The organism is Clostridioides sp. ZZV14-6150, from assembly GCF_020657875.1.
Taxonomy (GTDB): Bacteria; Bacillota; Clostridia; order Peptostreptococcales; family Peptostreptococcaceae; genus Clostridioides.
Map to the genome: position 1 here is coordinate 1 of NZ_JAGWDA010000023.1, position 46373 is coordinate 46373.

A 46373-nucleotide genomic window follows, 5' to 3' on the forward strand; every position below is an offset into this window, starting at 1 on the left:
CTTAGGCAAGGCGAGGTTCAGTGAAGAAGGAAAAATCTCGATATGGATATATTTGACCATATTTTGAGTAGCAGGAAGATTGATGTCTAAGGATTACGCAAAATTGGCATTAGAAATGCATGAAGTTAATAAAGGGAAAATAAATGTAGAAAGTAAGGTAGAAGTTAAAACTAAGGATGATTTATCAACAGCATATACGCCAGGTGTTGCAGAACCTTGTCTAAAAATACATGAAAATCAAGAGGATGTTTATAGATATACTTCTAAAGGTAATTTAGTAGCAGTAGTTAGTGATGGAAGTGCTGTACTTGGATTAGGCAATATTGGTGCTGAAGCAGCTATACCTGTTATGGAAGGTAAATCTATATTATTTAAGCAATTTGGAGATGTAGATGCTTTTCCAATATGTTTAAAGACTAATGATGTAGATGAAATAGTTAAGTCTGTGGAATTAATGGAACCAGTATTTGGAGGAATAAATTTAGAGGATATATCTTCTCCAAGATGTTTTGAAATAGAAGATAGATTAAAAAAATCTTTGAGTATACCTGTTTTTCATGATGACCAACATGGTACTGCAATAGTAGTGGCAGCAGCAATAATAAATGCAATAAAGTTAATTGAAAACAAAAGAATAGAAGATTTAGAAATAGTTATAAATGGAGCAGGTGCTGCGGGCATAGCAATAGCAAAAATATTACTTAAAATGAATGTTAAAAATATAGTACTATGCAACAGAAGTGGTGCACTGGAAGCTAACATGGAAAGATTAAATTTGGTTCAAAAAGAAATGTTAGATGTAACTAATATAAGAAATGAAAAAGGTTCTTTGAAAGATGTTATAAAAGGTAAAGATGTATTTATAGGTGTTTCAGGTCCAAAAACTGTAACAAAAGAAATGGTTGAAAGTATGTCTGAAAAACCAATAATACTAGCAATGGCAAATCCTACTCCAGAAATAATGCCAGAAGAAGCAAAATTAGGTGGAGCGTTTATAATGGGAACTGGTCGTTCAGATTTCCCTAATCAAGTTAATAATGTTTTAGCATTCCCAGGAATATTTAGAGGGGCACTTGATGTGAAAGCTAAAGAAATAAATGAAGAAATGAAAATAGCAGCTGCATATGCAATTGCTAATACAATAACTGATGAAGAAATATGTCCAGAATATATATTACCAGATGTATTTAATAAAAATGTAGTAAAAAATGTTGCTGAAGCAGTTAAAGAAGCAGCAATAAAGACTAAAGTAAATAGAATATAACTTTTATTTAAGAATCAAAAATTTAAGTGAGTAAATAAAATATAGACTAATAGAATTTATATCTTAATATATAATTTTATTAGTCTTTTTATTTTTAATATGACATAATCATGTCATATTAATATTGCTATAATTTAAATATGGTTAGGAGCCAAAGAAAAATATACAAGGAGTGATTATAATGGAAGAAACTAGATTTTGTCAATGTTGTGGTATGCCAATGGGATATACTAATGAATTGTATGGAACAAATAAAGATGGAAGTAAAAGTGATGATTACTGTAGCTATTGTTTTAAAGATGGTGAATTTACTGCTGATATAAGTATGGAAGAGATGATAGAAATCTGTATACCTCCTATGGTTCAAAGTAATAAAGGTATGACTGAAGATGAAGCAAGAAGTATGATGAATAATTTCTTTCCAACATTAAAGCGCTGGAAATAAGCTTATACAAAATCAATAACTCATATAAAATTCATTAAAACTTAATACTATAAACACATTAACTCTATATACTAATATTATTATATTTTATTAAATAATGTATTGGAGGAGTTAAAATGAAAAATTTTATTGAGAAGTTGAAAAAAAGTTTTGGAGTGAAGCAATTTAAAAAAATATCAAAAGTTTCAATTATAATGTACTGTTTATCTATTTTGTTAGCTATTTATGGTATATATGTATTTATAAATTGTACTGAATATATATATACTATGCTATCTACAAAACAGTTAACAGTCACAGGGAATGAATATAACATTATAAATTATTATATGAGTAACTTTAGTCAGTATATAATATTTGCTATTTTACTTGCATCAATGGGATTTGTAATACAAAAGCTAGGGCATATGAATTTCGATAAGATGGAACTTAGTGGTAACTATTCAACAAATATTAGAAATATAAGTGATATTTCTATAGGTAATGGTAAAGATAATGAAATGTTTGATAAAGGCAGTATTGAAAATAGTATTTTAAAAAAATAAATAATATAAATATATAAAATATGATTAAATAAAGCTTAGAATACTTAGTGTATTTTAAGCTTTTTTAATTATTAAGATTTCAAAGTATTAAATTAATGATATAAAATCATATAAAAATAATTTTAAAATATTTAAATCATTGATTTCAAGGTATTGTATTTTTAACAGAGTAAAAATATAATAAGTTAGGTATATAATATATGAAAAATAAAAATAAATAAAATGGAAGTGATTGAGATGAGTAGTATATTGTTGGTTGAAGACGATTTAAGTTTGATATATGGGTTAGAATTTTCTATACAAAAGAGTGGATTTAGTGTTGATATAGCAAGAACAGTAAAAGAAGCATTGCAAATGTACAAAGAAAAAAATTATGATTTACTGCTTTTGGATGTATCCTTACCTGATGGTAATGGTTTTGATATTTGTAAAAAGGTAAGAGAAATTTCTAATGTGCCAATTATATTTTTAACTGCTTCTGATGAAGAAGTAAATGTAGTAATGGGGCTTGATATGGGTGGAGATGATTACATAACAAAACCTTTTAAATTAAATGAGTTAATTTCAAGAATAAAAGCTTTGTTTAGACGTTATAATTTTACAAATGAAAATATAGCTGAATTAAAATCAAATAATATTACTGTTAAATTACTTGAAAATCGTGTTTTTAAAAATGAAATTGAGCTGGAACTTACTACAGCAGAATATAAATTATTGTGCCTACTTATGAAAAATAAAAACATTGTACTTACGAGAAAAAATATATTGGACAAGCTATGGGATGGAAATGGTAGTTTTGTAGATGATAACACTTTGTCTGTATATGTAAGAAGACTAAGAAATAAGATTGAAGATAATCCAGAAAATCCAAAATTTCTATTAACAGTTAGAAGAATGGGCTATAAATGGAATGTTATAAAGTGAGGGTGTTAATATGAAGATATTTTCTAATAAAGACATAAAAATATTTTTTTTGGCGATTATATCCGTTTTATTGATGTTTATGGTAGTAGGTCAAGTAGTAGTTGTAAATATAACCAGTGATTATAAAAGAGCATTGGTACAACATGATTATAATATAGCTGGATATTTACAGAGTATGGGTATTGATAAATCAAAAATACCAGCAGTATTCACTACTAATGAAGATAAGTATCTTCTAAAAGGAAAAGAAATCTTAAATACAGCTGGATATGACTTTGATACAGATGATAGTTTTATGCCAAGTGTGAAATTGTTTCAAAGTAAATATATAAAAACTATGTTTCTGTATTTATTTATGTTCTTTGCTTTGATTATTTTTATACTGTATGTGTATTTTTTTAGGCAACAAAACAAGATAGAAGAAGCTAGTTATAAAATTGATTCATTTATGAATGGAAATATAAATGTACGGTTAAATACTTATGAAGAAGGTAGCTTATCAAAGTTATTTGGTTCAATAGATGCTATGTCAACATCTCTAAACACGCATATATTGAAAGAAAAACAGAATAAAGAATTTCTTAAAAATACAATTTCAGATATATCACATCAACTAAAAACTCCACTTACTGCATTGATGATGTACAATCAAATATTGCAAGAAGAGATTCATAATAGTGAAGTTATTGAAGGTTTTGTCCAGAAGAGTCAAAATGAATTAGAGCGTATAGAATCATTGATACAAAATTTATTAAAGATTACAAAGATAGATTCAAAGACAATAATTCTTAACAAAAATAGTGTTAACATAAAAAAAATGATTACTAAAATTTTATATAGTTTTGAAACTAGAGCAGAAAAAGAAGGAAAGATTATCTCTATAAGAGGCCTAGAAAATACAAACTTATTTTGCGATTATGAATGGATGTCAGAAGCTTTAAGTAATCTTATAAAAAATGCATTAGATAATACAAAAGAGAACGATAAAATAATGATAGAGTGGATTGAAACACCTATAACAACTATTATTTCAGTAAGGGATACTGGAAATGGAATTCATATTGAAGATATACATCATATATTTAAAAGATTTTATAGGAGTAAGTTTTCAAAAAATAATCAAGGTCTTGGACTAGGGTTGCCACTAGTCAAATCTATCATAGAACAACACAATGGAACCATCACTGTAGAAAGTAATTTTTCACAAGGATGTACATTTACTCTAAGTTTTTTAAAGCTTACTAATATGTAAGATAGGATACATCTTACAGTAAGGTGTATGAATTATTATGATATTAATCAATTAGAAAGGTGAGAGAGCAAATGGATATTCTTATGGTTAATAATTTATGTAAAACATATGGAAATGGATACACAAAAGTAGAGGCGTTAAAAGATGTATCATTTACAATTTCTAAGGGAGAATTTGTGACTGTAGTTGGAGAATCTGGCTCAGGTAAGAGTACATTATTAAATCTTTTAGGAGGTCTTGATACTCCAACCTCAGGAAAAATATTTATTGATGGTAAAGAAATATGTTCAATGAAAGAAGAAAAACAGACTATTTTTCGACGTCGTAATATAGGATTTGTCTTTCAATCATATAATCTTATACCTGAATTAACTGTGGAACAAAATATAGTATTTCCTTTACTACTAGATTACAAAAAACCAGATACTATTTATCTAGATGAAGTATTGACAATTTTAGGTCTTAAAGATAGAAAAAACCATCTTCCAAATCAATTATCTGGTGGTCAGCAACAAAGGGTTGCAATTGGAAGAGCACTGATTACAAAGCCATCAATTATATTGGCAGATGAGCCAACGGGAAATCTTGACAGTAAAAATAGTAGTGATGTAATTTCACTTTTAAAAGTGACAGCAGAAAAATATAATCAAACTATTATTATGATAACTCATAATACAAATATAGCTTCTACAGCAGATAGGATACTGCAGGTTTCTGACGGAGTGCTTAAAGACCTGGGGGTGAATAGAGAATGAGAAGCTACTTAGAGCTAGTACCACAGTATGCAAAGGTACATAAGAAAAAAAATAAAACTACAATTTTATGTATTGTCATTGCAGTATGTTTAGTTACTGCTATTTTTGGACTAGCAGATATGGCTATACAATGTCAAAAAGTACAATTTATTAAGGATGATGGAAATTGGCACATAGTACTTAAAAATCTTAATGAAGAAGCTATATCAGAAATAAGTAGTAGAGTAGATATAGCTCACCATGGGAGAGGGCAAGTTGCTAAAAATGGAGAATTTAAATCAAGGGAGATTTTGATACAAGGTTTAGATGAAGATTTAGCAAAACAATTAGGTCTAGAAATAATAAAAGGGCGTTATCCTGTTGGAGAGAATGAAACTTTAATAGATATAGATGCAGTTAAGGAATTTAATTTAAAAGTAGGAGACTTTATAAAAGTAAGGTTGTCAGATGGGAGAGATAAAAACTATAAGATAGTAGGCGTATATTCATCAATGGCAGGATTAAAAGCCTCAGATAAACATGGATTGATGCTTTCAATACTAGGTATACAAGCTATTGAAAAATCAGAAACATATAATAATTATTATATTACATTTAAAGACAGAGTTAATATTAGAAAAGCAACCTCTGATATTAAAAACACCTTAAACTTAAGTGATAAACAAGTTGGTAAAAATGAAAAATTACTTTCTATTATAGGTCAAGGTGACTCTGATTATTCTAAACCACTTTACTTGACAGCAGGAGTACTTTTTATACTTGTGTTAATAGCAAGTATTATCATGATATACAATAGTTTTAATATGGGTGTAGTAGAGAGAATAAAATTTTTTGGACTATTACGTTGCTTGGGAGCATCAAAACTCCAAGTCAAAAAATTTGTTGTTTTAGAAAGTTTAATTCTAAGTGTAAAGGCTATTCCAATAGGGGTGTTATTAGGAAGTATTGTAACCATTATATCCTCTATATTTCTCAAATATGTGAATACAGAGTTATTTGGTTCGATGCCAATTTTAAAGGATAGCTTTATAGGTATTGTGTTTGGAATAATAGTAGGATTTTTAACAGTAATATTATCAGCTGTTGTTCCAGCAAAAAAAGCTTCTCGAGTATCGCCACTAAGTGCTATACGTGGAAATCTAATGTTCAAAGAAATTTTAACTAATGAAAAAGCAAGTAAAATTGCTAATGCAAGAAGTTCTAAAATTGATACTTCTATGGGAATAAATCATGCTTTTTCAAGAAAAAAATCTTTTATACTGATGACTTCTTCATTTGCTATTAGTATTGTGTTATTTTTAGGTTTTAGTGTATTTATAGACTTTATGTATCAAGCACTTAAACCTATAAAGCCAGAAGCTGCTCATATATCTATTGTTGACCCTGACTTTAAATCTGTTCTTACTAAAGAAGATATTAATGAAATAAGTAATATCAAAGGAATAAAAAAAGTATATAGTAGAATGATGACAGATATAGAGGCTACATATGATAATAAAGGGGCAAAATCTCAGCTAATTTCTTATGAAAAGAATCAATTTAACTGGGCTAAAAAGTATCTAGTAAAAGGGGAAATTAATGAAGAAAAATTAGAGTCAGAAAATCTTGGATTGGTAGAGGAAGGTCATGGGTTTAATATTGGAGATAAGATATATATTAAAAATGGAAATTCTAAGAAAGAGATAGAGGTAGCGGGTATACTTTCTTCAACTCCATTTGATGTTAAAGACAAATATATTGGAAATATTATAACATCTGAAAATACTTTTACAAATGTAACAGGTATAAAAGACTATATAATAATTGATACTCAAGTTGATGAAGATGCTCCTGGAAATTTAATTCAAAATATAAGAAGTATGCTAGATGATACTTTAGAGGTTCGAGATAAGCGACAAGGTAACTTAGAAGCTAAAAATTCATTTTACACTATGGCAATTTTTGTATATGGGTTTGTATTTATAATTGCGATTATAAGTATGTTTAATATCATAAACAGTATGAGTATAAGTGTTACAAGTAGAATAAATTATTATGGTATTATGCGTGCAATAGGCATGTCCAATAAGCAATTAAGAAAAATGGTAATAGTAGAATCAAGTACATATGCTTTAAGTGGGTGTTTATTGGGTAGTGTACTTGGATTAATATTACATAGGTATATATTTGTATCTTTAGTAACATTAAAATTTCATATAGAGTGGCAAATACCTTTTGATTTACTGTTTATCATTGTGGTGACTATGATACTAATAACTTTACTATCAGTAAGAAAACCAATTAAAAAGATTTGTGAATTAGACATAATAGATGTAGTAAATGCGCAATAAATATAGGTAGTAACTTAAACAAAAATCGAAGTAAATATGAAATAGAAAATATCTTTCATTTTTACTTCGATTTTTGTGTTATATAATTTACTTTAGATAAGTTCCATCTTCATCTTGATAAATTAAGTCTTTCTTCATAAGTACTCCAAGAGCACGTTTAAAATTTTTCTTACTTGAATTAAATAAGATAGAAATATCTTTAGGGTCAGATTTATCATTAAATCTCATATATCCATCTGAACCTTCTAAATAGCTTAAAATTTTATTTTCTAAGGTATCAAGTTCATCTTTTCTGTTTCCTCTAGGAGAAAGCCCTAATTTACCATCATCATATATTTTTATAACATGTAAATTTTCAAGAACATCTCCAGCTTTTAATTCTGTAAAGTATTCATTATGAAGGATTACACCAGCATATTTATTGTCAACACATATCATAGCAGAGTTGTTGGTTTGGAATCCATACACAACTCCATTTACCACATCCCCTGCATTGTAAGTATGGTCTGTCTCTAAATATGAATCTATATCTGTAGTAGCAGCTATTCTTCCACTTTTATCTAAATATATATAAAATAAATATTTTTCATCTCTAAACAATGGATAAGTCTTAGCTTTAAAAGGAACTAGTATGTCTTTTGTAAGCCCCATATCTATAAAAGTACCAATGTCTGTGTTATCAACTACTTTTAGATATGCAACATCTCCAACTTTAGCTAAAGGAGGTATTAAAGTTGCAGCAGTTCTATCCTCAGAATCTTTAAATATAAAAGCATTTACTTCATCGCCTATATTTATTTCATTTTTTCCTATTAATCTATTGTGAAGAAGCACATCGTCCTTTGTGTTATTAGTTTGTCCATCTAGGAAATATCCAAATTCTGTTTTTCTCTTTACTATAAGCTTATTAAAATCACCTATTTTTATCAAATTAAAATCATCCTCTCATTTTATATTTACAATTTAGTCATACTACTCTTATGTAGTAGTGTTTCACAGTATATGTATTAGTATTAGTGAAATTTATAATAAATAATGTAATTATTCATGTATTTTCAATTATTTAGCTTCTTATATAGTATAAACTCCAATTTCTTTTTTGTCTTTAGATTTTCCTAAAATTTTTACAAAATAAGTTAAAAGTATTGAAATAAATTTTCTTTTAAAGTATAATTGGTATATACCAAAATTGGTATATACCATATTGAAAAGTGGTGATTTTATGAAAATAGTAGATAAATCTAGTAATATACCATTGCATACTCAACTAAGTGCCATAATAAGAGAGATGATAGAAACAGGTGAGCTTAAAGAAGGTGATGCAATAATACCAGAAAGAGAACTTTGTAATATACAAAATGTAAGTCGTATGACAGTGAATAAAACTATTGTTGGCTTAGTTACAGAAGGTCTTCTTTACAGGGTACAAGGAAAGGGTACATTCGTCGCAAAGCAAAAAAAGAAGTATCAGTTCTCAAATGTAAAAGGTTTCACTGATGTAATGAAGGAAAAGGGAGTAAACATAAGAACGGATATATTATCCTTTGAGATGGAACTACCAGACAATTTAGTAAAAAGAAAGCTTGGAATAAGTGATAATACAACAAATATATATAAAATTATTAGACTTAGATATACAGATGGAGAGCCATTTGGATTAGAAATAGTGTATTTATCAGAAGAAATGTGTAAAGGTCTTACAAAAGGAATATTAGATAATTCTTCATTATATAGAGTTTTGAATGAAAAATATGGCTACAAGATACAAAAAGCTGAGCAAGTAATGGAGCCAATTATACTTTCAGATGAAGAAAGTAAGCTTCTTGAAACAGAAGAAGGTTCTTTAGCCCTTAAACTTCATAGGAATTCTTATAATAAAGAAGGTAATCCTATAGAGTATACCATATCGATATTTAGAACAGATAAATATCAATATGAAATAGTATTGAGTGAGTAGGTGAATAAGGTGAAATGTTTAATTAATGGGAAAATAGTATTAAAAAATCAAATTTTAGAAAATAAAATATTAGTATTTGATGAAAAAATAATTGATATAGCTGATGAGATACCAAAAGATTGTGAAGTTATAGATGTTGATGGTAAATATATATCTCCAGGTCTTATTGACATTCATATACATGGAAATATGGGGAAAGACACAATGGATTCAACTGATGAATCTATTGAGACAATTTCAAAATCAATAATGAGACATGGTGTAACATCTTTTCTTCCAACTACAATGACAATGGATAAAGAGCATGTTTATGATGCACTTGAAGTTATTAAAAAAGCTAAAAGTAGAAAAACTGGAGGAGCTCAAGTATTAGGAGCACATTTAGAAGGACCTTTTATAAATGAAAATTATAAAGGGGCACAAAATGAAAAGTTTATAATAAATTCAAAATATGAATTTATCAAAGAATACAAGGATGTTATAAAGGTCATAACTTATGCTCCAGAAAAGGATATAGATTTTGACTTTACTAGAGAAATCAAAAGATGTACAGATATAGTTTTATCTATTGGTCACAGTAATGCAAGTTATGAGCAAGCTAAGGAAGCTATAAACTTAGGTGTAACAAATATAACTCATATGTTTAATGCAATGACTGGATTAAACCATAGAGACCCTGGAGTTGTCGGTGCAGCACTTACAACTGATGTATATAGTGAATTAATAGCAGATACAATCCATATAAATAAAGATTTATTTCAATTTATATTGAACAACAAAGGTAGAGAAAGATTGATTTTAATAACAGATTCTATTGAAGCAGGTGGGCTTGAAGATGGAAATTATGCTCTTGGAGGTCAAAAAGTTATAGTTAAAGGTAATGAAGCAAGACTTGAAAATGGTGCATTAGCTGGTAGTGTATTGTCTTTAAATAAAATGGTACTTAACTTTCTAAATAATACAAACCTTAGAGTAAATGAAGCAATTAATTTAGCATCTTTAAATCCAGCAACATCTTTAGGCATAAATGATAAAAAAGGAAGTCTAGATATAGGTAAAGATGCAGATATAGCTGTCTTTGATAAAAATTTGGACTGCAAGATGACTCTATGCTTGGGTGAAGTAGTATACAAAACTATGTAGTGTGTAAAAAATAAGCTTTAAAGAAAATAAAAGATATTTAAAAATAGTAATAAATTAAACTTATATCAGTGAAAGTATTAGCTAAAATTTAGGAGGAATAAAATGAGAGTATTAGTATGTAAAGATTATGATGGAATGAGTAAAAAAGCAGCTGAAATGATAGCGGCTCAAATAGTTTTAAAGCCAAATTCAATACTAGGATTAGCTACAGGAAGTACACCAATAGGTATGTATAGAGATTTAGTTAAGAAATATAATGAAAATATAGTAGATTTTTCAGATGTAATAAGCTTTAATTTAGATGAATACTATAAGTTGCCAATATCTAATGACCAAAGTTATGATTATTTTATGAAAGAAAATCTTTTTAATCATGTAAACATTAAGTCAGAAAATACTCATTTACCAAATGGAATGGCTGATGATATTGAAAAAGAATGTATGAATTACGAAGCTTCTATGGATAGAGCAGGTGGTATAGATGTACAAGTACTTGGAATAGGCCGTAATGCTCATATAGGTTTTAATGAACCTGATAATAAATTTGCAAAAAGAACTCATGTAGTTGAATTAACAGAATCTACAATAGAAGCTAATGCAAGATTCTTTGAATCAAGAGAAGATGTTCCTAAAAAAGCTGTAAGTATGGGAATTGGCTCAATTTTAAAATCTAAAAAAATATTACTTTTAGCTTCAGGAGAAGAAAAAGCTGATGCAGTATATAAAACTGTTTATGGCGATATAACTCCAGAAGTTCCTGGTTCTATACTTCAACTTCATAAAGATACTATAGTTATAGTAGATGAAGCAGCAGCAAGTAAGTTAAACCCAGAAGATTACAAACTAGTATAAGAATACGAAAGATAATTCTAAAAGAATAGCTATCTTTGAATAATTTTGATTATTTAAAGATAGCTATTTTTATTTAAACTATTTAATATATATACTATTTCTTGTAAAAACTTGTTATTAAAAAATATCCAAATAATATATTAAAAATTGTTATGCTTAAGAATTTGTTATCAGTTATAATAATGCTACCTACAATTGGTAATCTTCCTATTCCAAAATTAAAGATTAATATAGGCATTGCTGATAGTAAAAGAAATGGTAAACAAAGAATAATCAATCTTGGTACATCAATATTCCAACTGCCACTTTTTCTATATTCATTAAGAAATGATTCAAATCCCAGCAATAATCCAATGGGACCACATGAAATTAAATTAATAAAGAGAAGCTTATTAAAGTTGAAGGCAAAGTCAGTGCGAGTTTGTACATAGTAGTCAAAATTCAGCTTTACAACTAAAAGATATAGAATAACTAAAATAATCAAAAATAAAAAATATCTAATTGACTTTTTCATTTTAAATTCCCCTTTCAAAAGAATTTTAGCTAGTTTGATTTTGTTATAACCTAAATTTTATTGAACTGATTCAAGAAAAATCTAAAATAGTTGAAGTAGTGAGATGAACAGATTTTAATATGCAAAAATTTATTAAAAAAACAATAAATTATAGTATTTAGTATAATTATAATAGTAATAGTTAGAATATTCAATAAAAAACATGGCAAATATCATTTTTAATAAAAAACGAATAAATATAGTCGATTATTGAACTATTACGTTGTACTATTTCTTATATACAATTCAATAATATTATCGAAAGCTTATATTTGCCATAAATTTGCCTTAAAATCCAAACAAGTTTGAAACTAACGTACTACAAAAAACTGATATAATTTAAGTATAGGAGAAAAACTGAAATAGAAATCTTATTAGAAATTAGTAGTCAATTAGTATGTTAGATTATTTAATTTAAATTAAAAGTGAAATAAGGAGGAATTTTTTATGCAGAAATTAATTTATATAGCAGATGATGAAGATAATATTAGAAATTTAGTAAAGACGTTTTTAAAAAATGAAGGTAACAATGTTGTAGATTTTAAAACTGGAGATGAACTTTTAGAACAATTTAATAAAAAAGAATGTGATTTAGTAATCCTAGACATAATGATGCCAGGTTCAAGTGGATTTGAAGTATGCACAAAGCTTCGTGAAAAAAGTACAGTACCAATAATAATGCTTACAGCAAGAGATACTGACATAGATTATATCACAGGAATAACTTTGGGAAGTGATGATTATTTTACAAAACCCTTTAGTCCTATGTCACTGGTTATGAGAGTAAAGTCTATATTTAGAAGGATTGAATTTGAGAAGAAACAGAATTATGATAAGTGTAATGATTTTTTAGACATGGAATTAAAATTTGGAGATGTAACAATAAATAAAAAAAGTAAGATGGTTACAAGTAAAAATATCAATATAGACCTTACACCAAATGAATATAATTTATTGACATATTTATTTGAAAATAGAGATAGAGCAGTCTCTAGGGATGAATTGTTAAACAAAATATGGGGATATGATATAGAAGTTGAGACAAGAGCTGCAGATGATACAGTAACAAATAGTTTATAAAACTTTATAAAAAAATTATAAAAATATAAACTATACTGCGTATGTAGAGAAATCTGCATAGGACACCACTTTAAAACCAGTAAACCCTAAAGCTCTACTACCACAATAAAGGATAGAATCAGAAACCTTTATGATGGGGAGAAATCATAACAAGTGTAGAGATGGCATAAGGTTAAATCCTAAGTGCTTATACAATGGAGATTTGGTCGCCAAGCCTAGAAATAGGAAGGTCAAACGACTAGACCGAGAGGTCGTAAAGCCCTAAGCGATTGAGGGAAGAAATGGGTGGCTCTTAACAGGTAATGCTGAAGATGAAGAAATAGTCTTTGCACGTTCTGAAAGGAAGTGGTTATTAGCGTGAGCGAAATAGCATCTACAAAGTAGCGATTGTAGATAAAAATGTATAAACTCTATAAATTAATATAAATACTTTATAATTCGTCAAATGTTAAATTAAATAAACTTGCAAAAAAAGAAACTCTCTATTTATGAGTGTTCCTGTAATTTTCACAATGGCTATAATTAGATTATAAAAGTTCTAAATCCAAGGGTAAAGTTTAATGGAAAGTATTGGTACTTGTCACTAGCAATGGAAGTTGAGGAACAAACTGATATTAAACTCACTAATGAAAGTGTTGGTGTTGATTTAGGTATCAAGGATTTAGCCATAGTTAGTAATATAGATGAGCCTTTTAAAAACATTAATAAATCAAAAGAAGTTAAAAGATTAAATAAAAAACTTAGAAAACTTCAAAGGCAAGTTTCAAGGAAATATGATATGTTGAAAAGTGGTAACACCTTTCAAAAAGGTGAGAAACTTTTAAAAACTCAAAATATCATAAAAGTTGAAAAGCAGATAAAACTTGTCTATAAAAAACTTTCTGATATTAGATTAAATCATATACACCAAACTACTAATACAATAGTGAAAACCAAGCCTTGTAGAGTAGTAGTAGAAGATTTAAATGTAAGAGGTTTATTGAAAAATAAACACTTGTCTAAATCAATTTCAGAGCAATGTTTTAATACGTTTATAACTATACTTGAATACAAATGCAAATGGAACAAAATTGAATTTGTTAAAGCAGATAGATTTTATCCAAGTAGTAAAATGTGTTCATGTTGTGGAACTATCAAAAAAGATTTAAAGTTAAAAGATAGGACTTATGTATGTCCTAATGAAAAATGTAATCTTGTGATTGATAGGGATAAAAATGCAAGTATTAATTTAGCAAATTATAAAAGTAATCGCCAGTGTGGTTACTTAAATTAGCATAGAAAATCAAATAAAAAGATTGTGCTAATATGTAGACATTGACGAGGTCGAATTTAAGCCTTTGGACTGCCATATTAAACTAGAGTAGATATTCTTATGAATTTCAAAATAGGGCAGGATGAAAAAGGAAATAAAACTATAAAAAATATAAAGTATTTATATAAATTTATAGAGTTTATACGTCAGTAAAGAGACTACGTAAAAAAATTTTAGAAACAAATATTTTAATAGAAACTGTCTGGGGATTTGGGTTTAGATTAAAGGAGAAAAAATCAGATGGAAAATGAAAATAATAAAAGTATAAAAAATCAAGTTAAATCATTATTTAAATTGAAATTTTCAAGGAAAAATATAAGTATAAAAACTAGGATTTTAGTGAGCATATTAGGTTTGACAGTAGTGGTTTTCTTGATAATATTAGTATCTTTTAACATATTGGTCAATACATATATAAAAACAACAGCAAATGAAGAACTTACAAAATCTACAGAAATGATAGAACATATGGATAGTAATTTTAAGCCTATTAAGCCTCCGCAGAATGATGGAAAGCTACCTCCTAAAGAATTATCGAACTTTATTAGAAATGTACAAGATAAGGTTAGAATGGCAGAGATGCAATCAGATGCAGATGCAATGGTAGTTGATTCTAACTATAAACTGATATTTCCAACTAGAGAGGATGATTTTTTAAAAAATATTGATGAAATGGATTTGATTAGAACTTATATTCAAAATGAAAAATTGGATTTAAATTCAGATAATAATACACGTGTTTCTACTGGAAATAGAGATTATTATATTTCCACTGTAAAAATTACTAGTATAAATGATGAACAAGATAATTATTTAATACTTTTTATAGATATATCAAAGACTTTAAATTTAGCCCAGAAGATAAATATTGTATTAATATCTGTAATGTGTTTTGCTGGGATATTGGCGATATTTACAGCTGTGATTTTATCTGAAAAAATTGCAAAACCTATAAAAGAGTTATGTGGATTTGCAAAAAAAATAGGTCAAGGAGATTTTAAAAGAAATTACTTTGATTTTTCGGATAAGGAGTTAGTAGAGCTTTCAAATGTTATGAATAAGAGTGCTGAATATCTGGATAAGTATGATAATGAGCAAAAAATATTTTTCCAAAATGCATCTCATGAACTTAGAACTCCACTTATGTCTATTAAAGGATATGCAGAAGCTATAAAGTATAATATTATAGATAGCAAACATGCAAGTGATATCATACTTGAAGAAAGTGATAGGTTAAATGATATGGTTGAAGATTTACTGTATATTTCTAAAATAGATAATATCACTAAAGATTATGAAATGGTAGAATGTGATTTAAGAGAAGTGCTTTCAAACTGTGGCTCTAGGCAAAATGTAAGAGCTATAAATAAAGGAATAAAGTTTAATTATGAATTTGAGGAAGACATGGTTCTATTTGAATGTGATGAAAAAAATATATCCAAAGCATTTATGAATCTTATAGAAAATGCTTTAAGATATGCTAAGAGTGAAATTAAAATAATATGTAAACATAATCAAAAAAATATAGTTGTAATAGTGGAAGATGATGGAATAGGAATTAATAAAGAAGATTTACCTCATGTATTTGACCGATTTTACAAGGGAGTTGGCGGAAATCATGGAATTGGATTATCAATAGTTAAATCCATTGTAAATAAGCATGGAGGTCGTATATATGTAGAAAATGGGAAAAAGGGTGCTAAATTTACTATAGTGTTTAAGTTATAAAAAAATATAAAGAGTAATTAAAGAAAATATAGTAATATTTAAAGTTGTTTTTTACATATATCTATTGTATACTGTTGAAAAAAGAAGAATATCAAGCTGACATATATTGTAAAATTTGACATTTAAAGTACGTGTTTAAATATAGATAGAGAAAGGAAAAGTAAAATCTGAGGAGTATTTAAGTTTAAAGAGACCCTTGATTTTACAAAAAATTATTTATGAAAGAACAACTGCTTTTTGATATTACAAATTTAGTAACAGTTGTGTTTGAAGCCTTTGTTGTCCATATGTTTTTATCAGATTTTTTAGGTCAAAGAGAAGAATATACAAAAGCTATAAAATATGCTAGATTGGGTTTTATGATATGTTTAGGTATTTCTAATTTAGTAACTTTAAATCCTATAGTAACAATGCCTTTAATTTTTATCCTTATTTTTTCGTCCTCATTTTTGTATGAAGGAAATATAAAGACACGATTATTTGCGACTGTATTACTAAGTTCATTTTTTATACTATCAGAAGTTGTAGTTACAAGTATCTTTGTTTTATTTATAAAAGAAGATTTTAAAATAATGTTTGAAAATAATAGCATAAGAGTATTAGCTGTAATTTTATCAAAAATTGTTTTTTTATTTATCTGTAAAATTGTTTGCCTTTTTAAAAAGGACATACATTCAGATATGCCAATAAAATATTGGCTTCCTTTACTTGTAATACCTTTATTTAGTGTATTTTTATCTATTTCTATTTTTGATATAAATAAATTTTTTCCAGCTCAAAGTTTAAAAATTTTAAACTTAATATCAAGTGTTGGTATTTTATATATCAACTTTATTGTATTTTATTTATTTAAATCTATTATAGAAAAGACTAAATTGTCTATGAAATATGAAATGCTTGAAAAAGAAGTAGTTCATAAGGAAGAATTAAGGCTTAGTAATGAGCGTTACAAAACTATTGTTGAACAGACTGATTCTGTTGTTTTTGAATGGAACATCAAGGAGAAGAAGTCATTTGTGTCTCAAATTTGGACTGAAAAATTTGGATATAGTAGTGTCTGTGAAAATATTTTTAAAGAAATTAGAGATAAAGATTTAGTTCATCATGAAGATTATAATATCTTTGAGAGTTTTTTTGAAAGTATTCAAAAGAATAACAAACATAATCAAGCAGTTTATCGTTTAAGAAAATCTAGTGGTGAGTATATTTGGTGTAGAACATCAGCAACAAATATTTGTAATAATGAGAATGAGATTTTAAAAGTTGTGGGAGTAATTGTAGATGTAGATAATGATATAAAAAAATATGAAGAATTAAAAACTAGAGCAGAAAGAGACTCCCTAACTAATGTATATAATAAAGGGGTATTTGAAAAATTAGTAGAAGAAGCTATAGTCATGAATAAAGGTGATAAAAAAGATGCTTTATTCATTATTGACTTAGATGATTTCAAAGAGATAAACGATAATTTTGGACATCCATTTGGAGATTTTGTACTAAAAACTTTTGCTGAGAAGATTCAAGCTAATTTTGATAATGAAGATTTAATTGGTCGAATTGGTGGAGATGAATTTGTGGTATATATGCGAGATTATTATACAGAAGCAAATATACATAAAAAAGCAAAAAAATTAAACAGAGTTCTTACAGATAATTACAAAGATTTAAGTTTTAGCTTTGATGCTTCTGTTAGTATTGGTATTGCAAGGTATCCTCAAAATGGAAATTCATTTTTAGAATTGTTTAAAAATGCAGATAGAGCACTTTATAATGTAAAGGCATCTGGAAAAAATTCATATTGTTTATTTGAAGAAGATATTTATATACATTAATTTTAATACAATAAAAATTTGATTAATATGTATAGTTATGTGATAGATGATTATATAAATCTTTAGAATATAATTATAACTTGGAACTACAGTTAATTTTGTGAAAATACAAAACTAGCTGTAGTTATTTTTAATTGTAAACATCACTTAGGCAAGTAGTCTATTTTTTTATTAATTTCAAGCATCCTTATAGAAATATAAATTTGAAGTATTTCATCAGCATAATTTAATGTAATACCGGTAATTTCCTTTATTTTATTAATTCTATAAAATAAAGTATTTCTATGAATATTTAAAATCTTAGCTGCCTTACTGGGGGAGTTACTGAAGTATATATATTGTTTTAAAGTTTCTAAGAAATTAGAACCATTTTTTTTATCCTCTTCCATCAATTTAGTTACAGCAGGATGATTAAGATCATATAAATCATAGTTTGCACTAAGTAGCTCGTAAAGTATATATGGTATGCTTTTTCCAAATGGAGAAAAATTTATACCATATTTTTGAGCAATTTCACTGGCTCTTTTAGCTTGATTATAATATTTATGGCTATCAGATAACTTTGAGAATTTTGAACTTATACCAGCATAAAGTGAATTTAGCTTTAAGTAATCAATAAAATCCTTATTTTCACAATCGATTAAATTAGGAATCAAGGAATCATTAATAAAAACAACTAAAGCAGATTTATATACTACACAGTTATTAGAAGGTATAAATGCACTTAAAGATTGCATAATAAAAGGTACTTTACTGTCAAAAGAATTATTATCCTTGTTTACTATTACCATTATATTTAATGAATTTGATTTAGTCCAATTTAAATAGTGAAATCTTTTACTTATAGTATCATCATCTATATATTTTTTTTCCAATAAATCAGAAAGTATATAATTAGGAATAAGTTTTTTATCTATATTAAATAAATTATTTTTTTGTAGTTCAAGAGAGATGGCTTTATTAAGTGATTCTAATAGTTTAAAGTGAAAATTCTTAAAGGGTATTTTCAATTCACAGACGGCTATATGAGCTACCTCGATTTCTTCTACACATACTGATGAAATTAGTGTGCCAAGCCAGTTATTTGGTTTATTTTCATCTTTAGTAGATTTGTTATAATATATTTTTTTGTGTATATTTTGATATTTTATGTAATTTATAGTTTCTTCATTTAAATATGTGTCACCATTAGAATCTTCATTAAGTTGCAATATATCCTTAACATTACAAGAATAAGCTAAGACTTTGAAGCTAGAATCTCTAACTATTATAGGATAGCCAAATTCCTCATATGCTATATCAATTAAATATTGTATGCCTTTATTTTCAGAGACTACATTAAAAAATTTTTGAGAAGATAAACTAATATGTATTTCTTGATTGATGACATTTAATAGTTCACTAAAAAGGTCATATTTTTCTTTTTTAGACTTTATGATACAAATATTTGAATTTAAATTGTATATTTTCAAATCACTGTTATTTTCATTCTGTATAAATATACCTAAAAAATTTATATTGGTCAAATTTACAGGAATATCCGATATATTTCCTAAATACAAACATCCTGAAATAAATTCAGTCTGCTTATTTTTATAAATATTTAAGCTGGTGATATCTATATCTTCGTCTGAAAATGGCTTTAAAACTGATATATACTGAGATATTTCTTTCATTAAATCTATTAGTTTCATTCTAAAACTCCTATAATCATATTTGATTGTGCTATAGCACAATCACTATAATATATTTTACAACAAAGTTTAAATTGTAATACATAGTTTAGATAAAATTATTTATATATAATTAGTTATATAAATTAAGAAAGATTCAAAGTAATAAAAATAATAACTTAATAAAAGGTAAATGTCTTAATAAATTCAAAAATAAAAGGAGTGTAAGACTATGGCAACAACTGAAATTGCAAATGCTAGAATATTTGATGGAGAAAAGCTCTTAGAAGCAAAAAGTATTGTTATAGAAGATGGATTAATATCATCAAAAACAACTGGTGACATTATTGTAGATGGGAAAGGATGTACTTTACTTCCAGGATTTATTGATTCTCATATACATTTAGATAGTATAAAAAACCTGGAGGATGCAACTAACTGGGGTATAACTACTATGCTTGATATGGCAACTGATAGTAAAGAGATAGTAGATTATTTGAGAAATAGAGAGGGATTAACAGATATTCGTAGTGTATATGAACCTGTAGCACCAGCAGCACATCCTCACCTTATGGGAATGGGATTTAAAGACAGTAAAATATACACTATTGAAGATGCTGAAAATTTTGCTAAGAAACAAATTAAACAAGGAGCAGATTTTGTAAAGCTTATAATAGAAGATCCAAAAACATCAAATACAGCTTTTGATTTTGAAACTATAAAAAGAGTAGTTGAAGTATCTCATGAAAATGGTAAAAAAGTATTCGCTCATGCACCTACAACTATAGCTTATGAATATGCAGAAAAAGCAGGTGTTGATGTAATAAATCACATTCCATTTATAGGTAAATTATCTGATGAGGTAATTAAAAATATAAAAGATAAAAATCTTATTTCAGTTCCAACAATAGTTATGATGGAAAAAATAGCATCAAATATAAATAAAGTCACAGGAAGAGAAGATATTAGATTAGAAACAGCAATAGAAAATACAGCAGCACTGAAAAAAGCTGGAGTAGATATACTAGCTGGTACTGATTCAAATAATGATGAAAACTCTGTCAGCATAGTAAAGCATGGAGAATCCCTTCATCGTGAGTTTGAATTATTAGTTAGAGCAGGGCTTACTACAACTGAAGTACTTAAGAGTACAACAAGTTTACCAGCAAAATTATTAGAACTTGATGACCGTGGAGTAATAAAAGAGGGAAAAAGAGCCGATTTAGTAATGGTTGAGGGAGACCCAACTAAAGATATAACAGCAACTAGAAATATAGAAGGTGTATGGATAAAAGGTAAGAGAGTAAGATAGTAGCTTGAGTATTATTAGATGAATATAGGTAAAAAAATAAAAGAAATATTATACTAAAGGAGATTAAAAATATGTTATTAAAAAGACTAGAGAATAATTCTATACAAGATATAATAGATAAAAATAGTGTAAAAGAACTTATAGAATTTGAGAGATTTTGTAGAGATAATGCATTGTGGGATGAAATGAAAAAATGTTTTGCAAAAGATTCAACAGTATCAATATCTTGGTACCAAGGGAGTGGAGAAGGTTTTGTAGAAGAATCAAGTAAGATGAAGTCTTATGCACCTCATAAAGTTTATAATACAGTAGTTTGGATAAATAATAATAAGGCAGTATCAATTACAATGGCGGCTATTCATATTAGAAATGAGATAGATGGAAATTTAGTTGAACTTCAGTCAGATGTTAAGCTTGTGTATAAAACTCAAAAGATAGATGATATGTGGTATATAGTATCTATGGATGCTATATACGAAAAAGATATACTTTTACCAGTTTATCAGAATAGTGATGTCAAAGTTTCTAAGAGTGAAATAAAAAATTATAGACCAACGTATGCAAATCTTTCTTATATGTTGAGTAAGGATGGATATAAAATAAATCAAGAACTTCCTGGAATAGATAGAAAAGAAATGGTTGATAAGCTTTATGAAGATGCAGAAAGATGGTTAACATTACAAAATTGTAAGTAGAGATTCATGTGAGAGTAATGTTTACATGGTATCATACCTTCCAAGAGAGGTGGGATTGATTATGAATTTATTACTCTATAAACAGTTTACAAAGCATGCAATACTGCGAGCGGTTTTTCTTGGAGGCATGGGAATTGCACTTTTAATATTCCCTGAATTTCTTCTTGGAGGCATGTTTTATGTTATTGTTGGATATATGATTTTATGTGGTGTTTTGCGGATTGTGGATTTTATCTTAGAAAATGGTGCAAAACACCTTTTTAACTATGGAAGTCTTATTATAGCAATTTTACTTATTGTGTTTGGACTTCACTCAATAGCTTTTTCACGTTACTTAATCCACGTATCACCTGTTTATCTTGGTTCATTATTGTTGATTGAAGCAGTAGTATATTTTGTTATTACTTTGTGTGTGACTATATTTTGGCAGAAAATTATTTTGATTATTCTTGCAAGCATTGCTTTTTTAGGTGGAATTGCTGTTATAATTTTTACCTTTGGATTTGGAATTGGAGGTATTTTAGGTCTTACACGAGTTTCTGGATTTGCTTCTTTGTTTTCATGTTTATATACAATTACTGCTTATTTAATTTATCAAAAATCAAAAAATAGATGGGAAAAGAAGAAAATAAAATGAATCTAATAGAATAGAAAGAAGTACCTTTACATATATAAATTGGTTAACGTTTAGAATAACTTTAAATTTATATCCTTATAATTAATGGATGAAAAAGTGATAGCTATATTTAACTATCACTTTTTTATTTGTCTATATAGTTAATTTATAGAGATAAACTTATATAAAAGAGTCAAAGAATTAAATAGGGTGATTTCTGATAATTATACTAATTTAAGTTTAAGTTTTGTGTAAAAGCAAAATCAGTTGTAGTTATTTTTAAAGTTGTTTAACTTCAACTGAGATTTGAGTTATATATTCATCAATATCTCGAATACTTATATCATATAGAAGATATTCTTCATAAACAAAGTCTCCTATACGTAAATCATTATCCTTAAAAAAATTTAATAGTTTTTCATAAGTTGTTTCAAGTGTATCATAACTTCCTTTATGATAAGCAGTTACATAGAGTCCTTTTGGTTTGATTGATATTGGACATTTTTTGTATTCACGATTAACTTTAGTAAACAAGTGTGAATATGACTCGAAATTTTTATTTAGTATATCCTCACCTTTAATAATCGAACCAATCAAGCAATCATCACTTAATTCATAGTTATCCATAAAATTGATACATTCATATAAGAATTTCTCTTCATCATCTCCCATAAATTGTTCTGTTTCTATAAGAGGACTTTTAACTATGTATTCTTCTTCATGTTCTTCTAAAGTAATAGTATTTATATCAATATCACAAGCTTTTTTAGTAAGTGCAATAGTGGATTCCATTAAAGTCTTAATATTGTTTAATTTTTCAATTTCATTGTTAATATCAATACTCTTTTTTTCTAAAAGTTCAATTAACAAACTAGGAGTTCGTTTATCTATATAAGTTTTAATTTCTTTTAAAGGCATTTTTATTTCTTTAAGTGATGAGATTATGCTAAAAATACTAAGTTGATGGTATGAGTAGTATCTATACCCATTTTCTTTTTTCAATTCTGGAGAGAAAAGACCTATATCATCATAATGAAAAAGTGTTTTTTTATTGACTCCACAAATCTTTGCAAATTCACCAGTGCTAAAGTAATTTTTTGAATTTTGGCTCATAATTAAAATTCCTCCTTGACTATCCTGTTACAGTATAGTTTATCATAATATTTTGTAAAGGAGTGTGAAAGTATGAAAAAATTAATTCGTTTTTTAAAACCTTATAGGATTTTAATTGTTACAATGTTAATATTTACGTTTTTGCAAACACTTGGAACTTTATATATACCAACTCTTACCGCGAGTATAGTAAATAACGGTGTAGTAAAAGGAGATATAGATTATATTGTAAAAACAGGTGTATTAATGCTAATAGTAGCAGGAATAACAGCTCTATCAGCTGTATTAGTATGTAAAGTATCAGCAAATCTTTCATCAGGATTTTGTAGAGATATTAGAGAAGCAGTATTTATAAAAGCTCAAGAATTATCAATAAATGACTTTAATAAAATAGGTACAGCATCTATGATTACTAGAAGTACTAGTGATATTACTTTAATAGGGCAATCTTTATTTATGTTTATTGAGTTGGTGTTACCAGCACCAATTATAACTATTTCTGGATTATTTTTAGCTTATTCTATAGATAGAGTAATGACAATTATTATTGTTATAATAATGGTTTTATTCATGCTGTTTGCATGCTTAGTTGGTAAAAGAGTTATCAAATTATTTAAGATAATGCAAACAAAAATGGATAATATGAATAGAGTGTTACGTGAAGCTGTAACTGGAGTAAGAGTTATAAGAGCTTTTAATAGAACTAGTTTTGAAAAGAATAGATTTGATAAAACAGCAGTGGATTATTCTCAAACAGCAATTTCAATAAATAAGATATTTGCAGTACTTATGCCTATTGTAATGTTAATAATGAATTTAGGTATAGTAAGTATTATTTGGTTTGGTGGAATAAGAGTAAGTAATGGAAATATGGAAATAGGTCATATAATGGCTTTAGTTGAGTATTGTATTTTAATTTTATTTTATCTAATCATGGCAGTAATGGTATTTATGTACATACCCAGAGCAGGGGCTTGTGCAGATAGAGTAAATCAAATATTAGACATAGTACCTGAAATTGTAGATGGAAATAATTCTGAAAATATTATTTCAGAAAGAGGGCATTTAGTCTTTAAGAATGTAACATTTTCATATTCAGAATCAGAGGAACCTGTCTTAAGCGATATAACATTTGAAACAAAATCTGGAGAAGTAACTGCAATTATAGGAAGTACTGGCTCTGGCAAATCTACGATTGCAAATGTAATACCACGTTTTTTTGAAATTCAAGAAGGTGAGATATCTATAAATGGTCAAGATGTTAAGAATATGTCTCAAAAAGAGCTTAGAGATAAAATTGGATTTGTACCACAAAAAGCATTCTTGTTTAGTGGAACAATAGAAGAAAATATAAAGTATGGAAAAGAAGATGCAAGTATTGAAGAAATAAAACATGCAGCAAACATAGCTCAAGCTGATGAATTTATTTCTAGTATGGAAGATAATTATGATTCATTTGTAGCTCAGGGTGGAAATAATTTATCTGGTGGACAAAAGCAGAGAATCTCTATTGCAAGGGCATTAGTTAGAAAGCCAGAAATATATATATTTGATGATAGTTTTTCTGCATTAGATTTTAAGACAGATAAAAAACTTAGAAGAGCATTAAAAGATGAAATTAAAGATTCAACAGCTATAATTATAGCACAACGTATAAGTACAATCATGGATGCCAATCAAATTATAGTTTTAGATGAAGGTAAAATTGTAGGTATTGGTAAACATAAAGATTTACTTAGAAAATGTGATGTTTATAAGCAAATTGCAGATTCACAGCTTAGTAAAGAAGAACTTGCATAGCAAAAGAGAAATTCAATTTGTTTATTTGGAGGTGTAATATGAGTGAAAATATAGTAGAAAAAAAAGAAGTAGATGTACTTAGTTTTGAAGATGGTATGTCAGCAGAAAAAGCTAAGGACGCAAAAAAAACTACAAAAAGACTATTAAAATATATGGCAAAACAAAAGTTTAAAATACTGACAATTTTTATTGCAGTATTAATAAGTTCAGCTCTTACGGTTTTAGCACCAATGATTATGGGAAAAGCTATTGACCAACTATTTAATGGAATAAAAACGGCAGTTCAAACTGGCACAAAATTTAGTGTAAACTTTAGTACTATGGGAGGTATAATATCAGTACTTTTAAGCTTGTATCTTCTTAGTTCAGTATTTATATATATACAACAATATATTATGTCAGGAGTTGCACAAAATTTAGTTCTTAGTATGAGAAAAGATTTAAGTGATAAGCTAAATAAACTTCCTCTTAAGTATTATGACTCACATAAAAAGGGAGAAACTCTTAGTATAGTTACAAATGATTTAGAAAAGGTTGCAGATAGCCTGCAAGAAGGATTAATGCAACTTATTACAGCAGTAGTTACGGTGATTGGTTCTATAGTTATGATGATAAACATAAGTATGTCACTTACAATAGTATCAGCTATAACATTAGGTGTTTCGCTATGCATTACTATTGTAATTGCGGGGAAATCACAAAAAAGATTTTCAGAAAACCAAAAGGCTTTAGGTGAATTAAATAGTAATATAGAGGAGATGTTTACTGGTCAAGTAGTAGTTAAGGCGTTTAGTAAAGAAGAAGATACTATTAAAAACTTTAAAATAGTAAATCAAAATCTTTATAATGCTAGTAGAAAAGCACAATTCTCATCATATTCAATATCTCCAATCATTAGATTTGTAAATCAAATTGGGTATGTGGTTATAGCAGTTGTAGGTGGTATATTTGCAGCAAATGGAACAATGACTCTTGGTAGTATACAGGCATTTATTCAATATGTAAATCAATCATCAGAGCCTACCACAGAAATATCTTATATTACAAATATGCTTCAAGCAGCAATTGCATCTGCTGAGAGAGTATTTGGAGTAATGGATGAAATAGAGGAGGTAAAAGATAAAGAGCCTTCAAAAGTTATAAATATACCTAAAGGTAAGGTAGAATTTGAACATGTTAAATTTGGATATAATGATGATTCTATTCTTATGAAAGATATTAATATTAAGTTAAATGCAGGAGGTAAGATTGCAATTGTTGGACCAACAGGAGCCGGAAAAACGACTCTTGTAAATTTACTTATGAGATTTTATGAGATACAAGAGGGTAGAATTACTATTGATGGTATTGATATAAAGGACTTAAAACGTGGAGAACTTAGAACGATGTTTGGAATGGTACTTCAAGATACATGGCTATTTAATGGAAGCATAAAAGAAAATATTGCATACAGTAAATCAGATGCTACAATGGAAGATGTTGTAAGAGCAGCAAAAGCAGCAAGAGTAGACCATTTTATAAGGACTTTACCTAAAGGATATGATACTATATTGACTGAAGATGCTTCTAATTTATCTCAAGGTCAAAAGCAACTTTTAACAATTGCCAGGGCAATACTTTCAGACCCATCAGTGTTAATTCTAGATGAAGCAACTTCTAGTGTAGATACTAGGACAGAAGTTGAAATTCAAAAGGCTATGAATAACTTGATGAGAGGAAGAACTAGCTTTGTTATCGCACATAGATTATCAACTATTCGTGATGCAGATTTAATATTAGTAATGAAAGAAGGTACTATTATTGAACAAGGAAGCCATAAAGAGCTTCTTGAGAATAAAGGATTTTATGAGGAACTTTATAATAGTCAATTTTCAAGAGAATATGATGAAGAAGTTGTATAATTTAATGGAAGATTCATAATCTATATTCCATGATTTTTAGAGAATAAATCCAACTCAATGACTTACTTTGAAAATAAGTAACATGAATAAAGGCTATGTAGAATACAAAATATTGGTGTATTCTATATAGCCTATTTATTTTGTCATTACAATGTAAAGTTTAAGCATGAGATAAAATTGGAAACATTAAATTATCTGGAAAACTTTCTTTGCCACATATATGCCATAAAGATGCACTTATTTTACGGAGATTTAACAAAGCCGAGTAAAGTATACTCTAAATATAAAATAAATCAAATATAGTTAAGAAATTGAGAGGTGATAAAAATGGATAAAAAGTTAAACTACAGATTTGAAATGAAACATAAAATAACTGAAGCGGATGTGTTAGCTTTGAAATCAAGACTTTATCCAATAATGAAAAAAGATGCAAATGCATCAAAAGATGGAAAATATCTTATTAGAAGTTTATATTTTGATACACCAGAAGATAAAGCTCTTCTTGATAAGTTAAATGGTGTTGCAATAAGAGAAAAGTTTAGAATAAGATTTTATAATAATGATTGTTCTTTTATAAAATTAGAAAAAAAAATAAAGCACTATAATATGACATCAAAGCTGTCAGCTAGTTTAACTAAAAAAGAAGTATTGAAGATATTAAATAATGATATTGAATTCTTAAAAGAATCAACAAACTGTTTATTAAGGGAGTTTTATCTAAAGATAAAATGTGAAAGATTGGAGGCAAAAAGTATAGTCGATTACGATAGAGAAGCTTTTGTTTATCCAGTTGGGAATGTAAGAGTGACAATTGATAGTGACATTAAAACTGCTGTAAACTCAACAGATTTATTTAATAAAGAATTGCCAACTGTTTCAGTTATTGACGAAAATATGACTGTATTGGAAGTTAAATATGACGAATTTATACCAGACTTTATAAAAGATTTAGTTCAAATTAATAAGACTACTTCTACAGCTGTTTCAAAGTATGCATCAAGTAGGTTATATACATAAGAATAAAAATTTAAGATTTAGATAAAGACATGTTTAAATAAAATTTAAAGAAAAAACGAAGAAATAGGAAGGATGATTTTAATTATGACATTTAACGATATTTTTAAGTCAAGTTTTATAGAAAACGTATCAGGTTTTTCATTTGTGGATAGTGCTTTAGCTCTAGGCTCAGCATTTTTAGTAGGTTTGTTTATATATATGGTTTATAAGAAGACATATATGGGAATTATGTACTCTCGACCATTTAATGTATCACTTGTAGCACTCACTATGCTTACAACTTTTGTAATATTGGCAGTTACATCAAATGTAGTCTTATCTCTAGGTATGGTTGGGGCTTTATCTATAGTAAGATTTAGAACAGCAATTAAAGACCCAATGGATTTAGTATTTCTATTTTGGTCATTGGGTTCAGGTATAGTTTTGGGTGCAGGTTTAATTCCATTAGCTGTAATGGGTTCAGTAATTATGGGATTAATTTTAATCTTCTTTTCAAACAAAACAATCTCTGAAACACCATATATATTAATGGTAAATTGTAATAATGAAGATTCAGAAGACATTGCAACTGACAAAATCAAAAGGGTATTTTCTAAATATCAAATAAAATCAAAGAGCGTGACACCAGAAAAAGGAATAGAGTTGGTGTTTGAAGTTAGAATGAAAGATGGAGAAACAAGTCTTATAAATGATTTAAGTCAAGTAGATGGAGTTACTAATGCAGTTCTTGTAAGTTACAATGGTGATTATGTAGCATAGAGAGGAGTAATCTTTTATGAAAGATAAAAAACTTACCCTTCTTATCTCATTTATGGTTGTATTTTTATGCGCAATAGTTGGAATATACAGTATATCTGGAAATAAAGGTGTTGATTTATATAGTGATGCGTATATTGAAAAATATTTTGATAGAGATAAAGTTATGGAAATTAATATAGAAATAGATGATAGTGATTTAAAAGATATGAATGAAAATGCTATAAAAGAAGAATTTAAAGTTGCAAAAGTAACCGTAGATGGTGATGCATATGGAAATGTTGGAATCAGGACTAAAGGAAATTCAAGTCTTACATCTGTAGCAAATAGTGATAGTGATAGATATAGTTATAAGATTAATTTTGATAAATATAACACTAGTCAAAGTATGGAAGGGCTTACTCAATTAAATCTTAATAACTGTTACTCTGACCCCTCTTATATGAGAGAGTTTATAACATATAGTATTTGTGAAGATATGGGATTAGCTACTCCAGAATTTGCATATGCAAAGGTTTCTATAAATGGTGAATATCATGGTTTATATTTAGCAGTGGAAGGATTAAAAGAATCTTATCTTGAAAATAACTTTGGAGATGTAACAGGTGATTTATACAAGTCTGATGAAGGCGCTTCATTGCAGTACAATGGAGATGATTCAGAAAGTTATTCAAATTTAATCGTTGAAAGTGATAAAAAAACAGCTGATTGGTCTAAGGTCACAAAACTATTAAAATCTCTAGATACAGGTGAAGACATTGAAAAGTATCTTGATGTAGATTCTGTTCTTAAAAATATAGCAATAAATACAGCTTTGTTAAATCTCGATAGCTATCAAGGTAATTTTGCTCACAATTACTATCTGTATGAGCAAGATGGAGTATTTTCTATGTTACCATGGGATTTTAATATGTCATTTGGTGGGTTTGGTGGTACTGGTAAAAGCGGAGATGGGCAATCAATATATATTGATGAACCAACGACAAGTAATTTAGAAGACAGACCTCTAATATCTGCATTATTAAAAAATGAGACATATAAAACAAAATACCATGAATATCTAGAAGAGATAGTAACAAAATATTTAGGTTCAGATTATCTAGAAAATATGACAACAAAAGTACATGACTTAATAGTATCATATGTAAAAGAAGACCCAACAGCATTTTATACATATGAAGAATTTGAAAAAAATATAACATCTTCAATTGAAAGTTCTAATGATGATAAAGGTGGTAATAAGGGCTTTGGCAATCAAGAATTTAATAATAAAGATTCTAATGATGAAAATAACGAAAATAAAAGTGATGAAAAAGAAGTCAATGCGGAACTTACTTTAAGTGAAACTAAAAATAATGCAGATAGTCAAGCTGTAGACAATAATGAAGATAAGAATAATACAAATAACAAAGATAGTACAAATAACAATGAAAGTGACGATAAGAGTAAAGAAAATTTAGAAAGTCCTATGGGTAAAGGAGGAAAATCAATACCAGGAGTTTTAGAGGTAGCAGAAAGTATGAGTAAAACAATAAAAGCTCAATTAAGTGGAGAGTCTTCTTCAACGAAGGAAACCTCTGATAGTGAGAATTCAAGTGATAATAAAGACATGAAAGAAGCTGATGAAGGTATGAATGGAATGCCAGAACCACCTGAAGGAATGGATGGTAATACGCCGCCAGGTATGGGAAATATGGATAAAGGCGATACGAATAATAAGCAAAATGGTAATATGAAAATGGATAGAAATCAAGGTAGTCCAAAAGAAGCTGGAAACTTTGGAGGCAAAGGAGGAGGTTCTATGAGTAAAACAACAGCATGCTCTAAATTGGTTTTAGGCGGAACTTCTATGTTAGTTATGTCGGTTATGTTAGTATGTATATCAAAAATAAATAGAAGAAAATTTATAAAGTCAAAATAAAATAAAAATAGATAAATACTGATACTGTTAAGTGCAACTACTTTCTTAACAGTATTTTTTTGCTTTATATTAATTTAAAATCTCACATTAGGTTTTACTATTTCATTATAAATAGGCCTAAAAAAGATTTTAAAATATAGAATTTCAACATAGAAATATATAAATTATCTCTTCGAAAAAATAATCTGAAAATTTGTAACCAAATTGTAATAAAATGGTAGTTATTTAGCATAAAATGATGTATCATAGAGTTGTATTATAAAATTTATAAAATAGGATTTTTGTATGAAAACTGCTGACTTTTGGTATTTAAGGTGAGTAGTTAAATTATGTTTAGGAGGGGTAGATTTTGTTACAAAAAGTATTATGGAAATTTTCAAAGCTGGTTTTAGGTCTATTTATATGTTCAATTGGTATAGTATTGACGATAAATTGTAACCTTGGTTTATCTCCTTGGGATGTGTTTCATCAAGGTCTTTCAAATCATGTAGGAATAACTATAGGGACTGCCTCTATAATTGTAGGCTCTATAGTAGTTATAGCTGATGTTATTCTTGGTGAAAATGTAGGATGGGGAACTGTATTTAATATGTTATTAATTGGCTTTTTTATGGATTTACTTCTATACACTAACTTAATTCCAAAGACTGATAGTGTATTAATAGGAATAATTATGTTGATTTTAGGTTTGGGGCTTGTAGCTCTTGGAATGGTATTTTATATGGGAAGTGGTCTAGGAAGTGGACCTAGAGATGGTTTGATGGTTGCTCTTCAAAAGAAAACAGGAAAATCACTTAACTTAATAAGAGGAACTATAGAAGTTGGTGCATTAATAGTTGGATTTTTCTTAGGTGGAAAAGTTGGTATAGGAACTATAATAAGTGCATTTGGCCTAGGATATCTTACACAAATATTATTTAATTTGTTTAAATTAGATTGTAGTAAAATTAAACATAGATTTATAATAGATGATATAAAATTTATAAAATTATATATGAGTGGAGATAAAAAACCTGCCACTCAAAATATGGCTAAATAGTCCTATAAAGAATTAATTAAGAGTATATAGTAATTATAAATAAAAATTTTCTTGTAAATATATAAAATTTCAAATATTAAAAGATATGGATTGCTAAAAAACTATAAAATATAGATTTTTAGCAATTTTTTATTTACTTAACATATTCTAAGACCTTAAAAGCTTTTATATATGTTAGATGAATTGATTTATTTATAATTAGAGATACTAAACTTTATAGATATTAATATAAACACATTCAAATTGTGTATTTTCAAAGCCTTTAAAATACTTGTATTTATTCTAACTAAAAAAATAAAAAAATTAGCAAAAAAGTCTTGTATTATATCTGAATTTTATATATAATTACCTATGTTGTTTACAAATTTTAAACTCAATGTTTAGTAAACAAAATGTTTAGTAAAATAAAACACAAATTAGGAGGTGCAACATGGATATAGGTGAAAAGATAAAAAGATTAAGAACAGAAAAACAACTGACCCAGGAAGAGTTAGCTAATAGATGTGAATTGTCAAAAGGATTTATTTCTCAACTAGAAAATAACTTAACATCACCATCCATAGCTACCCTTATAGATATACTTGAGATATTAGGTACAAATTTAAGGGAATTTTTTAATGAAATAGATGACGAAAGAATTAGTTTTACAAAAGAAGACATGTTTGAAACTGAAGATGAGGACTTAAAATATAAATTAAAGTGGTTAATTCCAAATTCACAAAAAAATGAAATGGAGCCAATAATAATAACATTGTATCCAGGTGGACAATATAAAGAAGAAAAGCCACATGAAGGTGAAGAATTTGGATATGTACTAGCAGGTTCAATATATGTTCATATAGGCGAAAAGAAAAATAAGGTAAAAAAAGGAGAAAGCTTTTACTTTAGACCAAGAGCAAATCACTATATATCAAACGAAGGAAAAACGACAGCAAAAGTGATTTGGGTAAGTACGCCACCATCATTTTAGAATAGAGGTGTTTAATAATTGGTAGAAAATATAATAGAATTAAGAGATATATCTAAGCATTATGAGGAACTTACTGTTTTAGATAATTTCAATTTAGATATAAAGAAAAATGAGTTTTTAACTTTACTTGGGCCAAGTGGATGTGGAAAGACTACTACATTAAAAATAATAGCAGGGTTTGAGTATGCTGATGATGGCAAAGTTTTATTTGAAGGTAAAGAAATAAATAATTTACCACCATATGAAAGACAAGTAAATACAGTCTTTCAAAAATATGCTTTATTTCCACACATGGATGTATATGAAAATGTAGCTTTTGGCTTGAAAATTAAAAAAACTCCAAAAGATATAATAGATACTAAAGTAAAAGAAGTTTTAAAACTTGTTGCATTAGAAGGATTTGAAAGACGACAAGTAGACTCATTAAGTGGAGGTCAACAACAAAGAATTGCAATAGCAAGAGCTTTAGTAAATGAACCAAAAGTGTTGTTGTTAGATGAGCCACTTGGAGCATTAGATTTAAAATTAAGACAAGAAATGCAAATAGAATTAAAAAGAATTCAAAAAAAGTTAGGAATAACATTTGTATTTGTAACTCATGACCAAGAAGAAGCTCTTACTATGTCAGATACTATTGTTGTAATGTATAAAGGTAAAATACAACAAATGGGTACACCTCAAGACATATACAATGAACCTAAAAATTCATTTGTAGCGAAGTTTATAGGTGAAAGTAATATATTTGATGGAATTATGATGGAAGATTATAAAGTAAATTTCTGTAAGAGAGAGTTTGAATGCGTAGATAAAGGATTTGAAAAAAATGAAAATATAGAAGTAGTAATAAGACCAGAAGATATAAAAATGGTAAAGCCAGAAGAAGGAATGTTAAAGGGGAAAGTTACATCTACAGTATTTAAAGGAGTGCACTATGAAATAGAATTAAATGAAAATGGAAGATTGTGGATACTTCATAATACCAAAAATGCTGAAGTTGGAGTAGAACTAGGCATGGATATATATCCAGAAGACATCCATATAATGAGAAAAGAGAGTAACTAATATGAAGAAGAAATCTTTTTTAGCATATCCATATGTAGTTTGGAGTGCGATATTTGTAATAATTCCTTTAATACTAGTAGTATTTTTCAGTTTTACAAAAGACTCAAGTACAGGTTATGTGTTTACACTTGAGAATTATAAAGAAGTAATAGACCCTATATATATTAAAGTATTTGCTCGCTCTATTCTTTTAGCAGGAGTAGCTACATTGATATGTCTTGTAGTTGGTTATCCAGTGGCATATATAATCTCAAAAGCTCATGTAAGTAGAAGAGGTTCATTAATACTGTTGTTTATTCTTCCTATGTGGATGAACTTTCTTTTAAGAACATATGCATGGGTAGCTATATTAGGAAAAAATGGACTTTTAAATACGTTTTTAGGATGGTTTGGAATACAGCCATTAGCAATTTTGTATACTAATGTTGCTATACTTTTAGGTATGGTATATAACTTTTTACCATTTATGGTTCTTCCAATATATACAGCACTTTCAAAGATGGATAATGATTTAATAAATGCTGCTCATGACTTAGGTGCAAATAACATGACAGTATTTAGAAAAATTATATTTCCTTTGAGTCTGCCTGGGGTAATGTCTGGAATAACTATGGTATTTATGCCAGCAGTTACTACTTTTGCAATATCAAGACTGCTAGGTGGAGGCAAAATAATGTTAGTTGGAGATTTGATTGAACAACAATTCACAGTTGTTGGAGATTGGAACTTTGGCTCAGCTATATCAATATTTATGATGATAGTAATATTAATATCCATGTCGATAATGTCAAAATTTGGAGATGAATCTGACAAAGAAGGTGGTGGGTTACTATTTTAAAATTAAAGAAAATAACTTCTAATATATATTTAGCATTAGTATTCTTATTTTTGTATGCACCCATATTTGCATTGGTACTATTTTCTTTTAATGATTCAAAATCAATGGCAAGATGGAATGGATTTACATGGAAGTGGTATGGTCAATTACTTCAAAATGAAAGTATAATGAGTGCTTTATATTACACTGTTGTGATAGCTATATTAGCATCCGTAATATCAACAATAGTAGGAACTATAAGTGCTATAGGAATACATAAGATGAGAGGGAAGAGTAAAAAATTAATACTGAATGTAAACTACCTTCCTATTTTAAATACAGAAATAGTTACAGCAGTAGCCCTTATGAGTCTATTTGTATTTGTAAAAATGGAATTTGGTTTTACAACAATGTTATTAGCACATATAATGTTTTGTTTGCCATATGTTATACTTTCAGTTTTACCAAAAATGAAGCAATTACCTGATAATATAGAAGATGCAGCTATGGACTTGGGAGCAACACCTATGTATGCTCTTAGAAAAGTAATTTTACCACAAATAAAACCAGGTATAGTTTCTGGATTTTTAATTGCATTTACTATGTCAATAGACGACTTTATAATAAGTTTCTTTAATGCTGGAAATGGTGTAAGTAATCTTTCTATAGAAATCTATGGAATGGCTCGAAGAGGTATAAAGCCTGAAATAAATGCATTATCAACGATAATGTTTGCAGTGGTTTTAGGATTACTTCTATTGGCTAATAAAAAAGAATCTATAGTAAGGGGGACTAAATAATGATTAAGTTTAAGAAAATAATATCCCTTGTAACTGTAGGTATGATTACAGCTACTTTATTTACAGGATGCAATAAATCAACAGATTCTACAAAGGTTCTAAATGTATATAATGTTGGTGATTATATAGATGAATCTCTTATAGATAAGTTTGAAAAAGAAACAGGAATAGAAGTTCAATATTCAACTTATGATACTAATGAAATGATGTATCAAAAGGTTAAGAGTGGTAGTACTCATTATGATTTAGTTTTTCCATCGGATTATATGGTGGAAAAAATGAAAAATGAAGGTCTTTTGGAAAAAATAGATTTTAAAAACATACCTAATATGAAGTATTTAGATAAGAGTTTTTTAAATCCTGTATATGATGAAACTAACGAATATAGTGTTGCATATATGTGGGGTACTCTTGGAATATTATATAATAAAAAAGAAGTTAAAGAGCCTATAGATAGTTGGAATATACTTTGGAATCCAAAATACAAAGGAAACATGATGATGTTTGACTCTGTTAGAGATACTATAGGGATAACTCTTAAAAAATTAGGATACAGTATGAATAGTGTAAATCCAAAAGAAATAAATGAAGCAAAAAATCTTTTAATAAAGCAGAAGGATTTAGTCCTAGCATATGTAAACGATGAAGGAAAAGACAGATTATTAGGTGGAGAAGTCGCAATGGGGATGTTGTATTCTGGAGATGCAGTTACATTGATGGATCAAAATCCTGACCTTGACTATGCTATACCTAAAGAAGGTACGAACAAGTGGGTGGATGCTATGTGTGTACCTACAACAGCACAAAATAAAAAAGAAGCTGAGTTATTTATAAACTTCTTGTTAGACCCAGAAAATGCAAAAGTAAATGCTGAATACATTGGATATTCAACACCTAATACAGGAGCACTAAAGTTATTGGACCCAGAAATAACTAGCAATCCTGTTGCATATCCATCTAAAGATGTGCTTGCTAAATGTGAAACTTTTGAAGATATTGGTGAAAATATCAAGTTATACGATAAAGCTTGGATAGAGTTAAAATCAAAATAGAGTATTATTTATTTAATAATATTTACTTAATAAAACTGTTCTTATTTAGAAATTATTTTCTAATTATTGAACAGTTTTATTTTTTTTACTTATATCTATATATGTATATGTTATAGATATATATAATTTATTTACTATGAATACATACATGATAATTATTTTGAAGATAAGCAAATAGAGAACATTAATGTTAAATATTTGTTTGTTTTTTTATTATTTATATACATATATAATTTAATTTATTTTTACTAAGTTAAAAAATTATTTGCATATTGATTTTAATAATAATTAGAAAAAATGGGCAACTTAATAAAATAATTGGAGGTGTAAATTTATAAAAAATGAATGGGACAAATAAAAAGATAGATTTATTAATGTTAAGTTTGTTTGTTTTTATATTTTTAATTGTTGGGATAGTAATACTATCTATTAGAACAGAAAATAAATTGAATGTATTTATAATGTTATCAGTTATTTTTTTTATAATAATGTTAACTTATTTATCAAACTCAGTAGTTGGTTTAATAACAAGTTCAATAATTATATTTATATATACGTCCTATATTTTATATAACAATATTACTCATAATATAGATATTGAGTTTATATCATATATATGGATAATAGCAGTACCAATATCTTCAATTATAATGGGAAATATAAATAAAAATATAAATGAATTACAACTTACAAATATAAAATTAACTGAACAATATGAGGAACTAGTAACTATAGATAATGAAACTGGGCTTAGAAACTTAAAAATTTTTTATAATGATGTAAATATGGAAATAAGTAAGTCAGTCAGACATACTACTACTTTTTCTCTTATGATAGTAAAACTACCATATTATGAAAACCTACAGACTATATTTGGTGAAAGTAAAACTAACAAAATAGTAAAATATATTAGTTCAAATATTGTAGAGTGTACAAGAAATGAAGATATAATATACAGTTTACAAAAAGATATGATAGGAATACTGATGCCAAACACAGCATTAGAAGGTTCAAAGGTTGTTAGAGATAGAATAAAGAAGAGGATAAAAGAGTTAAACTTAGATTTAAATGATAAAGGAAAATATGTAAATATAGATGTGAAAATTGCAATTTTAGAGTATAGAGATACTTTTGGAGATAGTATAAATTTTAAGAATATGGTTGAAGAGGAATTGCAGTATGATGTTTAAAACTTACAATAAAAATTTATCTAAAGTATTAATTGTGCTTTTAATAGTATTGATAATGTCAAATTTTAATATACACTCATATGCACTAGAAACTTATTCTAATACAAATAAGGTATTGGTTATCTATGATTCTAAGAAAGAAACATCTTACAATCAAGACATATTGAAAATTGTAAGAACTCTATTAGGTAGATTTAGCTCAAATATCGAGTTATTAAAATTAAGCAACTATGATAATGAGATAAATAAAACTTATTATAGTCATATATTTATTATAGGGATAAATGAAAATTCATATATTAATGATGAAAAAACTAACATCTTAATTAATTCATTAGATTCCTATAAAGGAGTCATCTGTTGGTTAGGATATGGTATAGAAAATCTGTTGGAATATAAGAAATATAATTTAGAATATGTAAAAAAAACAAATAATATAAACAGTGTAACCTATAAAGGTAAAGAGTATAACTTAGATGAACACCATTTATTTAATATTGTAAAATCAACAGATAAAAGCAATAAAATTATAGGAACTATTAGTGATACAGTAAATGAATATCCGTATATTGTAAATGACAAAAATCTTTTCTATGTGTCAAAGTTGGATTTAGATGGTGTTTTATTTTATATATTTTGTGATTCACTAAATGATGTGTTTGATATTGAAACCTTCAATAATGGTCGCATATTTGTAAGAATAGAAGATGTACATGCATTTAGAGAACCAAAAGAATTAATAAAAATAGCTGATTATTTAAGCAATAAGAACATACCATTTACAATTGCTTTAATACCAGCTTATGTAAATCCTAAAAATCATAGAATAACTACTTTATCAGAAAGCCCTGAGATTGTTAAAGCAGTAAAATACATGCAAGATAAGGGTGGTACAGTGATATTACATGGATACACTCATCAATATAAAAATGAAGAAGTTTCTGGAGAAGGATATGAATTTTGGGATGGGGAAAAAGATGCTCCATTAAAAGAAAATATGACAATTTTTGTGAAAGATAGAGTTTTAAAAGGGCTTAGAATATGTATAGAAAATGGGATTTATCCTCTTGCATTTGAAGCTCCTCATTATGCAATAGAATCTGAAGGATATAAAGAATTAAAAAAATATTTTTCTACTTATGTAGGACAACATCAAAATAATGATAAAAAATTTAGCACAAATACATATCCCTATGTTATTAGGGATACAGAAGAGTTTAATATATTTGTACCTGAGAATTTGGGATATATAGACCCAGAGGATAAGTTTACTTTTCAAAATATAAAAGAAAATTTAGATACAGTATCTATTGTCAGAGGCTTTAGTGGCGGTTTTTTCTTTCATTCGTATTTAGATATAAAATATTTGAAAGATACAATAGAATACCTAGAAAAACAAAATATAGAGTTTATGGATTTAAGAGATTTTGATAATTGGGTAAAGGTTGATGAGATACAAATAAGAAATGATGGTAATGAAATTAAAGTCAACTATGATAGAAATTTAGAAAAAAATAAAGAAGATGAAACTAGGTTTAAATCTATATCTAAAATCAGCAAAATCTTAATATCAATAGTATCCATAAGTGTTTTAGTTTTTGTAATTATATTTATGTATTTTAAAAAAATAGACAAAAAGAAATTTTTAAAATAAAAAATTTTAGATTAAGTTCTAAGATTTAAAAAGATTTTAGGAGAATTTTATGAGAGGATTAAATGTATCAGAGTATCTATTTATATTTAGTTTATTTAGTATATGGTCTTTACTACTTATAAATATAGTTTTAGCTATGGGGGGGTATTTATTTTATTTTAGGAACTTTGATAAAAAAATAAAAAAAATTGATAGATATCCAATGGTATCAATACTTGTTCCTGCTCATAATGAAGCCAAGGTAATAGGTAGGACTGTGGAATCTTTACTACTACTTAATTATCCTAAAGATAAAATGGAACTTATTGTGATAAATGACAATTCTTCTGATAATAGTAGAGAAATTTTAGAAAGCATAAAGAATAAATATAAAAATTATAATTTTACTATTATAAATACAGATAGCATAACTGGAGGTAAGGGAAAATCAAATGCATTAAATATTGGATATAAAATTTCAAAAGGAGAGTTTATAGCAGTCTATGATGCAGATAATACTCCAGATAGAGATGCACTTAGGTATTTAATACAAACAATAGTTCTAGATGATGAATTAGGTGCTGTTATTGGAAAGTTTAGAACCAGAAATAAAAGTAAAAATCTATTGACGAAATTTATAAATATAGAAACTTTAAGCTTTCAATGGATGTCTCAAGCTGGTAGATGGCAATTATTTAATTTATGTACAATACCAGGAACTAACTTTATATTGAGAAAAAGTATTATAGAAGAAATTGGGGGATGGGATAGCAAAGCAATTGCAGAAGATACAGAAATTAGCTTTAGAATATATAAGTTAGGATATAAGATAAAACTTGTGCCACAGTCAATAACATGGGAGCAGGAACCAGAAACTATTAAAGTTTGGATAAAGCAAAGGACTAGATGGGCAAAAGGTAATATATACGTTTTAATGAAATATATAAAAAATATATTTAAACAAGGGAAAAATAAAATTGTATTTGATATAGCCTACTTTTTTTCTGTATATTTTCTATTTTTAACATCTGTTATTATCTCAGATATTTTATTTGTCTTAAGTGTATTTAAATTAATAGAGATTTCTATTCCAATCAACTTTATCATAATATGGATACTATCGTACATTTTATTTATCATAGAAGTGAGTATAAGCTTAACTATAGAAAAAGGTGAGGCTACAATCGAGAATATATTTATAGTAGCACTTATGTATTTTACATATTCTCAACTATGGCTATTTGTTGCTATAAAAGGAATGGTAGAGTATTTAAAAGATATAATTTTTAAAAGAGAGGTCAAATGGTATAAAACGGAAAGATTTTAATTCATGTACAGGAGGTATTAATATGAAAAAATTTGTTGTATTAATTGTATCTTTAGTATTGTTTTTTTCAAATATCGTATTTGTAGATGAAGTAAAAGCTGATGAAACTAAAGTCAAAAATTATAAGTTTGAAAGAGATGTAACTATTGATGGAGTTATAGGGAGCAATAGTACTTTTTTTGAAGTAAACAAAAATTGGGACGTTGAGGAAGTGTCATTTAATCTTAATTTTAGTAAGAGTCAAATATTAAATGGAGATGTTTCAAGTTTAACTATCTTAATAAATAATGTACCAATAAAATCAATTAAACTAAATGCCAAAAAAGATTATAAAGATACACTAAAAGTATTAATACCAAAAGAATATATAATACAAGGATATAATGAAATAAAAGTAAAAGCATATAAAACAATATCTGATAAAATATGTCAAGATGATTCTAACACTGGAAACTGGATGGTTATTCATAAGGAATCTTATACATCAATTAGATATAAGCAGAAAAAATTGGGCAATTCAATAAATGAGTATCCATATCCATATATAGAAATTGAAGAAAATTTTAAATTAGACACAACTTTAGTAGTTCCAGATAATATGAGTAGGGGTGAATCTACAGCTGTGTTTAATTTAGCATCGGAATTTGGAAAAATAACACAGAACGATAAGTTACAGTTTGATGTTAAATTATATTCAGAAATGAAGAACTGGTCAGATGATAACATTATATACATTGGTAAACCTGAAAATACGGCAGAAGAAATTTTAAATATTCTAAGTGCAAAGGAACAAACTTTATTATCTTCAAATTGTATAATTAAACAGATAAATTCTCCATACAACAATAATAAGAAGATGTTAGTAGTAATAGGTAGTAATGAAGAAGATTTAATAAAAGCATCAAATTTATTGATAGACAATAGACTTTCTAATCAAATTTTATCATCATCAATACTTGTAAATAAAGATACTAATATAAAGACTGCTGGTGAACAAGAATTAAATTTAGGTCATATGACTTTAGAAGACCTAGGATATACAGATATTTTGCTGGAAGGTGCATTTAGTCAACAAGCTTTATTTGATGTTAGAATACCAAAAGGTAGAAAGTTAGATAATGGCTCAAAGATTGTTTTAAATTTAAGATATTCTGATAATTTGGATTTTGACAAATCATTAGTTACAGTGTATATAAATGATGTTGTCGTAGGAAGTAAAAAATTAGATAGGGCATATTCAGATAATGACAAACTAGAATTAAAAATACCTAAAGATATAGATAATAAAAACTATTATCAAGTTAAGCTGGTGTTTAATTTAAGTATAAAAAATTTAAATTGTGTTACAAGAGAAAGTAATAATCCTTGGGCATATGTGTCAAATAGCTCTTATTTGGAACTATCAACAAAAGAGAATCAGTCACTGAGTTTTGAAAGTTATCCATATCCATTTGTTAAGAATGATAAGTTTAATGATTTAACTGTGATAATGCCAGATTATTCAGGGTCCCAAGCAATGACATGGATGTCCAGACTAGGTGTTAATTTAGGTGCAAATATGAATTCGCATGAGGGAAACATAAATGTAATTAGAGGTAAAGAGTTTAGCAATAAATATAAAGATACGAATATTATAGTTTTTGGAGTACCACTTAACAGCTCTGTTATAAAGATGATAAATAGCAACTTAAATATAAAGTTCAATAAAAACTATTCTAACTTTTTATCAAATGATAAGATAAGCTTTATTGACGATTATGGTAAAAATATTTCATCAATACAATTGATAAAATCACCTTACAATAATCAAAAAAATATTATGGTAATAAGTTCAATAGATGAAAAAAATTTATATTTAGGAATGGATTATTTATTAAATAAAAGTCAAGTGAATGATTTAAAAGGAGATACATTAACAATTGATGAATATGGAGAAGTAAAAGATTTAACGTATAATACAAAAATAAATAAAGAAATAAAAGATTCGAGTAGAGAATTGAATATAAGTAAAACAGCTAAAGTTTTTTTTGTTGTTTCTTTTATTGTTATAGTTGTAGCTGTAATTCTATCAATGTTATTTATTAAGAAATATAAAAGAAGATAATACAGTAAACGTATTATTTTAAAATGAGGTATATGATTTGAATAAAAATGTAAACAAATTTAAATTTAAGAAAAATATTTTAATCTTAGGAATTATTTTAACTTTTATATTTATAATTTATTTTGTAAATGTTGAATTAAAAAATAGAAGTTTAGTAAATAGCCAGTATGAGGGCAAGATTAAATCAGCCAATTTATCTATAGATTATGAAATAAATCAAGTTATGAAGGATATAGATAAGCTAGGATTGAATACAATAAATGTACCTATAGTTATAAATGTGGATGATATTAATTCTGATATCATGTCAATAGATAATAATAGCAAAAAAAAGGCAATTAAACTAATAAAAAAATTAAATAAGAAGGGTATTTCCACAATATTAGAAGCATATCCATGGATAAAAAATGGAGAGTTATATGAGACCGATTGGAATCCTATGAATAAAAAAAGATTTTTTTATAACTGGCAAAATACTGTATTAAATGAACTTATAGAAGATGTATCAAATCCATTGAATGTAAAGGTTTTAAATGTAGGCTCTAATTTTGTATACTTAGAAGAATATCAACAAAATTGGGGTGAAATAATAGATTTTGTACAATCAAAATTTGATGGTCTTGTAACATATAGAACTAATTGGTGGTATACGAGAAAAGGTGATTTAAATAGTAAATTATCTTATGAACAAAAACTAAATAATAATTTTTTTGATAAGTTAGACTTTATATCCATAGCAGCGTATTTTGAGTTAAGTGATAAATCTGTCAATACAGTTGATGAATTGGTTTCTGCTCTACATTCATCTACTGTGAATAATAGAGGACAAAATATAAAAGAAGAACTATATAATCTTTATAAGGTTCATCGTAAACCGATATTTTTTGGAGAATTAGGTTTTTCAAATAGAGAAAATGCAAGCTCTCAACCATGGAATCATGTTCCTTCAGAAATTATAAATGATGAAGAACAAGCAAGATGCTTTGAAGCATATAGGCGAGTTTTTGAAAAAGAAGATTGGATAAATGGTTTTTCTGTATTTTGTGTAGGTAAAATTGATGAAGAAAAAAACTTTTATCCATCAAAAGAGAGTATAAAGATTATTAAATCTTGGTATAAATAAACTTGTTATATAAATAGACAATTATAGTATATAAATAGTTGATTAGGAGAGATATAAATGGATGACATCAAGGTTATGACTGTATTTGGAACTAGACCTGAAGCTATCAAAGTAGCTCCTTTAATTAAGGAACTTGAAAAAAGAGAGCATATAAACAGTATTGTGTGTGTGACAGCACAACATAGAGAAATGCTTGACCAGGTTATAGAAACTTTCAATATAAATGTAGATTATGATTTAGACATAATGAAAAAAGGGCAAAGTTTAAATGATATAACATGTAAAGTTTTAAATGAACTTCCCATGATTATAGATAAAGAAAAGCCAGACATAATCTTAGTACATGGAGATACAACGACAACTCTAGCTACTAGTTTAACTGCATTTTATAGTAAAATTCTAGTGGGTCATATAGAAGCAGGACTTAGAACTTATGATAAATATTTTCCATTTCCAGAAGAGCTAAATAGACAGCTTACAGGAATTATTGCTGATATACACTTTGCCCCTACTAGTTTGGCAAAACAAAACTTAATTTCAGAAGGAAAGTCTGAAAACAATATATTTGTAACAGGTAATACTGCAATTGATGCATTAAAGATGACAATAAGAGAAAATTATACTCATCCTATAATAGATAAGCTTGGTGATGACAGAATGATTTTATTGACTTCTCATAGGAGAGAAAACTTAGGAGAACCCATGAGAAATATATTTAGAGCTGTAAAACGAATAGTAGATGAATTTGAAGATGTACAGGTAGTATATCCTATACATTTAAATCCTGAAATACGTAGTATAGCTAGTGAAGTATTTGGGAAAAATTCTAAAAAAATTCACATTATCGAGCCTTTGGAAGTAGTTGATTTTCATAATTTTTTAAACAAATCCTATATGATAATGACTGATAGTGGAGGAATACAAGAGGAAGCTCCATCACTAGGAAAACCAGTACTTGTGTTAAGAAAAAAGACAGAAAGAATAGAAGGTGTTAAAGCAAAAACACTTAAATTAATAGGTACAAATGAAGAAAATATATATAATTCTGTAAAACAATTATTAACAAATAGAAATAATTATATTCAAATGAGTAAAGCGTCTAATCCATATGGGGATGGAAATGCAAGTAAGTATATAGTGGATGTAATAGTGAAAAAATTTAATTGAAGATACTTAAATTAGCTTTTATTAACTTAATTTAAATTTTATATATAAGATAGAATTAAAATATAACCACTTAATATAAAAATTATGATAAGATAAGGAATACAATTAGCAAGGGGGAATAATATGGCTAGAAAATGTATAAAAAATTTAGGTAAAAATAAAACTATAAGAAGATTAAAGCTTATATTTAAAAAGATATTTATTACTGTATTTATAATAGCAAGTATAATAGCTGTTTTTAATATAACAAAATATTTTGAAGACTTATACAAGGTAAGAGATATAAAAACTACTAAAATTGAATACTATATGGATGTAGCTGATGAAGCAGGGGGCGGAAAAGTTCAATTAAGCTGGAAGGAGTTACTTGCTATAGATATGGTAATATATGATGAAGATTTAAGTAATATAAAAAAGAAAGATACATTAAATGTCGGTGAAAAATTTATAGTAGAAGACAAAAATGATAAGGGAGAAAAAGTATACAAGGTAAAAAAGTTTAATAAAGTATTGAATGAATTGAAATTTGACACTTCTCAAAAAAGTAGAGCAAAAAAATACATGAAGGATTTAGAATACACGTATCTTGGAAATAAAGAATTAAAAGATAGTGATGAAAAAATTAAGTTTATAAAGAAATTAGAAGACTCAGCTATAAGAGAGTATATCGATTATGGCATATTACCATCTATAACAATTGGACAAGCAATATTAGAATCTGGGTGGGGTAATTCTAAACTTACAAAGCAAAGTAATAATTTATTTGGTATAAAGGCAGATAAAGCATGGAAGGGAAAAAGTGTAGCAATTTCAACTTCTGAACATTATAATGAAAAGATTGTAGCAAGTTTTAGGTCATATGGTTCACTGGAGGACTCTGTAAAAGACCATGGTTTATTTTTAGTGAATAATAAAAGGTATAGAAAAAATGGATTGTTTGAATCAAAAGACTATATTAGTCAAGCACAAGCATTAGAAGATGCTGGATATAGTACAGCTGAAGACAAAAGTGGGAATCGTATATATGCAGAACTACTGATAGAAGTTATTAGAAGTTATAACTTACAATTAATAGATAATAAAGTAGAAACAAAATAAGTATTGATTCTACATGAATGTGTAACAAGATAAATTTGTTTTTTACAAAAGAATAGAAAAAATGTAAAAAAACATAAAAAAATGTATTGACTTGTTATTTAAAAGGTGATATTATTATTACTGTACTCGAAAGAGAGCAAAATGAACTTTGAAAATTAAACAGTAGGTTAATTTATAAAACAAGAAACAAACCATAAAGCCAGATATTTTGATAA

The 46373-nt window shown here is 27.2% G+C and carries 39 protein-coding genes; 36 read left to right on the forward strand and 3 right to left on the reverse strand.

All coding sequences use genetic code 11. The annotated features are described in order from the left end of the window. The first annotated feature begins 82 nt into the window (after window positions 1-82). The 7 genes from KGF41_RS18815 (at window position 83) to KGF41_RS18845 (ending at window position 7515) form a co-directional block, all read left to right on the forward strand. Window positions 83-1264, forward strand: a complete 1182-nt coding sequence (locus KGF41_RS18815; protein WP_227830124.1) for an NADP-dependent malic enzyme — start codon at window positions 83-85, stop codon at window positions 1262-1264. A 181-nt stretch (window positions 1265-1445) separates the two neighbouring features. Then, a complete protein-coding gene (locus tag KGF41_RS18820; protein ID WP_227850774.1) occupies window positions 1446-1709 on the forward strand; it encodes a zinc ribbon domain-containing protein in 264 nt (87 codons plus the stop codon). Between the two features lie 116 nt (window positions 1710-1825). Further along, entirely contained in the window at window positions 1826-2254 is a 429-nt protein-coding gene (locus KGF41_RS18825) for a hypothetical protein (protein ID WP_227850772.1), read from the forward strand. A gap of 237 nt (window positions 2255-2491) precedes the next feature. Next, window positions 2492-3178: a response regulator transcription factor gene (locus tag KGF41_RS18830; RefSeq protein WP_227830122.1), complete on the forward strand. Its 687-nt coding sequence runs from the start codon at window positions 2492-2494 to the stop codon at window positions 3176-3178. 10 nt (window positions 3179-3188) lie between these two features. Then, window positions 3189-4430 carry a sensor histidine kinase gene (locus KGF41_RS18835; protein WP_227830121.1) on the forward strand — a complete coding sequence of 414 codons (1242 nt, stop codon included), beginning with the start codon at window positions 3189-3191 and terminating at the stop codon, window positions 4428-4430. A 71-nt stretch (window positions 4431-4501) separates the two neighbouring features. Then, window positions 4502-5185 (forward strand): ABC transporter ATP-binding protein, encoded by a 684-nt coding sequence (locus KGF41_RS18840; protein WP_227830120.1) that lies wholly within the window; start codon window positions 4502-4504, stop codon window positions 5183-5185. Then, on the forward strand, window positions 5182-7515 hold the full coding sequence (locus tag KGF41_RS18845) for an ABC transporter permease (protein WP_227857048.1): 2334 nt from the start codon (window positions 5182-5184) through the stop codon (window positions 7513-7515). The genes KGF41_RS18840 and KGF41_RS18845 overlap by 4 nt, the downstream gene beginning before the upstream one ends. 87 nt (window positions 7516-7602) lie before the next feature. On the opposite strand, the gene KGF41_RS18850 is transcribed toward KGF41_RS18845, so the two are convergent. After that, a complete protein-coding gene (locus KGF41_RS18850) occupies window positions 7603-8445 on the reverse strand; it encodes a S1-like domain-containing RNA-binding protein (RefSeq protein ID WP_227830118.1) in 843 nt (280 codons plus the stop codon). A 292-nt stretch (window positions 8446-8737) separates the two neighbouring features. Between KGF41_RS18850 and KGF41_RS18855 the strand changes: the two genes are divergently transcribed. The 8 genes from KGF41_RS18855 (at window position 8738) to KGF41_RS18890 (ending at window position 17972) form a co-directional block, all read left to right on the forward strand. After that, entirely contained in the window at window positions 8738-9472 is a 735-nt protein-coding gene (locus KGF41_RS18855; RefSeq protein ID WP_227857049.1) for a GntR family transcriptional regulator, read from the forward strand. 9 nt (window positions 9473-9481) lie between these two features. Continuing rightward, complete coding sequence (gene nagA / locus KGF41_RS18860; protein ID WP_227830117.1) at window positions 9482-10615, forward strand: N-acetylglucosamine-6-phosphate deacetylase; 1134 nt, start codon at window positions 9482-9484, stop codon at window positions 10613-10615. Between the two features lie 102 nt (window positions 10616-10717). Next, window positions 10718-11467, forward strand: a complete 750-nt coding sequence (gene nagB, locus KGF41_RS18865; protein WP_227830116.1) for a glucosamine-6-phosphate deaminase — start codon at window positions 10718-10720, stop codon at window positions 11465-11467. Window positions 11468-11619: 152 nt separating this feature from the next. Beyond that, the gene (locus KGF41_RS18870) at window positions 11620-11898 is read left to right on the forward strand and encodes a hypothetical protein (RefSeq protein ID WP_227830115.1); all 279 of its coding nucleotides are present in this window, start codon (window positions 11620-11622) and stop codon (window positions 11896-11898) included. A 569-nt stretch (window positions 11899-12467) separates the two neighbouring features. After that, window positions 12468-13100, forward strand: a complete 633-nt coding sequence (locus KGF41_RS18875) for a response regulator transcription factor (protein ID WP_227830114.1) — start codon at window positions 12468-12470, stop codon at window positions 13098-13100. Between the two features lie 529 nt (window positions 13101-13629). Beyond that, window positions 13630-14373, forward strand: coding sequence for an RNA-guided endonuclease InsQ/TnpB family protein (locus KGF41_RS18880; protein ID WP_413894763.1), 744 nt, complete (start codon window positions 13630-13632; stop codon window positions 14371-14373). A gap of 279 nt (window positions 14374-14652) precedes the next feature. Continuing rightward, window positions 14653-16140: a sensor histidine kinase gene (locus KGF41_RS18885; protein ID WP_227830113.1), complete on the forward strand. Its 1488-nt coding sequence runs from the start codon at window positions 14653-14655 to the stop codon at window positions 16138-16140. A gap of 218 nt (window positions 16141-16358) precedes the next feature. Next, window positions 16359-17972, forward strand: a complete 1614-nt coding sequence (locus KGF41_RS18890) for a sensor domain-containing diguanylate cyclase (RefSeq protein ID WP_227830112.1) — start codon at window positions 16359-16361, stop codon at window positions 17970-17972. A gap of 143 nt (window positions 17973-18115) precedes the next feature. Here KGF41_RS18890 and KGF41_RS18895 read toward each other — a convergent pair whose 3' ends face one another. Next, window positions 18116-19666, reverse strand: a complete 1551-nt coding sequence (locus KGF41_RS18895; protein ID WP_227830111.1) for a PucR family transcriptional regulator — start codon at window positions 19664-19666, stop codon at window positions 18116-18118. Window positions 19667-19877: 211 nt separating this feature from the next. Here KGF41_RS18895 and KGF41_RS18900 point away from each other — a divergent pair, with 211 nt between their 5' ends. The 3 genes from KGF41_RS18900 (at window position 19878) to KGF41_RS18910 (ending at window position 22289) form a co-directional block, all read left to right on the forward strand. Then, entirely contained in the window at window positions 19878-20957 is a 1080-nt protein-coding gene (locus KGF41_RS18900; RefSeq protein WP_227857050.1) for an amidohydrolase family protein, read from the forward strand. Between the two features lie 71 nt (window positions 20958-21028). Next, a complete protein-coding gene (locus KGF41_RS18905) occupies window positions 21029-21652 on the forward strand; it encodes a hypothetical protein (protein WP_227830109.1) in 624 nt (207 codons plus the stop codon). 61 nt (window positions 21653-21713) lie between these two features. Next, window positions 21714-22289 carry a hypothetical protein gene (locus KGF41_RS18910; RefSeq protein ID WP_227857051.1) on the forward strand — a complete coding sequence of 192 codons (576 nt, stop codon included), beginning with the start codon at window positions 21714-21716 and terminating at the stop codon, window positions 22287-22289. 258 nt (window positions 22290-22547) lie between these two features. On the opposite strand, the gene KGF41_RS18915 is transcribed toward KGF41_RS18910, so the two are convergent. Then, window positions 22548-23381 carry a MerR family transcriptional regulator gene (locus KGF41_RS18915; protein WP_227857052.1) on the reverse strand — a complete coding sequence of 278 codons (834 nt, stop codon included), beginning with the start codon at window positions 23379-23381 and terminating at the stop codon, window positions 22548-22550. 72 nt (window positions 23382-23453) lie between these two features. Here KGF41_RS18915 and KGF41_RS18920 point away from each other — a divergent pair, with 72 nt between their 5' ends. From KGF41_RS18920 to KGF41_RS19005, 18 genes are all read left to right on the forward strand, one after another. Next, complete coding sequence (locus KGF41_RS18920) at window positions 23454-25181, forward strand: ABC transporter ATP-binding protein (protein ID WP_227857053.1); 1728 nt, start codon at window positions 23454-23456, stop codon at window positions 25179-25181. Window positions 25182-25276: 95 nt separating this feature from the next. After that, entirely contained in the window at window positions 25277-27082 is a 1806-nt protein-coding gene (locus tag KGF41_RS18925) for an ABC transporter ATP-binding protein (RefSeq protein WP_413841514.1), read from the forward strand. Window positions 27083-27409: 327 nt separating this feature from the next. Next, the gene (locus tag KGF41_RS18930) at window positions 27410-28099 is read left to right on the forward strand and encodes a polyphosphate polymerase domain-containing protein (RefSeq protein WP_227830104.1); all 690 of its coding nucleotides are present in this window, start codon (window positions 27410-27412) and stop codon (window positions 28097-28099) included. Window positions 28100-28183: 84 nt separating this feature from the next. Next, window positions 28184-28858, forward strand: coding sequence for a DUF4956 domain-containing protein (locus KGF41_RS18935; RefSeq protein WP_413841505.1), 675 nt, complete (start codon window positions 28184-28186; stop codon window positions 28856-28858). Window positions 28859-28874: 16 nt separating this feature from the next. Further along, a complete protein-coding gene (locus KGF41_RS18940; protein WP_227850763.1) occupies window positions 28875-30776 on the forward strand; it encodes a CotH kinase family protein in 1902 nt (633 codons plus the stop codon). A 349-nt stretch (window positions 30777-31125) separates the two neighbouring features. Then, window positions 31126-31815, forward strand: coding sequence for a hypothetical protein (locus tag KGF41_RS18945; RefSeq protein WP_227850762.1), 690 nt, complete (start codon window positions 31126-31128; stop codon window positions 31813-31815). Between the two features lie 430 nt (window positions 31816-32245). Continuing rightward, the gene (locus tag KGF41_RS18950; RefSeq protein ID WP_021383760.1) at window positions 32246-32785 is read left to right on the forward strand and encodes a helix-turn-helix domain-containing protein; all 540 of its coding nucleotides are present in this window, start codon (window positions 32246-32248) and stop codon (window positions 32783-32785) included. An 18-nt stretch (window positions 32786-32803) separates the two neighbouring features. Further along, entirely contained in the window at window positions 32804-33847 is a 1044-nt protein-coding gene (potA, locus tag KGF41_RS18955) for a spermidine/putrescine ABC transporter ATP-binding protein (RefSeq protein ID WP_227830100.1), read from the forward strand. A 1-nt stretch (window position 33848) separates the two neighbouring features. After that, a complete protein-coding gene (locus KGF41_RS18960) occupies window positions 33849-34685 on the forward strand; it encodes an ABC transporter permease (RefSeq protein WP_227830099.1) in 837 nt (278 codons plus the stop codon). A gap of 104 nt (window positions 34686-34789) precedes the next feature. Then, on the forward strand, window positions 34790-35464 hold the full coding sequence (locus tag KGF41_RS18965; protein WP_227436781.1) for an ABC transporter permease: 675 nt from the start codon (window positions 34790-34792) through the stop codon (window positions 35462-35464). Further along, window positions 35464-36516, forward strand: a complete 1053-nt coding sequence (locus tag KGF41_RS18970) for an ABC transporter substrate-binding protein (RefSeq protein WP_227830098.1) — start codon at window positions 35464-35466, stop codon at window positions 36514-36516. The genes KGF41_RS18965 and KGF41_RS18970 overlap by 1 nt, the downstream gene beginning before the upstream one ends. 341 nt (window positions 36517-36857) lie before the next feature. Further along, window positions 36858-37706 carry a GGDEF domain-containing protein gene (locus KGF41_RS18975; protein WP_227830097.1) on the forward strand — a complete coding sequence of 283 codons (849 nt, stop codon included), beginning with the start codon at window positions 36858-36860 and terminating at the stop codon, window positions 37704-37706. After that, a complete protein-coding gene (locus KGF41_RS18980) occupies window positions 37696-39360 on the forward strand; it encodes a DUF2334 domain-containing protein (protein ID WP_227830096.1) in 1665 nt (554 codons plus the stop codon). The genes KGF41_RS18975 and KGF41_RS18980 overlap by 11 nt, the downstream gene beginning before the upstream one ends. 49 nt (window positions 39361-39409) lie before the next feature. Continuing rightward, complete coding sequence (locus tag KGF41_RS18985) at window positions 39410-40666, forward strand: glycosyltransferase (RefSeq protein WP_227830095.1); 1257 nt, start codon at window positions 39410-39412, stop codon at window positions 40664-40666. A 22-nt stretch (window positions 40667-40688) separates the two neighbouring features. Further along, complete coding sequence (locus KGF41_RS18990) at window positions 40689-42770, forward strand: cellulose biosynthesis cyclic di-GMP-binding regulatory protein BcsB (protein ID WP_227857054.1); 2082 nt, start codon at window positions 40689-40691, stop codon at window positions 42768-42770. 37 nt (window positions 42771-42807) lie between these two features. Further along, complete coding sequence (locus KGF41_RS18995; protein WP_227843017.1) at window positions 42808-43893, forward strand: glycoside hydrolase family 113; 1086 nt, start codon at window positions 42808-42810, stop codon at window positions 43891-43893. 57 nt (window positions 43894-43950) lie between these two features. Beyond that, entirely contained in the window at window positions 43951-45060 is a 1110-nt protein-coding gene (gene wecB, locus KGF41_RS19000) for a non-hydrolyzing UDP-N-acetylglucosamine 2-epimerase (RefSeq protein WP_227830092.1), read from the forward strand. 123 nt (window positions 45061-45183) lie between these two features. Beyond that, window positions 45184-46158 (forward strand): glucosaminidase domain-containing protein, encoded by a 975-nt coding sequence (locus KGF41_RS19005; protein WP_227830091.1) that lies wholly within the window; start codon window positions 45184-45186, stop codon window positions 46156-46158. The last annotated feature ends 215 nt before the right edge of the window (window positions 46159-46373 follow it).

Bases quoted from the DNA above. Each gene is read 5' to 3' on its own strand.
- KGF41_RS18975 (WP_227830097.1), top strand. From the start codon at position 36,858: ATGAATGGGACAAATAAAAAGATAGATTTATTAATGTTAAGTTTGTTT.
- KGF41_RS18970 (WP_227830098.1), top strand. From the start codon at position 35,464: ATGATTAAGTTTAAGAAAATAATATCCCTTGTAACTGTAGGTATGATT.
- KGF41_RS18840 (WP_227830120.1), top strand. From the start codon at position 4,502: ATGGATATTCTTATGGTTAATAATTTATGTAAAACATATGGAAATGGA.
- KGF41_RS18845 (WP_227857048.1), top strand. From the start codon at position 5,182: ATGAGAAGCTACTTAGAGCTAGTACCACAGTATGCAAAGGTACATAAG.
- KGF41_RS18935 (WP_413841505.1), top strand. From the start codon at position 28,184: ATGACATTTAACGATATTTTTAAGTCAAGTTTTATAGAAAACGTATCA.
- KGF41_RS18990 (WP_227857054.1), top strand. From the start codon at position 40,689: ATGAAAAAATTTGTTGTATTAATTGTATCTTTAGTATTGTTTTTTTCA.
- KGF41_RS18950 (WP_021383760.1), top strand. From the start codon at position 32,246: ATGGATATAGGTGAAAAGATAAAAAGATTAAGAACAGAAAAACAACTG.
- KGF41_RS18910 (WP_227857051.1), top strand. From the start codon at position 21,714: ATGAATTTATTACTCTATAAACAGTTTACAAAGCATGCAATACTGCGA.
- KGF41_RS18900 (WP_227857050.1), top strand. From the start codon at position 19,878: ATGGCAACAACTGAAATTGCAAATGCTAGAATATTTGATGGAGAAAAG.
- KGF41_RS18980 (WP_227830096.1), top strand. From the start codon at position 37,696: ATGATGTTTAAAACTTACAATAAAAATTTATCTAAAGTATTAATTGTG.
- KGF41_RS18875 (WP_227830114.1), top strand. From the start codon at position 12,468: ATGCAGAAATTAATTTATATAGCAGATGATGAAGATAATATTAGAAAT.
- KGF41_RS18885 (WP_227830113.1), top strand. From the start codon at position 14,653: ATGGAAAATGAAAATAATAAAAGTATAAAAAATCAAGTTAAATCATTA.
- KGF41_RS18895 (WP_227830111.1), bottom strand. From the start codon at position 19,666: ATGAAACTAATAGATTTAATGAAAGAAATATCTCAGTATATATCAGTT.
- KGF41_RS19005 (WP_227830091.1), top strand. From the start codon at position 45,184: ATGGCTAGAAAATGTATAAAAAATTTAGGTAAAAATAAAACTATAAGA.
- KGF41_RS18920 (WP_227857053.1), top strand. From the start codon at position 23,454: ATGAAAAAATTAATTCGTTTTTTAAAACCTTATAGGATTTTAATTGTT.
- KGF41_RS18825 (WP_227850772.1), top strand. From the start codon at position 1,826: ATGAAAAATTTTATTGAGAAGTTGAAAAAAAGTTTTGGAGTGAAGCAA.
- KGF41_RS18925 (WP_413841514.1), top strand. From the start codon at position 25,277: ATGTCAGCAGAAAAAGCTAAGGACGCAAAAAAAACTACAAAAAGACTA.
- KGF41_RS18835 (WP_227830121.1), top strand. From the start codon at position 3,189: ATGAAGATATTTTCTAATAAAGACATAAAAATATTTTTTTTGGCGATT.
- KGF41_RS18915 (WP_227857052.1), bottom strand. From the start codon at position 23,381: ATGAGCCAAAATTCAAAAAATTACTTTAGCACTGGTGAATTTGCAAAG.
- KGF41_RS18870 (WP_227830115.1), top strand. From the start codon at position 11,620: ATGCTTAAGAATTTGTTATCAGTTATAATAATGCTACCTACAATTGGT.
- KGF41_RS18815 (WP_227830124.1), top strand. From the start codon at position 83: ATGTCTAAGGATTACGCAAAATTGGCATTAGAAATGCATGAAGTTAAT.
- KGF41_RS18830 (WP_227830122.1), top strand. From the start codon at position 2,492: ATGAGTAGTATATTGTTGGTTGAAGACGATTTAAGTTTGATATATGGG.
- KGF41_RS18890 (WP_227830112.1), top strand. From the start codon at position 16,359: ATGAAAGAACAACTGCTTTTTGATATTACAAATTTAGTAACAGTTGTG.
- KGF41_RS18965 (WP_227436781.1), top strand. From the start codon at position 34,790: ATGGCAAGATGGAATGGATTTACATGGAAGTGGTATGGTCAATTACTT.
- wecB (WP_227830092.1), top strand. From the start codon at position 43,951: ATGGATGACATCAAGGTTATGACTGTATTTGGAACTAGACCTGAAGCT.
- KGF41_RS18985 (WP_227830095.1), top strand. From the start codon at position 39,410: ATGAGAGGATTAAATGTATCAGAGTATCTATTTATATTTAGTTTATTT.
- KGF41_RS18930 (WP_227830104.1), top strand. From the start codon at position 27,410: ATGGATAAAAAGTTAAACTACAGATTTGAAATGAAACATAAAATAACT.
- KGF41_RS18855 (WP_227857049.1), top strand. From the start codon at position 8,738: ATGAAAATAGTAGATAAATCTAGTAATATACCATTGCATACTCAACTA.
- KGF41_RS18820 (WP_227850774.1), top strand. From the start codon at position 1,446: ATGGAAGAAACTAGATTTTGTCAATGTTGTGGTATGCCAATGGGATAT.
- nagB (WP_227830116.1), top strand. From the start codon at position 10,718: ATGAGAGTATTAGTATGTAAAGATTATGATGGAATGAGTAAAAAAGCA.
- KGF41_RS18905 (WP_227830109.1), top strand. From the start codon at position 21,029: ATGTTATTAAAAAGACTAGAGAATAATTCTATACAAGATATAATAGAT.
- KGF41_RS18960 (WP_227830099.1), top strand. From the start codon at position 33,849: ATGAAGAAGAAATCTTTTTTAGCATATCCATATGTAGTTTGGAGTGCG.
- KGF41_RS18940 (WP_227850763.1), top strand. From the start codon at position 28,875: ATGAAAGATAAAAAACTTACCCTTCTTATCTCATTTATGGTTGTATTT.